General features: G+C 71.6%; 51 protein-coding genes (2 of these 51 cut by a window edge). 20 read left to right on the top strand and 31 right to left on the bottom strand.

The annotated features are described in order from the left end of the window. Positions 1 to 765, top strand: the 3' portion of a protein-coding gene (locus AB0K18_RS31850; protein ID WP_364921636.1) for a cupin domain-containing protein. The gene continues 324 nt to the left of window position 1, outside the view; the window shows 765 of its 1089 coding nt (coding positions 325-1089); the start codon falls outside the window, past its left edge; it ends in the stop codon at positions 763 to 765. Between the two features lie 60 nt (positions 766 to 825). Here the strand turns inward: AB0K18_RS31850 and AB0K18_RS31845 are convergent, their stop codons facing one another. The 19 genes from AB0K18_RS31845 to pgsA all read right to left on the bottom strand — a co-directional run bounded on the left by AB0K18_RS31845 (position 826) and on the right by pgsA (position 22514). Further along, the gene (locus AB0K18_RS31845) at positions 826 to 3018 is read right to left on the bottom strand and encodes a bifunctional (p)ppGpp synthetase/guanosine-3',5'-bis(diphosphate) 3'-pyrophosphohydrolase (protein WP_364921634.1); all 2193 of its coding nucleotides are present in this window, start codon (positions 3016 to 3018) and stop codon (positions 826 to 828) included. Between the two features lie 187 nt (positions 3019 to 3205). Next, positions 3206 to 3724 carry an adenine phosphoribosyltransferase gene (locus tag AB0K18_RS31840; RefSeq protein WP_364921631.1) on the bottom strand — a complete coding sequence of 173 codons (519 nt, stop codon included), beginning with the start codon at positions 3722 to 3724 and terminating at the stop codon, positions 3206 to 3208. Between the two features lie 179 nt (positions 3725 to 3903). After that, complete coding sequence (gene secF, locus AB0K18_RS31835; RefSeq protein WP_364921629.1) at positions 3904 to 4896, bottom strand: protein translocase subunit SecF; 993 nt, start codon at positions 4894 to 4896, stop codon at positions 3904 to 3906. Between the two features lies 1 nt (position 4897). Next, positions 4898 to 6814, bottom strand: a complete 1917-nt coding sequence (secD, locus tag AB0K18_RS31830) for a protein translocase subunit SecD (RefSeq protein ID WP_364921627.1) — start codon at positions 6812 to 6814, stop codon at positions 4898 to 4900. A 43-nt stretch (positions 6815 to 6857) separates the two neighbouring features. Continuing rightward, complete coding sequence (gene yajC, locus AB0K18_RS31825; RefSeq protein ID WP_364921624.1) at positions 6858 to 7241, bottom strand: preprotein translocase subunit YajC; 384 nt, start codon at positions 7239 to 7241, stop codon at positions 6858 to 6860. Between the two features lie 217 nt (positions 7242 to 7458). Continuing rightward, positions 7459 to 8493 (bottom strand): Holliday junction branch migration DNA helicase RuvB, encoded by a 1035-nt coding sequence (ruvB, locus tag AB0K18_RS31820; RefSeq protein WP_364921622.1) that lies wholly within the window; start codon positions 8491 to 8493, stop codon positions 7459 to 7461. Positions 8494 to 8897: 404 nt separating this feature from the next. Beyond that, positions 8898 to 9518, bottom strand: coding sequence for a Holliday junction branch migration protein RuvA (gene ruvA, locus AB0K18_RS31815; protein ID WP_364921618.1), 621 nt, complete (start codon positions 9516 to 9518; stop codon positions 8898 to 8900). A gap of 274 nt (positions 9519 to 9792) precedes the next feature. Further along, a complete protein-coding gene (ruvC, locus tag AB0K18_RS31810; RefSeq protein WP_364373870.1) occupies positions 9793 to 10317 on the bottom strand; it encodes a crossover junction endodeoxyribonuclease RuvC in 525 nt (174 codons plus the stop codon). 90 nt (positions 10318 to 10407) lie between these two features. Continuing rightward, complete coding sequence (locus AB0K18_RS31805) at positions 10408 to 11580, bottom strand: GNAT family N-acetyltransferase (protein WP_364921615.1); 1173 nt, start codon at positions 11578 to 11580, stop codon at positions 10408 to 10410. Positions 11581 to 11591: 11 nt separating this feature from the next. Continuing rightward, complete coding sequence (locus tag AB0K18_RS31800; RefSeq protein WP_364921612.1) at positions 11592 to 13493, bottom strand: sugar ABC transporter permease; 1902 nt, start codon at positions 13491 to 13493, stop codon at positions 11592 to 11594. A gap of 222 nt (positions 13494 to 13715) precedes the next feature. Then, on the bottom strand, positions 13716 to 14465 hold the full coding sequence (locus tag AB0K18_RS31795) for a YebC/PmpR family DNA-binding transcriptional regulator (RefSeq protein WP_355414364.1): 750 nt from the start codon (positions 14463 to 14465) through the stop codon (positions 13716 to 13718). 3 nt (positions 14466 to 14468) lie between these two features. Then, a complete protein-coding gene (pdxT, locus tag AB0K18_RS31790; RefSeq protein WP_364555903.1) occupies positions 14469 to 15047 on the bottom strand; it encodes a pyridoxal 5'-phosphate synthase glutaminase subunit PdxT in 579 nt (192 codons plus the stop codon). 154 nt (positions 15048 to 15201) lie between these two features. Next, complete coding sequence (locus AB0K18_RS31785; RefSeq protein WP_364921610.1) at positions 15202 to 16884, bottom strand: alkaline phosphatase D family protein; 1683 nt, start codon at positions 16882 to 16884, stop codon at positions 15202 to 15204. Between the two features lie 204 nt (positions 16885 to 17088). Further along, the gene (gene pdxS / locus AB0K18_RS31780) at positions 17089 to 18003 is read right to left on the bottom strand and encodes a pyridoxal 5'-phosphate synthase lyase subunit PdxS (RefSeq protein WP_364921679.1); all 915 of its coding nucleotides are present in this window, start codon (positions 18001 to 18003) and stop codon (positions 17089 to 17091) included. A gap of 130 nt (positions 18004 to 18133) precedes the next feature. After that, on the bottom strand, positions 18134 to 19150 hold the full coding sequence (locus AB0K18_RS31775; RefSeq protein WP_364921607.1) for a DUF3048 domain-containing protein: 1017 nt from the start codon (positions 19148 to 19150) through the stop codon (positions 18134 to 18136). Positions 19151 to 19212: 62 nt separating this feature from the next. After that, positions 19213 to 19755 (bottom strand): hypothetical protein, encoded by a 543-nt coding sequence (locus AB0K18_RS31770; RefSeq protein WP_364921605.1) that lies wholly within the window; start codon positions 19753 to 19755, stop codon positions 19213 to 19215. 40 nt (positions 19756 to 19795) lie between these two features. Next, entirely contained in the window at positions 19796 to 20926 is a 1131-nt protein-coding gene (locus AB0K18_RS31765; RefSeq protein WP_355414354.1) for a glycosyltransferase family 4 protein, read from the bottom strand. Beyond that, the gene (locus AB0K18_RS31760; protein ID WP_364921602.1) at positions 20923 to 21834 is read right to left on the bottom strand and encodes a phosphatidylinositol mannoside acyltransferase; all 912 of its coding nucleotides are present in this window, start codon (positions 21832 to 21834) and stop codon (positions 20923 to 20925) included. The genes AB0K18_RS31765 and AB0K18_RS31760 overlap by 4 nt, the downstream gene beginning before the upstream one ends. Further along, complete coding sequence (gene pgsA, locus AB0K18_RS31755; protein ID WP_364921598.1) at positions 21831 to 22514, bottom strand: phosphatidylinositol phosphate synthase; 684 nt, start codon at positions 22512 to 22514, stop codon at positions 21831 to 21833. The genes AB0K18_RS31760 and pgsA overlap by 4 nt, the downstream gene beginning before the upstream one ends. A gap of 256 nt (positions 22515 to 22770) precedes the next feature. Here pgsA and AB0K18_RS31750 point away from each other — a divergent pair, with 256 nt between their 5' ends. The 3 genes from AB0K18_RS31750 (at position 22771) to AB0K18_RS31740 (ending at position 29037) form a co-directional block, all read left to right on the top strand. After that, positions 22771 to 24909, top strand: coding sequence for an elongation factor G-like protein EF-G2 (locus AB0K18_RS31750; RefSeq protein WP_364921595.1), 2139 nt, complete (start codon positions 22771 to 22773; stop codon positions 24907 to 24909). 130 nt (positions 24910 to 25039) lie between these two features. Beyond that, positions 25040 to 26602, top strand: a complete 1563-nt coding sequence (locus AB0K18_RS31745; RefSeq protein ID WP_364921592.1) for a family 10 glycosylhydrolase — start codon at positions 25040 to 25042, stop codon at positions 26600 to 26602. Between the two features lie 170 nt (positions 26603 to 26772). Beyond that, entirely contained in the window at positions 26773 to 29037 is a 2265-nt protein-coding gene (locus AB0K18_RS31740; RefSeq protein ID WP_364921590.1) for a hypothetical protein, read from the top strand. On the opposite strand, the gene AB0K18_RS31735 is transcribed toward AB0K18_RS31740, so the two are convergent. Then, positions 28993 to 29523, bottom strand: coding sequence for an HIT domain-containing protein (locus tag AB0K18_RS31735; RefSeq protein ID WP_364373654.1), 531 nt, complete (start codon positions 29521 to 29523; stop codon positions 28993 to 28995). The genes AB0K18_RS31740 and AB0K18_RS31735 overlap by 45 nt on opposite strands. A 77-nt stretch (positions 29524 to 29600) precedes the next feature. On the opposite strand from AB0K18_RS31735, the gene AB0K18_RS31730 reads away from it, so the two are divergent. Together AB0K18_RS31730 and AB0K18_RS31725 are read left to right on the top strand one after the other, a co-directional pair. Next, positions 29601 to 30134, top strand: a complete 534-nt coding sequence (locus AB0K18_RS31730) for an Asp23/Gls24 family envelope stress response protein (RefSeq protein WP_364921587.1) — start codon at positions 29601 to 29603, stop codon at positions 30132 to 30134. A gap of 35 nt (positions 30135 to 30169) precedes the next feature. Beyond that, positions 30170 to 30895: a PIG-L deacetylase family protein gene (locus AB0K18_RS31725; RefSeq protein WP_364921585.1), complete on the top strand. Its 726-nt coding sequence runs from the start codon at positions 30170 to 30172 to the stop codon at positions 30893 to 30895. 168 nt (positions 30896 to 31063) lie between these two features. Here the strand turns inward: AB0K18_RS31725 and thrS are convergent, their stop codons facing one another. From thrS to AB0K18_RS31710, 3 genes are read right to left on the bottom strand one after another with little or no spacing between them, the layout of a single operon-like run. Then, entirely contained in the window at positions 31064 to 33055 is a 1992-nt protein-coding gene (thrS, locus tag AB0K18_RS31720; RefSeq protein WP_364921676.1) for a threonine--tRNA ligase, read from the bottom strand. Positions 33056 to 33096: 41 nt separating this feature from the next. Then, positions 33097 to 33693 (bottom strand): GH25 family lysozyme, encoded by a 597-nt coding sequence (locus AB0K18_RS31715; RefSeq protein WP_355414336.1) that lies wholly within the window; start codon positions 33691 to 33693, stop codon positions 33097 to 33099. A gap of 39 nt (positions 33694 to 33732) precedes the next feature. Next, a complete protein-coding gene (locus AB0K18_RS31710) occupies positions 33733 to 34635 on the bottom strand; it encodes an LLM class F420-dependent oxidoreductase (protein WP_364921580.1) in 903 nt (300 codons plus the stop codon). 97 nt (positions 34636 to 34732) lie between these two features. Between AB0K18_RS31710 and pgm the strand changes: the two genes are divergently transcribed. Next, positions 34733 to 36364 (top strand): phosphoglucomutase (alpha-D-glucose-1,6-bisphosphate-dependent), encoded by a 1632-nt coding sequence (pgm, locus tag AB0K18_RS31705; RefSeq protein WP_364921577.1) that lies wholly within the window; start codon positions 34733 to 34735, stop codon positions 36362 to 36364. A 31-nt stretch (positions 36365 to 36395) separates the two neighbouring features. Here the strand turns inward: pgm and AB0K18_RS31700 are convergent, their stop codons facing one another. From AB0K18_RS31700 to AB0K18_RS31685, 4 genes are all read right to left on the bottom strand, one after another. Then, the gene (locus AB0K18_RS31700) at positions 36396 to 37160 is read right to left on the bottom strand and encodes an SDR family oxidoreductase (RefSeq protein ID WP_364921574.1); all 765 of its coding nucleotides are present in this window, start codon (positions 37158 to 37160) and stop codon (positions 36396 to 36398) included. Between the two features lie 5 nt (positions 37161 to 37165). After that, positions 37166 to 37291 (bottom strand): hypothetical protein, encoded by a 126-nt coding sequence (locus AB0K18_RS31695; protein ID WP_364921571.1) that lies wholly within the window; start codon positions 37289 to 37291, stop codon positions 37166 to 37168. Positions 37292 to 37380: 89 nt separating this feature from the next. Continuing rightward, the gene (locus tag AB0K18_RS31690) at positions 37381 to 38067 is read right to left on the bottom strand and encodes a DUF2786 domain-containing protein (RefSeq protein WP_364921568.1); all 687 of its coding nucleotides are present in this window, start codon (positions 38065 to 38067) and stop codon (positions 37381 to 37383) included. A 51-nt stretch (positions 38068 to 38118) separates the two neighbouring features. Then, a complete protein-coding gene (locus AB0K18_RS31685; protein ID WP_364921565.1) occupies positions 38119 to 39360 on the bottom strand; it encodes a hypothetical protein in 1242 nt (413 codons plus the stop codon). 372 nt (positions 39361 to 39732) lie between these two features. Between AB0K18_RS31685 and AB0K18_RS31680 the strand changes: the two genes are divergently transcribed. From AB0K18_RS31680 to AB0K18_RS31670, 3 genes are read left to right on the top strand one after another with little or no spacing between them, the layout of a single operon-like run. Beyond that, the gene (locus AB0K18_RS31680; RefSeq protein ID WP_364921563.1) at positions 39733 to 40914 is read left to right on the top strand and encodes a cytochrome P450; all 1182 of its coding nucleotides are present in this window, start codon (positions 39733 to 39735) and stop codon (positions 40912 to 40914) included. An 18-nt stretch (positions 40915 to 40932) separates the two neighbouring features. Further along, positions 40933 to 41757: an HAD family hydrolase gene (locus AB0K18_RS31675; RefSeq protein WP_364921560.1), complete on the top strand. Its 825-nt coding sequence runs from the start codon at positions 40933 to 40935 to the stop codon at positions 41755 to 41757. Next, positions 41754 to 42017 carry a DUF4031 domain-containing protein gene (locus AB0K18_RS31670; RefSeq protein ID WP_364921557.1) on the top strand — a complete coding sequence of 88 codons (264 nt, stop codon included), beginning with the start codon at positions 41754 to 41756 and terminating at the stop codon, positions 42015 to 42017. The genes AB0K18_RS31675 and AB0K18_RS31670 overlap by 4 nt, the downstream gene beginning before the upstream one ends. On the opposite strand, the gene AB0K18_RS31665 is transcribed toward AB0K18_RS31670, so the two are convergent. Next, positions 41970 to 42620, bottom strand: coding sequence for a metal-dependent phosphohydrolase (locus tag AB0K18_RS31665; RefSeq protein WP_364921555.1), 651 nt, complete (start codon positions 42618 to 42620; stop codon positions 41970 to 41972). The genes AB0K18_RS31670 and AB0K18_RS31665 overlap by 48 nt on opposite strands. 89 nt (positions 42621 to 42709) lie before the next feature. Between AB0K18_RS31665 and AB0K18_RS31660 the strand changes: the two genes are divergently transcribed. The 3 genes from AB0K18_RS31660 to AB0K18_RS31650 all read left to right on the top strand — a co-directional run bounded on the left by AB0K18_RS31660 (position 42710) and on the right by AB0K18_RS31650 (position 45957). Then, positions 42710 to 43876 (top strand): alpha-hydroxy acid oxidase, encoded by a 1167-nt coding sequence (locus AB0K18_RS31660; protein ID WP_364921552.1) that lies wholly within the window; start codon positions 42710 to 42712, stop codon positions 43874 to 43876. A 125-nt stretch (positions 43877 to 44001) separates the two neighbouring features. Next, positions 44002 to 44421 carry a hypothetical protein gene (locus tag AB0K18_RS31655; RefSeq protein WP_364921550.1) on the top strand — a complete coding sequence of 140 codons (420 nt, stop codon included), beginning with the start codon at positions 44002 to 44004 and terminating at the stop codon, positions 44419 to 44421. 246 nt (positions 44422 to 44667) lie between these two features. Beyond that, positions 44668 to 45957, top strand: a complete 1290-nt coding sequence (locus AB0K18_RS31650; protein ID WP_364921547.1) for a hypothetical protein — start codon at positions 44668 to 44670, stop codon at positions 45955 to 45957. Position 45958: 1 nt separating this feature from the next. On the opposite strand, the gene AB0K18_RS31645 is transcribed toward AB0K18_RS31650, so the two are convergent. Further along, positions 45959 to 46579, bottom strand: coding sequence for a sigma-70 family RNA polymerase sigma factor (locus AB0K18_RS31645; RefSeq protein ID WP_364921544.1), 621 nt, complete (start codon positions 46577 to 46579; stop codon positions 45959 to 45961). A 179-nt stretch (positions 46580 to 46758) separates the two neighbouring features. On the opposite strand from AB0K18_RS31645, the gene AB0K18_RS31640 reads away from it, so the two are divergent. The 3 genes from AB0K18_RS31640 to AB0K18_RS31630 are packed head-to-tail and all read left to right on the top strand — an operon-like array spanning position 46759 to position 51992. Continuing rightward, positions 46759 to 47469: a Crp/Fnr family transcriptional regulator gene (locus AB0K18_RS31640; protein WP_364921541.1), complete on the top strand. Its 711-nt coding sequence runs from the start codon at positions 46759 to 46761 to the stop codon at positions 47467 to 47469. Between the two features lie 22 nt (positions 47470 to 47491). Continuing rightward, positions 47492 to 48790 carry an oxygenase MpaB family protein gene (locus AB0K18_RS31635; RefSeq protein WP_364921538.1) on the top strand — a complete coding sequence of 433 codons (1299 nt, stop codon included), beginning with the start codon at positions 47492 to 47494 and terminating at the stop codon, positions 48788 to 48790. Further along, positions 48774 to 51992, top strand: a complete 3219-nt coding sequence (locus AB0K18_RS31630; protein ID WP_364921535.1) for an AAA family ATPase — start codon at positions 48774 to 48776, stop codon at positions 51990 to 51992. Before AB0K18_RS31635 ends, AB0K18_RS31630 begins: the two co-directional genes overlap by 17 nt. Before the next feature lie 98 nt (positions 51993 to 52090). On the opposite strand, the gene AB0K18_RS31625 is transcribed toward AB0K18_RS31630, so the two are convergent. Next, positions 52091 to 52951, bottom strand: coding sequence for a hypothetical protein (locus AB0K18_RS31625; RefSeq protein ID WP_364921532.1), 861 nt, complete (start codon positions 52949 to 52951; stop codon positions 52091 to 52093). 97 nt (positions 52952 to 53048) lie between these two features. Beyond that, the gene (locus AB0K18_RS31620) at positions 53049 to 53795 is read right to left on the bottom strand and encodes an SDR family oxidoreductase (RefSeq protein WP_364921529.1); all 747 of its coding nucleotides are present in this window, start codon (positions 53793 to 53795) and stop codon (positions 53049 to 53051) included. Positions 53796 to 53931: 136 nt separating this feature from the next. Between AB0K18_RS31620 and AB0K18_RS31615 the strand changes: the two genes are divergently transcribed. From AB0K18_RS31615 to AB0K18_RS31600, 4 genes are all read left to right on the top strand, one after another. Further along, entirely contained in the window at positions 53932 to 54699 is a 768-nt protein-coding gene (locus tag AB0K18_RS31615) for a DUF4352 domain-containing protein (RefSeq protein WP_364921526.1), read from the top strand. Positions 54700 to 54752: 53 nt separating this feature from the next. Beyond that, entirely contained in the window at positions 54753 to 54905 is a 153-nt protein-coding gene (locus tag AB0K18_RS31610) for a hypothetical protein (RefSeq protein ID WP_364921524.1), read from the top strand. Positions 54906 to 54976: 71 nt separating this feature from the next. After that, the gene (locus AB0K18_RS31605) at positions 54977 to 56533 is read left to right on the top strand and encodes an NAD(P)-binding domain-containing protein (protein WP_364921521.1); all 1557 of its coding nucleotides are present in this window, start codon (positions 54977 to 54979) and stop codon (positions 56531 to 56533) included. Between the two features lie 11 nt (positions 56534 to 56544). Further along, positions 56545 to 57000, top strand: partial view of an alpha-hydroxy acid oxidase gene (locus AB0K18_RS31600; RefSeq protein WP_364921518.1) — the 5' portion only. The gene runs 759 nt beyond the window's last position; only the first 456 of its 1215 coding nucleotides appear in the window; its start codon is at positions 56545 to 56547; the stop codon falls past the right edge of the window.

The following is a 57000-nucleotide window of genomic DNA, read 5'->3' as shown; positions in this document are numbered from 1 at the left end:
CAGGCGGCCCTGGGCGAGCGGGTCTCGGCCGGTCCGGGCGGTCAGCCCGCCGGGCAGTCGGAGCGGGCCCGCTACGTGCTGTCCGACCTGCTCGACGACCTCGCCGGCGCCACCGACCCGGGCGAGGCGGCGTTCATCGGATGGGAGGTCGTGCAGGCCACCGCGAGGGCGGCGCTCGGCGCGGGCGGCAGGTGGCAGGGCACCGGCAAGTGGCTGCTGCGCGAGCTGCGCGCCCACGACCCCGAGCTGGCCGGCGAGCTGCTGAAGGTGCACGACGACCCCGTACGCCTGGCCGCCGTCGCCACGCGCGTGCTCGAACGGGCCGGAGGGCGCCTCTGGGAGGGCTACCGGGACCAGGGTGACCCCTTCCACCAGACCCTGCGTCACGTGGCCGCAGGAGAGCTCTCCGGCGAGACGGCGCAGAGCTCGGGCATGCGGCGCCTGGCCGCCGTCAGCGGCGCCACCACCGGCTCGTCACGGCTGTGGATGGGCCAGACGCACGTCGCGCCCGCCACCCGCTCGTCCGACCACCACCACGGCGCCTCCGAGACCGCCATATACGTCGTCAGCGGCACGCCGTCGTTCGTGTTCCTGGACGACGACAGGGAGACCCGCATCGACGCGCGGCCCGGCGACTACGTGTTCGTGCCGCCGTACGTGCCGCACCGAGAGGAGAACCCCGACCCCTCGCAGGAGGCGGTCGTGGTGATCGCGCGCAGCACACAGGAGGCCATCGTGGTCAACCTGCCGGGCCTGCGCCGCTGAGCCGTCAACGCCGAGCCGTCGACACCGAGCCCTCGACACCGAGCCGTCGGCACCGAGCCGTCAGCTGCCCGCGCCGCTGACCCGGTAGACGTCGAAGACGCCCTGGATGCTGCGCACGGCCTTGAGCACGTGGCCGAGGTGCTTGGGGTCGCCCATCTCGAAGGTGAACTTGCTGATCGCCACCCGGTCGCGCGAGGTCGTGACCGACGCGCTCAAAATGTTGACGTGCTGGTCGGACAGCGTGCGGGTGACGTCGGACAGCAGCCGGGGCCGGTCGAGCGCCTCGACCTGGATCGCCACCAGGAACACGCTGTCGTCGCTCGGCGACCAGCTCACCTCGACCAGCCGGTCGGGCTGCTCCCGCAGCTGCTGCACGTTCGTGCAGTCGGCCCGGTGCACCGAGACGCCGTGGCCGCGGGTGACGAAACCGACGATCTCGTCGCCCGGCACCGGGGTGCAGCACTTCGACAGGCGTACCCATACGTCGGCGTCGCCCGCCACCACCACGCCGGCGCCGCCACCGCCGCGGGGGCGGCCGCGCAGCCGGGTCGGCAGCGAGGTCTCGGCGATGTCCTCCTCCGCGCTGTCGACCCCGCCGATCGAGGCCACCAGCTTCTGCACCACCGACTGGGCCGCGATGTGGCCCTCGCCGACCGCCGCGTAGAGCGCGGAGACGTCGGGGTAGCGCAGGTCACGGGCCAGCGCCAGCAGCGCCTCGCCGGACATCAGGCGCTGCAGCGGCAGGCCCTGCTTGCGCATCGCCCGGCCGATGGCCTCCTTGCCCGCCTCGATCGCGGTCTCGCGGCGCTCCTTCGAGAACCACTGCCGGATCTTGTTGCGGGCCCTGCCCGACTTGACGAACTTCAGCCAGTCGCGCGACGGCCCCGCGTCGGGCGACTTGGAGGTGAAGATCTCCACCGTGTCGCCGTTGCCGAGCCGCGACTCCAGCGGCACCAGCCGGCCGTTGACCCGGGCGCCGATGCAGCGGTGGCCCACCTCGGTGTGCACCGCGTAGGCGAAGTCGACCGGCGTGGCGCCCTCGGGCAGCGCGATGACCTGGCCCTTGGGGGTGAAGACGTAGACCTCGGAGACCGACAGGTCGAAGCGCAGCGACTCGAGGAACTCGCCCGGGTCGGAGGTCTCCTTCTGCCAGTCGAGGAGCTGGCGCAGCCAGGCCATGTCGCTGCCCGGCTTGACCTTGCCCGTGGGGCCGGGGCTGCCGACCTCCTCTTTGTACTTCCAGTGCGCGGCGACGCCGTATTCGGCCCTGTGGTGCATCGCGTGGGTGCGGATCTGCAGCTCGACCGGCTTGCCCTCGGGACCGATCACCGTGGTGTGCAGCGACTGGTACATGTTGAACTTGGGCATCGCTATGTAGTCTTTGAACCGCCCCGGCACCGGGTTCCACCTCGCGTGGATGGTGCCGAGCGCGGCATAGCAGTCGCGTACGGAGTCGACCAGCACGCGGATGCCCACCAGGTCGTAGATGTCGTCGAACGCGACGTCGCGGGCGATCATCTTCTGGTAGACCGAGTAGTAGTGCTTCGGCCGGCCCTTGACCACCGCGCGGATCCTCGCCTCGCGCAGGTCGCCCGAGACCTTCTCGATGACCTCCTGCAGGAACAGGTCGCGGCGCGGCGCCCGCTCCGACACCATGCGCGCGATCTCGTCGTAGCGCTTGGGGTAGAGCATGGCGAACGCGAGGTCCTCGAGCTCCCACTTGATCGTGTTCATGCCCAGGCGGTGGGCCAGCGGGGCGAAGATCTCCAGCGTCTCGCGCGACTTCTGGTGGCGCTTGTGCTCGGGGAGGTAGCGCATCGTGCGCATGTTGTGCAGCCGGTCGGCCAGCTTGATGATCAGCACCCGGATGTCGCGCGACATCGCCACGACCATCTTGCGCACGGTCTCGGCCTGCGCCGCGTCGCCGAACTTCACCTTGTCGAGCTTGGTGACGCCGTCGACCAGCGACGCGATCGTGTCGCCGAAGTCGCCCCGCAGCTCGTCGAGCGAGTAGGCGGTGTCCTCGACCGTGTCGTGCAGCAGCGCCGCGCACAGCGTCTCGTCGTCGGTGCCGAGCTCGGCCAGGATCGTCGCGACGGCCAGCGGGTGGGTGATGTAGGGGTCGCCCGACTTCCGCTTCTGGTCGCGGTGGTGGTAGGCGGCCATGTCGTAGGCACGCTCGATCACCCGCAGGTCGGCCTTGGGGTGGGTGGCGCGGACCGTACGGAACAGCGGCTCCAGCACCGGATTCATCGCCCCACCCCCAAAACGCCGGCGGCGCACCGACGGCACACCGGGCGTCTCCGCATTGCCGGAGTCGGTTACGTCGGGCGCGACCACATCACGGGGCACACAGACTCCTCACGCAGTGGCTCCTCACGTTCGAGTCCAGATCCCCCCAGTGTATCCAGGCAGGAAACCTGGGCCGCCGCGGGCGGGCTCAGACGATCACAAGGGAGTGCAGCCGCTCTCCCGCGATGCGCTCACGTCCCTTCAGGAAGGCCAGCTCCATCAGCACGGCGATGCCGACGACCTCGGCGCCCGCCCTCCTCACCAGCTCCACGGCCGCCTTCGCGGTGCCGCCCGTGGCCAGCACGTCGTCGACCACGAGCACCCGGTCGCCGGGCGCGAACGCGTCGCGGTGCACCTCGATCGTCGCGGAGCCGTACTCCAGATCGTAGGACTCCTCCAGCGTGGCGGCGGGCAGTTTCCCCTTCTTGCGCACCGGTACGAACCCCGCGCCCGCCCGGTAGGCCACCGGCGCAGCAAGGATGAAGCCGCGCGCCTCGATGCCCACGATCTTGTCCACCTGGTGCAGCCCGGCCAGCTCGTCCACCACGGCGGCCATCGCCACCGGGTCGGCCAGCAGCGGGGTGATGTCCTTGAACATGACCCCTGGCTTGGGGTAGTCGGGCACGTCCCTGATCCGGTCGAGGATCGTCGTGCTCAGCTCGCTCATGGTCATCCCTTCTCCGCCGGCCGTGTGCCGGGCTCCATGATGGTGCATATCGGGCCCTGACCCGTACCCGCAGCTCTCAGCGCCTCTCTGAGGCCCTCGCGGCCTCGGGGTCCACAAAGGCAGGCGCCCCCGCCCCTTCCCGGGGCGAGGGCGCCTGTTGAGCCCGTCGTACGAGCGGGTCAGCCCTTGGCTACGGCCGCGCTTTTGGGGCCTTTCTTGCTGCCGCCTCCGGTGGAGGCCAACCTCTTGGCGATGGCCTGGTACTTCGGCTCGCGCTCCTTCAGCGTCACCAGCAGCGGCGTGGCGACGCACAGCGAGGAGTACGTACCGACGATCATGCCGACGAACAACGCCAGCGACAGGTCCTTCAGCGTGCCCGCGCCGAGCAGCGTGGTGCCGATGAACAGGATCGCCGCCACCGGCAGGATCGCGACGAGCGAGGTGTTCAGCGACCTGATCAGCGTGTGGTTGAGCGCGTTGTTGGCCGCCATCGAGTACGTCTGCTTCGAGGTGTGGCCCAGCTTGGCCGTGACCTCCTTGATCATGTCGAACACCACGACCGCGTCGTAGAGCGAATAACCGAGGATGGTCAGGAAGCCCAGCAGCGTGGCCGGCGTGACCTCGAAGCCCGACCATGCGTAGATGCCGGCCGTGATGACGAGGTCGTGGATGAGCGCGACGATCGCCGCCAGCGCCATCTTCGGCTCGAACGCCATCGACAGGTACAAGATGATCGCCAGCATGAACACGGCCAGGCCGATCCACGCCTTCTGCGACACCTCACCGCCCCAGGACGGGCCGATGGCCTGGATGCTCACCTGGTCGGCCGGGACGCTGAAGTCCTTCGCGATGGCGCTCTGCACCTGCGACCTGGTGTCCTCCGGCAGGCTCTCGGTGGTCGCCCGCCAGCCGTCGGTGCCGGCCTGCTGGACGATCACCTGGTGCACGCCCTCGTCCTGGACGGACGTACGCACCTGCTCGACGGTGGCGTGCTGGGCCTTGAACGAGAAGATCGTGCCGCCCTTGAACTCCACACCGAGGTTGAGCCCATGGAGGACCAGCCCGGCCAGCGACACCAGCAGCAGCAGGCCGGACAGGCTGTACCACAGCCGCCATTTGCCGACGAAGTCGACGTCGATCTCGCCGCGATAGAGGCGACGCCCCAGTCCCATCTCAGGCCTCCTGCGGAGTGGTCTTGTGGCCGGCCGTCTCGCTCATGCGCTCGGAGTCGAGCCCCGACAGCGGATGCCCCTTGGCGAAGAACTTGAACTTCGCCAGCATGGCGATGAACGGCTTGGTGAACAGGAACACCACCACGACGTCGATCAGCGTGGTCAGGCCCATCGCGAACGCGAAGCCGGCGACACCGCCCACCGCCAGGAAGTACAGCACGATGGCGGCGATGAACATGACGGCGTCGGCGATCAGGATCGTGCGCCGGGCGCGTACCCAGGCCACCTCGACGGCCGCTCGCAGCGAGCGCCTGCCCTCCTTCATCTCGTCACGTATGCGTTCGAAGTAGACGATGAAGGAGTCGGCGGTGATGCCGATCGAGACCACCAGGCCGATGATGTGCGGCAGCGAGAGCCGGAAGCCGGCGTTGTGGCCGAGCACGACCACCGAGGTGTACGTCAGCACCGTCGCCACCACGAGGCTGAGCACCGCGACGATGCCGAGGCCCCGGTAGTAGAGCATGCAGTAGACGACCACCAGCGCCAGGCCGATGAGGCCGGCGATGAGACCGCCCTGCAACTGGTCCTGGCCGAGCGTCGAGGAGACCGTGTCGACCGAGCTGCGGTTGAACTTCAGCGGCAGCGCGCCGTACTTGAGCTGGTCGGCCAGGTTGGTGGCGCTGATCTGGTCGAAGCCGCCGGTGATCTCGGCCCGCCCGCCGGGGATCGGGCTGATGATGTTGGGGGCCGTGATGACGACGCCGTCGAGCACGACCGCGACCTTGTTGCGCGGCTCGGGCGAGTTGTAGGCGGCGGTGGTGAGCTTGCTCCACTCGCCGGCGCCCTTGCTCTTGAAGTCGAGCTGGACGATCCACTCGGTGGTGCCCTGGCGGACGCCGGCCGAGGCGGTGTCGATGTCGGTGCCGACGACCTTGGCGACGTCGAGGACGTACTTGAAGCTGCCGTCGGTCTCGCAGCCGGCGTACTGCTTGTTCGGGTCGTCCTGGACGCCCTGGCCGCGGTTGGCCGGATCGGCGCAGTCGAGCTTGTTGAACTGCTCGAGCACCTTGGGATCGATGCCGGCGGTGTTGATGTCGGGGTTCTGCTGCGGGGGCTGCACGGGCGGCGTGCTGGCCGTGGGCGCGCCCGACGGTGACGCCTTGGCGTTCTGGCCCTTGGTGTTGTCCTGGTTCTGGGCGGTCTGGTTGTTCTGGGCGGTCTGGTTGTTCTGGGCGGTCTGGTTGTTCTGGGTGCCGGTGCGGGCCTTGCCGTCACCGTCGCCTTGCCCATCGGGGTCCTGTTGCCGGGCTTGTCCGTCGCCCTGGCTCTTCTGCCCGTCACCTGTCTCGGTGGCCGACCGTGGCGCGCCCGCGGAGGGCGTGGCGGTCGGCGAGGTCAGCGCGGACGAGAGCGCCTTACCGGTCGGGGACGCGCTCGGCGTCGCGGCCGACTGGGAGGGCCGGGTGGACGGCTGGGCCGACGGGCTGCCCGACGGGCCGGGCGTCGGCGCGTTGGTGGCCAGGTCGGCGGGGGCCTGCGTGGCCTCCATGGCAAGCACCTGACGGAAACGCAGCTCCGCGGTGGTCGCGACCAGCTTGATGGCCTCGTTCTGGCCCACGCCCGGGATGGAGATGATGATGTTGTCGCCGGACTTGGCGACCTCGGCGTCGGAGATGCCCGTGCCGTTGACCCGGTCGCGGATGATGTTGACCGCCCGGTCGAGGATCTCCTCGGGCGGCGCCGCGTTGTTCTGGGTCACCGGGGACAACGTCACCGTCGTGCCGCCCGCTAGGTCGAGGCCCAGCTTGGGCGTGTACGCCTTTTGCAGGAACATCGTCCCGCCCAGGGCGAGGATGAGCGCCAGCAGCACCAGGAGCGTACGCCCCGGTCGGCTGTGGCGGCTGGTCGGTCGGGCCACTGGTCGTCAGTTCTTTCAGATAGAGGTTTGTGGCAGAGCTTAGTCAGGACTTCTTCGTGCTGGAGTCCTGGTCGCCGTTGCGCTCCACGGTGGCCTCGGACTCCGTCTTGCCCTCCTCGCCGAGCTCGGCCTGGTCAGCGGCCGGCTCGTCACTCGCCGGAGCGTCGCCGGGGGTGACGACGCGACCGATGGCGGCCTTCACCCAGCGGGTCTCGATCCCTGGCGCGATCTCGAGGACGACGTCCTCATTGTCTATCGTGACGACGGTGGCGAACAGCCCGGTCGTCGTCATGACCCGGGTGCCCGGCGTCAGGGAGTTCTGCATCTGGATCGCCTCTTGCTGGCGCTTGCGCTGGGGGCGGATCAGCAGGAAGTAGAACACCACCACCAGAAGAATCAGCGGCAGGATGCTTCCGAGTTGTCCCATGTCCATAAGGGGCGACCTTCCATAGTCGTACAAGGAGTTGACACCGGCCTCGCGCCGGAAATTCCGTGCGTTGCTCCGGGCCGCGCCGCTCAGCCCGTCAGCCTACACAGCCAGCCAAGCCACGGAGTTTAGGCGCTTGTTGCGAAACGCGGCAACGAAGCAGCGTTTCGGCGCGCGGGGAAGTTCCCATATTGAAACGGTTGCAACCGATCTGTGATCAGTCGAAAAGCGACGCTCCGAACGCATCCGGCGGTGGCGTCATCCCGAGATGGGTCCACGCCGCCGCGGTCGCCACCCGGCCGCGCGGGGTCCTGGCCAGCAGTCCTTGGCGTACGAGGAACGGCTCGGCCACCACCTCGACCGTCTCGGGCTCCTCCCCCACGGCCACCGCGAGCGTGGACAGCCCCACCGGGCCGCCGCCGAACTTGCGCAGCAGCACGCCGAGCACCGCCCGGTCGAGCCGGTCGAGCCCCTCGCCGTCGACCTCGTAGAGATTGAGCGCCGCCGAGGCGACGTCGCGGTCGATCACGCCGCCCGCGCGCACGTCGGCGAAGTCGCGCACCCGGCGCAGCAGCCGGTTCGCGATGCGCGGGGTGCCCCTGGAGCGGCGGGCGATCTCATGGGCGCCCTCGTCCGGCAGCCCGACGCCGAGCAGCTGCGCCGACCTGTGCAGCACCCGCTCCAGCTCGGGGACCTCGTAGAAGTCCATGTGGGCGGTGAAGCCGAACCTGTCGCGCAGCGGCGCGGGCAGCAGCCCCGCCCGGGTGGTGGCGCCCACCAGCGTGAACGGCGCGATCTCCAGCGGGATCGCGGTCGCCCCCGGCCCCTTGCCCACGACGATGTCGACCCGGAAGTCCTCCATCGCGAGGTAGAGCATCTCCTCGGCGGGCCTGGCCATCCGGTGGATCTCGTCGATGAACAGCACCTCGCCCTCGGTCAGCGTCGACAGGATCGCCGCCAGGTCTCCCGCCCGCTCCAGCGCCGGCCCCGAGGTGATGCGCAGCGGCGCGTTCAGCTCCGCCGCGATGATCATCGCCAGCGTCGTCTTGCCCAGGCCGGGCGAGCCGCTCATCAGCACGTGATCCGGCGGCCGCTGCCGCCGCAACGCGCTCTCCAGCACCAGCGACAGCTGCTCGCGGACGCGTCCCTGGCCGATGAACTCGCTGAGGCGCTTGGGCCTGAGTGCGGCCTCGATCTGCAGCTCGTCGCCACCGGCGGCGGCCGACAGAATCTCGTCCCGCTCAAATCCCATCCCAGCGCCTCCTCTCCTCAGTCACCGAACGCCCGTCCTGGCGGCCGTCATGGCCCACCCCGCCCTCACGTATCACGCCACCCCTCTTCCCGCCACCACACACCCTCGCCCCACCCCAGGACCCTCTTCGCCACCCTCGCCCACCCCGGGACCCGCTTCGCCACCATTGCCCACTCCGGGACCCTCTTCGCCATCCTCGCCCCGCCCCCAAGGCACCTTCCGGCATCCGCCGAACCCCGACCCCGCGCGGTGCGGGAACCCGCCCCATCCGAGCGTCTCGCACGACACGCCGGCATGCCTGCCTGCCTGCTCTGCGCCTTGCGCAGGCGCGCCATGCGCCCGCGCGTCACGTACGGCGCCGAAACGTGCGGGACGCGGTGGCTTGGGGGTGTCGGGGTGGTGGGTCATCGGATGCTCAGGGAACGGAGTGCGGCCTTCAGGAGGGCGGCGACCTGTGGCCGGCGGCCGGCGGCGAGGTCGGCCTCCGCCTCTGGCTCGACGGCGGCGATGGCCTCGTCGGCGTCCTTGCTGGAGTAGCCGAGACCCACGAGGCCCGAGTGGACCTGCTCGCGCCACACGGCCGCGCGGCGGTCGCCGTTGAGCGCGGCGTTGACGGTCTCCTCAGGGGTGCCGAGCCGGTCCTTGAGCTCCAGGACGATGCGCTGGGCACCCTTCTGACCGATGCCCGGCACCTGGGTGAGCGCCTTGAGATCGGCCGAGGCCACGGCCATGCGGAGCGCGTTGGGCGTGTGGACGGCGAGCATCGCCAGCGCCAGCTTGGGGCCGACGCCGCTGGCCGTCTGGAGCAGCTCGAAGACGGCCCGCTCGTCGTCGGTGGCGAAGCCGTACAGGGTCAGCGACTCCTCGCGCACCACGAGCGACGTGGCCAGCCTGGCCTCCTCGCCCAGCCGGAGCGTGGCGAGCGTGCCCGGGGTGCAGTGGGTGAGGATGCCGACGCCGCCGACCTCGATCACGGCCCCGTCAGGGGCGATCGCCGTCACCTTGCCCGTCACCGACGCGATCACGCTCGGCCTCCCGTCTCCGTCACCGCTGTCACACCTGGTCCCCTGTCATAGCGCAGATCCACCCCCGCACCCACCACCGCCACGCCCGGCGACCCCGAGCTCCGGGCGCGGCCGCTGCGCGCGAGGATGGGCTGAGAACGGGGGCAGGTGACCTCCGCAGCGGCTGCCGTCAAGGTCAACCGCAAACGCCTCCCCACCCCCGGCAGTCCCAAGTTCCCGGTGCGGACGGGGCGGGTGCCGGCGGGTCCCCGGTCGGGGGTGTGGGTGGTCGGGCTCATCGGTGGGGGTTTCTGGCTTTGGCCAGGGCGGTGGCGAGGCGGTGTTGGGCGCCGCCGCGCCAGACGTGGCAGATGGCCAGGGCGAGGGCGTCGGCGGCGTCGGCGGGCTTGGGCATCTCGGTGAGGCGCAGGAGGCGGGTGACCATGGCGCCGATCTGTTTCTTGTCGGCCGTGCCGCTGCCCGTGATGGCGGCCTTGACCTCGGACGGCGTGTGCAGCGCCACCGGGAGGCCGCGCCGGGCGGCGCACAGGACGGCGATGCCGGCGGCCTGCGCCGTGCCCATCACGGTGCGGACGTTGTGCTGGCTGAAGACGCGCTCGACGGCCACCGCGTCGGGGCGCACCTCGTCGAGCCAGCGCTCGATGCCGGCCTCGATGCCCACGAGCCGGGCGCCGAGCTCTTCGTCCGCCCCCGTGCGCACCACCCCGACGGCCACGAGCGACAGCGGCGCTCCCGGGCGCCCTTCGACCGCGCCCACCCCGCACCGGGTCAGCCCCGGATCGACGCCCATCACCCGCACCGGCATGCCCTCCCGAGACCGCGCCGCCGAACATCTGTTCGGCACGAGACTTTACCGTGGCCGGGGAGGGCGCGCACCGGGAAGCGGAGGCTAGAAGTAGTCGAGCATGTACGGCTTGGCGGCGAAGGCGGCGTCGAGTGCCGCGTCGTATCGGTCATCTCCCGACATGAGACCGCTGAGCCGCAGCGTCGAGGTGGGGATCCCGGCGTACAGAGCGGACAGGCCGTTCACCGAGAGCGTGACGCCGGTTCCGGAGGCGGGGGTCGCCGTGCCCGTCCCCCCGGAGGCAGGGGTCGCTGTGCCCGTTCCGCCGGAGATGTCCAGGCGCCACGTGCCCCCGCCCCTGACCGGATCGTCCACGGTCACGACGGCCTGGCAGCTCGCGTGCGCCGGATAGCCCCTGCGCTCGACGGCGGCGGCCACGTCCAGCACCCTGAACATCCACCGCACCCGCGTGAGCTGCTCCTTCGTACGCTCGCGCAGCATCCACAGCACCGGGTCGTCGGGCGCCACGGCGGCGACGACCTCGCGGGCCACCGAGGACGCGCTGCCGACCAGCCCCCACAGCGCCCGCAGGGTGTCGGAGGAGGCGGCGACGACGTTCTCGACCTCCATGTCGTCGCCCCGCCAGCGGTAGACCGCGTAGCCGTCGTCGGCCAGGTAGAGGAAGTCGTCCTCGCTGGCCAGCCACAGGTTCCAGGTGTCCTCGTCGTACGAGATCGGGCCGCTGGCGCGGGCCGCGCCGTGCACGCGGTGCAGCACGGAGATCAGCTCGGCGGCGTCGCCGGGACCCATCCTGCGCAGCTTGACCTGCCCGGACGGGCGGATGCCGCGCAGCGACTCGGCGGGCAGGCGGATGATGTGCTGCGCGCCCGCGTGCTCGTAGCCGAGGTTGCGGTAGATGGCCGTGGTGGCCGGATAGAGCGCGGAGATCGCGTCGCCCAGCTCGGTGGCGCGGTCGAGGACGGCCCGCATGATGCCGGTGCCGACGCCGCGCCCGCGGTCCTCGGGGCTGACGGTGACGCCCGCGATCGCCGCCATCGGCTGCGGCCGGCCGTGCCACCACTGGGTGAAGCGGCGCAGCCGGGCGGCCGCCGCGATCCTGCCGCCGTCGAACATCCCGAGGTAGCGCCCCTCGGCCAGCGCGGGCAGCACGGACTTGCGCCACTTCTCCTTGCTGCCCGGGCTCATCGGGCCGAACGCCCGCCGGCGCAGGTCGAGGACGTCGTCGAGGTCGTCGGGCGTAATGTCGCGTATTTCCACAAGCAGCAAACCTATGAAACCGGTGGACGTACCCGCGAATCCTTTGTCGTGATGGCGAGCCTGTCGAGGTAGAGGAGCTGGGCCGTCACCAGGACGGCCAGCGCGACGGCCACCACGACCAGCGGCGTCGCGGCGCCGACGTCCGCGGCGGCCCGGGAGAAGCCGCCCACCTGGGCCATCTGGGCGACCGGGGCGGTGAACAGGTCGGTGTGCTGCACGACCAGGAGCGGCCACTGGACGTCGTGGGCGTTCACCAGCGTGACGGCGCCGGCCAGGACGCCCGCCATGGGCAGCGAGGGCAGGAACACCCCCGAGAAGAAGTCCCTGTCGGTGCGTTCTGCCAGGCCCTTGCACAGGAGGGTCAGTACGAGCAGCGCGGGGACGCTCACCAGCAGCGGCGGGATGAGGGCGGGGAAGGTGTCGATGAGGCCGAGGTTGCGGACGTTCTGCCAGTTGGCGACGTTGAACGGGCCTGCGCCGACGAACAGCCAGGGGGCGAAGATCAGCAGCAGCCACTCGCTGGCGCGGCCGAGCGGGCGCAGGCCGCCGATGCCGAGGGCGGCCAGGTACGCCACTCCCACCGAGACCAGGGCGCCGACGACGGCCGGGACCCAGGTGTTGACCTGGGCTCTGAGGCTGCTCGCCGCGCCCGCCCTGGAGGCCAGCACGCCGTCCATCCACGGCCAGGCGAGCACGAACGCGGCCACCACGACCACCGCTGACGCGGCGATCCCGATCGCCACGCCCGCCGGTGTGACCGCGCGCCTCGCGGGGACCTGCCGCTCCTCCTCGGGCTGCCCGCTCCCAGGCAGGTACGGGGACGTCACCCCACCCGCCCCACCGACGTGAGCCGCCGGGGCACCTCCCTGGGCGTGCCCCGGGGGCGGCTGAGAGCCGTGCGCACCGAAGGCGGCCCGACCGCCCTGCCCGGAGGCGGCTCCGCCCTGCGGGCCGAAAGCCATGGGTCCCTGCCGGCCGAAGGCGGCCGGTGCCTGTGGGTCGGAGGCGAACGGTCCGGGTTGGGCGGAGGTGGGTGCGCCCGGGGCGAAGGCCGGTGGGGTGGGCGGGTCGGGGAGGTCGGTCTTGGGGGTGAGGGTGATGCGGAGGCCGGAGGCGGCCGCGATGATCGTGGCGGCGATGCCCAGCACGCCCAGGATCGCCCCTGTGAGCGTCGCCACGGCCGCACCGAGGCCGAACTCGGCCGTTCTGAAGGCGTAGTCGTACTGGAGGCCCGCGAGCGTCTGTGTGGCGCGCTGAGGGCCGCCGCCGGTGAGCACCTGGCTCAGCGCGAACGTCTGCAGCCCGGCCGCCACGACGGCGAGCGCGACGAGGACGCCCACCACCACGGTCGCCGGCCCCGGGGTGTGACCGCGCAGGGCGGGCAGGAACGCGATCACGGCCAGCGCGCACACCAGCCCGAACGTGGCGGCGGCCACGATGAGCCGGAGCGTTCCAGGCGCGGTGGCCGGGTCGCGCAGCCCCTCGGCGAGGGCGACCAGGCCCGACTCCTCGGGCATCAGGCCGCGCAGCCAGGACGCCGCCACGGCCACCGGCGAGAAGGTGACGACGGCCAGCGACAGCAGGACGCGCCCGGCCCGCCGCGGCCACGGGCCCGCCCGGTCGAGTGCCAGGGCCAGCAGCGGGCCCACCACCAACGCCACCAGCAGCGGGAACCCGACCAGCGACACCGTGAACCCCAGCGCCCGCCAGGAGGCGTCGTCGCCGAGCAGCTTGACGTAGTTCGCGGTCCCCGCGTACGTGCTCTTCCGCAGCACGCCGCCGCTCTGGAAGCTGAGCCAGATCGTCTGCGCGGTCGGCAGCACCAGCGTGATGAGGGTGCCGACCAGCGCAGGTACGGCGAGCAGCAGCCCGACCAGCCGAGTGCCGGATCCTGGGGGGTTGGGGGAAGTCACGTCGCCCGACCCTACGCGGCCCGCCCCCTCGCCCGCACGCCGACAGACCGTCACCCGGAGGATTCGCCGGATGCGATGCGGAGGAGCGCGGCGGTGGCCGTCTCGCCTCAACGATCCCGAAGCCGACAGGACGAGCGCGGGATCGCCGGCACACCCCTGCGAGCCTGATGCATCCAGGGAAAGGACAGGGCCCGGGCACCGAAGCCCAGGCCCTGATGAAGGTCAGTCGAGAGCGGCGAGGACGTCGTCGGAGACGTCGAAGTTGGCGAAGACGTTCTGGACGTCGTCGCTGTCCTCCAGCGCCTCGATGAGCCGGAACACCTTCTTGGCCCCCTCCTCGTCGAGCGGCACGCTCATCGTCGGCAGGAAGCTGGACTCGGCCGAGTCGTAGTCGATGCCGGCGTCCTGGAGGGCCTTGCGGACCGGCACCAGGTCACCGGCCTCGGAGACGACCTCGAAGGAGTCGCCGAGGTCGTTGACCTCCTCGGCCCCTGCGTCGAGGACGGCCATGAGCACGGTGTCCTCGTCGAGCCCGTTCTTGGGCACGATCACGACGCCCTTGCGGTTGAACATGTAGGAGACGGACCCGGGGTCGGCCAGGGAGCCGCCGTTGCGGGTGAGCGCCACCCTGACCTCGGAGGCGGCGCGGTTGCGGTTGTCGGTGAGGCACTCGATGAGCACCGCGACGCCGCCGGGCGCGTAGCCCTCGTACATGATCGTCTGGTAGTCGGCGCCGCCGGCTTCGAGGCCGCCGCCGCGCTTGCGCGCCCGCTCGATGTTGTCGTTGGGCACGGAGTTCTTCTTCGCCTTGAAGATGGCGTCGAAGAGTGTGGGGTTGGCGTCCGGGTCAGGGCCACCGGTCCGTGCCGCCACCTCGATGTTCTTGATGAGCTTGGCGAACAGCTTGCCGCGCTTGGCGTCGAGTGCGGCCTTCTTGTGCTTCGTCGTCGCCCATTTGGAGTGGCCGGACATTACCTAGAGCTCCCTCACCATGTCTACGAAGTAACGGTGCACGCGTACGTCCCCGGTGAGCTCGGGGTGGAACGACGTAGCGAGCAAAGGACCTTGACGGACCGCGACGATCCTATCCCCAGGCTCGCACCTGCCCAGCACTTCGACGTCCGCGCCGACGGATTCGACCCAGGGAGCGCGGATGAACACCGCGTGCACCTGCTGTCCGGCGAAGTCGAGGTCGGATTCGAAGGAGTCGACCTGGCGGCCGAACGCGTTGCGCCTGACCACCATGTCGATGCCGCCGATGGTCTGCTGGCCGGCGATGCCGTCCTCGATGCGGTCGGCCAGCATGATCATGCCGGCGCACGAGCCGTAGGCGGGCATGCCTTCCTTGACGCGGACGCGCAGCGGTTGCAGCAGGTCGAAGGTGTCGGCGAGCTTCCACATGGTGGTCGATTCGCCGCCGGGGATGACCAGGGCGTCGACCGCGTCCAGCTCGGCGGGGCGGCGTACGGCGACGGCCGTCGCGCCCGCCTCCTGAAGCATGCGCTGATGTTCGCGCACGTCTCCCTGGAGGGCGAGTACACCGATCGTGGGCACGGGCGATCCTTCCGTCGAGTACGGGTTACCGACAATTCAACACCAGAACACCCCGTCGTCTTCCGACGGGGGCTCGTCGATCAGGCGCTGACCGCGACGAGCCCGGCCCCTGATCGGGGGCCGGGCTCGCGGGGAAGGGCTGCGATGAGAGCCGTTACGGGCGTTCGGTCTCCAGGCGGACGGTGTCCTCGACCGTGATCTGCTGGAGCCGGCGCGCCGGGTCGAGCGGCCGCAGGTACGTCTGCTGCACCCCCGGCACCCGGTCCTCGACGACGAACGTGGCCCGGGTGTAGACCTCGGCGTCGGGCGTCTGGACCCGGGGCACGACCTTGAAGTCGGCCGTCAGCTGGTCGCGCTCGATCGTGGTGAGCACGTATCCGCGCTGGTTGTTGTAGAACTTCAGATGCGGGTTGATCTGCAGGAACGGGTGCTGCGCCGGGTCGGAGTCGCCGCCGTCGCCACCCGTCGAGATCGACGTGGTCACCAGCTCGGAGCCCACGCTGGGCCCTGTCGGGTCGTCGTAGTCGAGCTTGAGGTCGCCGGCCCAGTGGGCGTGCACGTCGCCGGTCAGCAGCACGGGGTTGCGCACCCCGGCGTCGATCCAGCCCTGGGTGATGCGGCGGCGGGAGGCGGCGTAGCCGTCCCAGGCGTCCTGCGAGGTGATCTTGGCGGGCCCGGGGTTGTTGTCGCGCTGGCCGAAGAAGACCTGCTGGCCCAGGATGTCCCACTGCGCGCGCGACTGGTGGAAGCCGCGCAGCAGCCACTCCTCCTGCTCGGCGCCGGTGATCGAGCGGGCCGGGTCGACCGCGGCGGGGCAGTCCTTGTAGCCGTCGCCGCAGCCCTGGTCGTCGCGGTACTGCCGGGTGTCCAGCATGTGGAAGGTGGCCGTCCTGCCCCAGCGGATGCGCCGGTAGAGCTGCATGTCGATGCCGCGCGGGATCGAGGTGCGGCGCAGCGGCATGTTCTCGTAGTACGCGCGGAAGGCCGCGGCGCGCCGCTCCCGGAAGTTCGGCTGCGGCACCTCGGGCTTCTCCGGCACCTCGTCGGCCCAGTTGTTGTCCAGCTCGTGGTCGTCCCACACGACCAGCCAGGGCGCGGCGGCGTGCGCGGCCTGCAGGTCGGGGTCGGCCTTGTACTGGGCGTGGCGCTGGCGGTAGTTCGCGAGGGTCTCGGTCTCGGGGCCCTCGTGGTGGCGGATGTTGCCGCCGGGGATCGTGTAGGTGTCCCTGGTGTACTCGTACTGGTAGTCGCCGAGGTGCAGCACCAGGTCGGGGTGCTCCTCTGCGAGGCGGCGGTAGGCGGTGAAGTGGCCGTGCTCGTACTGGGCGCAGGAGACGAACGCCATGGCCAGGGCGCCGCCGTACGACAGGGGGTGCGGGGCGGTGCGGGCGCGGCCGAGGGGCGAGACGTACGGGCCGACGCGGAAGCGGTACCAGTAGTCCCGGTCGGAGCTCAGCCCCTGCACCTCGACGTGCACGCTGTGGCCCCACTCGGGGGCGGCGACGGTGACGCCGGAGCGCACGACGCGGCGGGCCCGCTCGTCGGCGTAGATCTGCCACTGCACGGGGAAGGGCCGCTGCGGCATGCCGCCGAGGCCGTCCTCGGCCAGCGGCTGCTGGGCGAGCCTGGTCCACAGCACGAACCCCTCGTGGTCGGGGTCGCCGCACGCGACGCCGAGCGTGAAGGGGTCGCTGCGCAGCCCGCGCGAAGCCGTTTCATGGTCGAGGTCGGCGTGCGCGGCCGCCGGGACGACAGCGGGGACGACGGCGGGGATGGCCGATGCGGCCCCTGCCGCTAACCCCGTGACGAGGAAGTGCCTGCGGTTCAGCTTGGACACCTGGGAGCTCCCTGTGACGATCAAGGGCGAGGACCCCCGTAGCCTGACTCAGCGGCATGACTTCGCGGTGAACGTCAGACATGAAAAAGGCGACATCCTTCACGGATGCCGCCTTTTCCGGAAATCTCCGTCGTCGCGTGACGTTCACCCGGAAGTGATCGTTTCACGCCCGCAGGCCGCTGACCTGCGCCGACACGCCGACGCTTACCAGCCGCGCTCGGCCAGGCGGTGCGGCTGCGGGATCTCGTCGACGTTGAGGCCGACCATGGCCTCGCCCAGGCCGCGGGAGACCTTGGCGATGACGTCGGGGTCGTCGTAGAACGTGGTGGCCTTGACGATGGCCGCCGCGCGCTTGGCCGGGTCGCCCGACTTGAAGATGCCGGAGCCCACGAACACGCCCTCGGCGCCGAGCTGCATCATCATCGCGGCGTCGGCAGGGGTGGCGATGCCGCCTGCGGTGAACAGCACGACCGGCAGCTTGCCGGTGCGGGCGACCTCGGCGACCAGCTCGTACGGCGCCTGCAGCTCCTTGGCCGCGACGTAGAGCTCGTCCTCCGGCAGGGAGGTGAGCCGCTTGATCTCGGCGCGGATCGTGCGCATGTGGGTGACGGCGTTGGAGACGTCGCCGGTGCCGGCCTCGCCCTTGGAGCGGATCATGGCCGCGCCCTCGGTGATGCGGCGCATGGCCTCGCCGAGGTTGGTGGCGCCGCACACGAACGGCACGGTGAACTGCCACTTGTCGATGTGGTTGGCGTAGTCGGCCGGGGTGAGCACCTCGGACTCGTCGACGTAGTCGACGCCGAGCGACTGCAGCACCTTGGCCTCGACGAAGTGGCCGATGCGGGCCTTGGCCATCACGGGGATCGAGACGGCGTTGACGATGCCGTCGATCATGTCGGGGTCGCTCATCCTGGAGACGCCACCCTGCGCACGGATGTCGGCGGGCACGCGCTCGAGGGCCATGACGGCGACCGCGCCGGCGTCCTCAGCGATCTTGGCCTGGTCGGGGGTGACGACGTCCATGATGACGCCGCCCTTGAGCATCTCGGCCATGCCGCGCTTGACGCGGGCGGTTCCGGTGACGGGGGTGCTTTCTGGCGTGCTGCTGGACACGGTCATCCTCACGGGCTCTCAACGGCGAATCTGTAAGTTATCAAGCCCATCGTAGGTCCTGAACGACCCCTCCCCCGACATGCCAAGATGTCAGGATTTAGCGCCGTACCTATACAGGTTTGTCAAGGTACGGCGGCTACGGAATGACGGGCTTGCGGCTGGCGAGGGCCACCCAGACCTGGCCGGGGGCGAAGTTCATCGGCTCGCCGCTCTCAGTGGTGAACGTCGTGCCGCCGTCCTCTGATTCCCGCTCCCACTTCGCCTTGAACGCCTTGCCGTCCCGCAGCACGATCGCCGAGCCCTTGCCCGTGGTGTGCACGAGCGGCGTGTAGCTCTGGTTCTTGTCGTGGAACTGCGAGCGCTCGGTCTTGGTGTACTGCACGACGATCGTGGGCGCGCTCAGCTGGCCGCCCTCGGCCGCCATGTCCTTCTTGCCGTCCTGCCAGATCAGCCACTGCTGCTTGGCCTCCGACCAGGCGAAGGTGAAGCGCGCGGCGGGCCACTTGACCGTGTACGACTTGCGCGGCGTCCCGCCCTCGGGGGCGTCGCCGAAGGTGAAGCCGATGTCCTTGGCCTTGCTCGCCTTGGGCGCCTTGGCCAGCAGCTGCTTGGTGTTGGCGAACAGGTTGTAGGGGGCGAAGCGGCCCGGCTGGCGGAAGTACGCGCCGGGGTTGTGCGAGTCGCCCACGTCGAACAGCGACGCCTCGGCGATGAGCGGCAGCATCTTGGTCTGCGCGCCCGAGTAGGAGAAGGCCGGCTTGCCGAACTGCGGGGCGATGTGCAGGTCGGAGATGCGCGCGCTGCGCACCGGGCCGACCTTGGCCGGCAGCTTCGAGGAGAAGATCGCCATGAGGCGGGTCAGCCCGGCCTCGACCTGCTCGACGTAGACGATGTCGGCGCTCTTGAGCCCGAGCTGCGGCTTGCCCGCCGCGGTGTTCTCGATCTTCACCGCGAGCACCGGCCTGAGCTTCTCGTACGGCTTGCCGGTGAAGGGGTGGGCGTTGACCTCCTCCTCCTGCGGCGCCTCGGCCGGAGCCTCCGTCGTGGCCTGCGGCGCGGAACCGGCCGCGGGCTCGTCGGACGAACAGGCCGCTACGGGCAGCAGGACGGCCGCTCCCGCCAGCCAGAGGGTGATCAACCGGGGTAGCCGCACGTGCACTTCTCCTCGCTTCAGCCCGAAAACGGGATGAAGCTTACTGGCTTCCCCAAATCAGGTCATTCAGTTGCCATCGCTGCGGGCGGATTGTCATCAATCTCGAAGAATCGGGGGTACTCGGTGTGCCCGGCCAGCCGCAGGGTCCTGGCCAGCCAGCGGCGCTGCGCCGTACGCGTGACCCCGACCGCGTTGTTGTAGAACCGGCGCGAGTAGACGACCTTCGCCACCGCCGCGTCGAGCTCCTCCAGCAGCTCGCGGCCGCCGGGCGACTCCGCCAGCTTCTCCCTGAAGCGCTCCTGGTCCACCACCGCGCGCAGCGTGCGCGACAGGTCGCTCTCGGCGTGCTCGCGCTCGTCGGGGCCCGCCGAGCGGGCCTCGTGCGCCGCCGCGGCCAGCACCAGCGACGTCGCCGGATCGAGCAGGCGGGAGCCCGCCAGCTCCAGCACCACCGCGCGGCGCCGCATGAGCGCGGCGTCCAGCGACTCCTGAGCCAGCTCCAGGCGGATGTGCAGCCGGTCGAGGCGGCCGGCCCGCCAGGAGATGTAGACGGCCGTGAGCACCACCACGATGCCCACGATCAGCACGATCATGGTGGACGTCACAGGCCCTCCTCCACCCGCGCCGCATCACCCGCGATGCGCGTCACAGGTCCTCCTCCACGCGGCCCGCGCCGCTCGTGGTGACGGTCTCGTAGACGCGTACGACGTCGCGCGCCACCGTCGACCAGTCGTACTTCCTGACCGCCACCAGCGCCTCGGCCGCCAGCTTGGCCCGCCGCTCCGGCGCGTCGAGCAGCGCGGCGGCCTCACGCGCGAGCGAGGCCGGGTCGCCGTTGGCGAACAGCGCCCCCGCCTGCCCGTCGCCCAGCACCCTGCGGAAGGCCGGGATGTCGCTGGCCAGCACCGTCGCCCCCGACGCCATGGCCTCGGCCAGCACGATGCCGAAGCTCTCGCCGCGGGTGTTGGGCGCGCAGAACACGTCGACCGAGTGGTACGCGCGGATCTTGTCGGCCTCGCTCACCATGCCGAGCACCGTCACGCGGTCCCTGAACTGCTTCGGCACCCGCTCGTAGACGTCCTTCTCGTCGCCTGGACCGGCGATCAGCAGCTTCACGTCGGGCCGCTGCGCCGCCAGCACGGCGAACGCGTCGAGCAGGATCGGCAGGCCTTTGCGCTCTTCGTCCATGCGGCCGAGGAAGCCGATCGTGGCGCCGTCGGGGCCCCAGCCGTCGAGCGGCTCGGCCTCGGTGTAGCGGGCGACGGTGACGCCGTTGGGGATGAGCACGGTGTCGCCGCCGAACTGCTCGACCAGGCTCTTGCGGGCCGCGTCGGAGACCGCGATGCGGCCGCTCAGCTTCTCCAGCGCGCTGCGCAGCAGCGGCTCGGCCACCGCGATCGCCCGCGAGCGGGTGAAGGAGGCGTGGAAGGTGGCCACGATCGGCCCCTTGGCCGCCCAGCAGGCCAGCACGCCGAGGCTCGGGATCAGCGGCTCGTGGATGTGCAGCACGTCGAAGCCGCCCGTACGCACCCAGCGCCGCACCCGCGCGGCCGACAGGAACCCGAACGACATCCTGGCCACCGACCCGTTGTACGGCACGGGGACGGCCCGGCCCGCGCCCGTCACGTAGGGGGGCAGCTCGTCGTCGTCGGCCGCCGGCGCGATCACGGAGACGTCGTGGCCCTGCGCCATGAGCGCCTGGGCCAGGTCGTCGATGTGCTGTTTGACCCCGCCCGGCATGTCCCAGGAGTAGGGGCAGACGATGCCGACCCTCATCGGGGGTCCAGGTCGTCCAGCCAGAGCCGCTGCATCATGTGCCAGTCCTCGGGATGCTCGGAGATGCCCTTCTCGAACACGTCGGCCAGGCCCTGGGCCAGCGCCGCGACCTTCTCCTGCCGGGTGCCCTCGGCGGGCACGGGCAGCTCCTCGTGGATGTGGATGCCCCAGTCGTCGCCCACGAAGTAGACGGTGGCGGGCAGCAGCGCCGCCCCCGTCTGCACGGCCAGCAGCGGCGGCCCCGCGGGCATCTTGGTGGCGGCGCCGAAGAAGCGCACCTCGACACCGCTCTTGGTGAGGTCGCGCTCGGCGGGCAGGCAGACCACGCCGCCCTTGCGCACGCGCATGGCGAGGGTGCCGAAGTTGTGGCCGTCGCCGCCGGTCAGCGGCAGCACCTCCATGCCGAGGCCCTCGCGGAAGGCGACGTAGCGGCGGAACAGCGACTCGGGACGCAGCCTTTCCGCGACGGTGGTGAACGGGTGGCCGACGCCGACCAGCCAGGCGCCCGCCTGGTCCCAGTTGCCCATGTGCGGCAGCGCCAGCACGACGCCGCGCCCGGCCGCCACGTTGCCGTGGATGTGCTCGGCGCCGATGACGTGGGTGCGCCGCACCACCTCGGCGCGGTCCATCTTGGGCAGGCGGAAGATCTCGTGGAAGTAGCGGAAGTAGGAGCGCATGCCGGCCCTGGTCAGCTCGCGCAGCTCGCGGCCGCCGGGGTCGAGGCCGGTCACCCTGGCCAGGTTGGACTCCAGCCGGCGTACGGACTTGCCGCCCCTGGCGTGGACCCGGTCGGCGAGGAACCGGAAGACCGCGGCCGTCGGGCGCTCGGGCAGCAGCGGCACGAGCTTCCACCCGGCCGCGAACCCGGCGGCCACGACCCGGTCGGCGAACGATGCCTTGTCGCTCATCTCTCCCCAGTCTGATGACCCGTCTGATGGCCTGTCTGATGGCCTGTCTGATGGGCGGTCTGCTGTCTCGTCTGCCGGTGCACGATCATCACGCGCTGGCCCACCGTGATCAGGCTGGCCAGGGCGAGCAGCCACATGCCGGCCGGCAGGACGTAGGGGACGCCGAGCCCGGCGAGGAAGGCCGCGACCAGCGCCACCACCAGCCGCTCCGGCCGCTCGGCGAGCCCGACGTCGGCCGTCAGCCCGAGCCCCTCGGCCCTGGCCTTGGCGTAGGACACCAGGGTGCCGAGGATCAGGCAGGCGAGCGTCACGGAGGCCGACACGACGTCGTCGCGGCCGACGAAGTAGAGGATCAGGCCGGCGAAGATGGCGGCGTCGGCGACCCGGTCGAAGGTGGAGTCGAGGAAGGCCCCCCAGGTGCTGCCCCCCTTTCCGCCGAGCCGGGCGACCACGCCGTCGAGCAGGTCGAACAGCACGAAGACGGTGATCACGAGTGCCCCCCAGGCGAGTTGGCCCAGGGGGAAGAAGAGCAGGGCCGACACGACCGTGCCGAGGGTGCCGACCGCCGTGACGGCGTTCGGGCCTATCCCGCGGCCGGCGAGTGCCCTGCCCAGCGGGGTGAGTATCCGGGTCATGGCCGGGCGCAGGAGTTTGAGCATCGCGGTCCGATCGTAGGCCATGAAGGGCCTGACAACTTTCTTTGCCCCGGACCCCTTGTGATATCCGCCACAGGGGTATTTGGTGAACACACCGCGTCCATGCGGTTTCCGACACCCTCCGCGCGGGCGCGGCGTTGGCAGACGGACCAACGCGAAGGGAGCGACGCCGCCTGGGCCGAGGAGCGACGGGAGCGAGCTGCCGGACGCGGCTGGACGGCGTCCCCCCATCGACCGAGCCGTCTCACGCGATGAGACGGGAAGCGTAGCGGGAGGCGATGTGGCGGAAAGGAACTCTGGCGGCGCCGTAGGAGCCGCGGGCAGGGCACCCGCGGCCGACAGGTGCGACGCGATACGCAATGTCGTGCTGGTCGGCCACTCAGGAGCGGGTAAGACGACCCTCGTCGAACAGCTGCTGGCCGCGACTGGCACCATCCAGCGCCCTGGACGGGTCGAGGACGGCAACACGGTCAGCGACTTCGACGAGGTCGAGGTCCGGCAGCAGCGGTCCGTCAACCTCGCCGTGGCGCCGCTGGTGCACAACGGCATCAAGATCAACCTTCTGGACACCCCTGGATACGCCGACTTCGTGGGCGACCTGCGCGCCGGGCTGCGCGCGGCCGACGCGGCGCTCTTCGTGGTCTCGGCGTCCGAAGGCGTGGACGGGCTCACCCAGATGCTCTGGGAGGAGTGCTCGCAGGTGGGCATGCCGCGGGCGGTCGTCATCACCAAGATCGACCACCAGCGCGCGGACTTCGACGAGGTGCTGACCACCTGCCAGGACGTCTTCGGTGACGGCGTGGCACCGCTCTACCTCCCGGTCATCACCAACGGCCACGTCAACGGACTCATCGGGCTGCTCACCCAGAAGTACTACAACTACGCCACCGGCACCCGCGCGGAGAAGGACCCGGGCGCCGAGTACGAGACGCAGATCGAGGAGTACCGCGGCACCCTGATCGAGGGCATCATCCAGGAGAGCGAGGACGAGTCGCTCATGGAGCGCTACCTCGAGGGTGAACCCATCGACACCAAGGTGCTCATCGAGGACCTGGAGAAGGCCGTCGCGCGCGGCAGCTTCTACCCGGTGCTGTGCAGCGGGCTCGGCGTGGGCGCCCAGGAGATCCTGGAGCTGATGACGCAGGGCTTCCCCTCGCCGCTCGAACACCCGATGCCGGAGATCACCGACCTGTCGGGCAAGCCGGTCAAGGGCATCACGTGCGACCCCGACGGGCCGCTCGTGGCGGAGGTCGTCAAGACCACCAGCGACCCGTACGTGGGCCGCATCAGCCTCGTCCGCGTCTTCTCCGGCACGCTGCGCCCCGACATGACCGTGCACGTCTCCGGCCACGGCCTGGCCGACCGCGGGCACGAGGACCACGACGTGGACGAGCGCATCGGCACCCTGACCTGCCCGCTGGGCAAGCACCAGCGCGGTGCCGCCAAGGCGATGGCGGGCGACATCGTGGCCGTGGCGAAGCTGTCGCGCGCCGAGACCGGCGACACGCTGTCCGAGGTCGACAACCCGCTGCTGATGACGTCGTGGAGCATGCCGGAGCCGCTGCTGCCGGTGGCGATCAGGGCCAAGTCGAAGGCCGACGAGGACAAGCTGTCGCAGGCCCTCGGCAGGCTGGTGGCCGAGGACCCGACGCTGCGCCTGGAGAACAACGCGGAGACCCGCCAGCTCGTCCTGTGGTGCATGGGCGAGGCCCACACCGACGTGCTGCTCGACCGGCTGGCCAAGCGGCACGGCGTCGAGGTCGAGCGCATCGAGCTGCGGGTGCCGTTGCGCGAGACGTTCGGCGGCAGGTGCCAGGCGATGGGCCGCAACGTCAAGCAGACCGGCGGCCACGGCCAGTACGCCATCTGCCACCTGGAGGTGGAGCCGCTGCCGTCGGGCGGGGGCTTCGAGTTCGTCGACAAGATCGTGGGCGGCGTGGTGCCGCGGCAGTTCATCCCGTCGGTGGAGAAGGGCGTGCGGGCGCAGATGGAGCGCGGCGTCGTCGCCGGCTATCCGATGGTGGACGTGCGCGTCACCCTGTACGACGGCAAGGCCCACTCGGTCGACTCCTCCGACATGGCCTTCCAGATCGCGGGCCAGCTCGCGCTGAAGGAGGCCGCGTCCAAGGTGCCCACGCTGCTGCTGGAGCCGGTGGACGAGATCTCGGTGCTGGTGGCCGACGACTACGTGGGCTCGGTGATGTCGGACCTGTCGTCACGGCGCGGGCGCGTGCTCGGCACCGAGCCGGTGGGCGCCGGACGTACGCTCGTCAAGGCCGAGGTGCCCGAGCTGGAGATCACGCGGTACGCCATCGACCTGCGATCCATGTCACACGGCACGGGCACGTTCACGAGGACGTTCCTGCGCTACGAACCGCTGCCGCCGAACCTCGCGAGCAAGGTGGCCGCCGCGGATTGAGCCGTTATCTGGGCCGGGAGGGCGTTCGTCCCTCCCGGCACAGCTTTTTACTTTTGTCACGAACGTATCACGCTTTGATTGCGGTTTCCGTCCCGAGCATGCCCCCGAAGCTGTCACACTGGGTGGCACTATGCGAACTGGACGCCCACTCCTAGCCGCCGCCGCCCTCGCGATCGCCACCACCGGCGCCGCCTACGCCTTCGGCCCCGACGCCAAGCCGGGCAACGCGGCGAGCTCGAAGAAGACGGCCACCGCCGCCGCGCCCGCGGCCGCCTGCAAGCCCGACGCCCGCTATCCCAAGCGCGAGCTGCGCGGGGTGTGGATCGCCACGACGACCAACATCGACTGGCCGTCGAAGACCGGGCTGAGCAAGGCCAGGCAGCAGGCCGAATACGTGAAGATCCTCGACAGCGCCGCCGAGCGCAACTTCAACGCGGTCTTCGTGCAGGTGCGGCCCGCCTCCGACGCGCTCTACAAGTCCTCGCTTGAGCCCTGGTCGCAATACCTGACCGGCACCGCGGGCAAGGACCCCGGCTGGGACCCGCTGCCGTTCCTCATCGACGAGGCGCACAAGCGCGGCATGGAGTTCCACGCCTGGTTCAACCCCTACCGCGCCTCCTACGACGACAGCATCGCCAAGCTGCCCGCCGGGCACCCGGCGAAGAAGCACCCCGCCTGGACGGTCAAATACGGCGGCCGCCTCTACTACAACCCGGGCCTGCCCGCCGTGCGCGACCACGTGACCAAGGTCATCACCGACGTGGTCGGCCGCTACGACATCGACGGCGTGCACTTCGACGACTACTTCTACCCCTACCCGGTGGCGGGCGCGACGTTCGACGACGCCGCCGCGTTCAAGAAGTACGGCAAGGGCCAGAAGCTCGCCGACTGGCGGCGGGGCAACGTCGACAAGCTCGTCGAGCAGGTCGACTCGGCCGTGCACAAGGCGAAGAGCCACATCAAGTTCGGCATCAGCCCGTTCGGCATCTGGCGTAACACCTCCAACGACCCCAGCGGGTCCAAGACGTCCGGCATGTCGGCCTACGACGCGATCTACGCCGACGCCCGCTCCTGGATCAAGTCCGGCACCGTCGACTACGTCCTGCCGCAGCTCTACTGGCCGCGCGGGCACAAGGCGGCCGACTACCGCACGCTGGTGCGCTGGTGGTCCGACGCGGTCAAGGGCAGCGACGTTCAGCTCTGGATCGGTCAGGGCCTCTACCGCGTCGGCACCAAGGACGACAGGGCCTGGACCAAGGCCGGCGAGCTGCCCGCCCAGATCGGCCTCAACCGCGACAGCAAGCAGGTCAGCGGCGCCGTCTACTTCAGCGCCAAGCAGCTGCTGACCAACCCGCTCGGCGCGATGGACCGGGTCGCCAAGACCCACTACAGCCGTCCGGCGCTGCAGCCGCTGATGAAGGAGCGCGGCGGTCAGGCTCCCGCCGCGCCCGCGGGCGTCAAGGCGTCCGGCGCGCAGCTGTCGTGGAAGCCGTCCGACGGCGCCCGCGCCTACGCCGTCTACCAGGTGCCGAAGTCCGGCAAGGACTGCCGCACCACCGACGCGCGCAACCTGGTGGCCGTGGTGAGCGACCCCTCCTACGCGGCCAAGTCGGCCGGCACCTACCTGGTGACCGCGCTCGACCGGCTGCACAACGAGAGCAAGGCGGTCAAGGTGAAGGTGGACGCGACCTGAGGCTTCGCCTGCCGAGCCGTTGAGGGCCGGTCCCCGTGACGGGGACCGGCCCTTTCGCTGTTCCCCCGCGTACGGGAGTGGCGCGTGAGAGGGTGGTCACGTCCTGTGACGCGGCCGGGACCGTAGCCGTGCCACAGTGCCTCAGCAGACGAGCGCGGGAGGTCATCGGCGTGCGGCGGGCTTTGGTCGTACTGGCCGTTCTGGCCGGTCAGGTGCTGGCCGCCCAGGCGGCGTCCGCCACCGGGCCGCCTGCCGGGCGGGTGGCGCTCATCGGGGTGCCGGGGCTGCACTGGAACGACCTCACCCCGGACGACACGCCCAACCTGTGGGAGCTGGCCAGGACGAGCGCCATCGGCTCGCTGTCGGTCCGTACGGTCGGCAGCGTCACCTGCCCCTACGACGGCTGGCTGACGGTCTCGGCGGGCACCAGGTCCGCCAGCGGCTACGCGTGCGGCGCGCCCCCGCCCCCGCTCCCGCAGGCCGCCGGTGAGGGCGCCGTCATCCCCGGCTACCGCTACCTCATCGACGTGGCGGGCCAGCGGGCCGCCGGCACGCTCGGCGAGACGCTCAGGACGGCCGGTCGGTGCTCGATCGCGATCGGGCCGGGCGCCGCGCTGGCCCTGGCCGACCGGCACGGCACGGTGGCCCGTTACCACGACTCCCCGCTCCGCGTCGGCACCGCGGACCTGGCACGCTGCCCCCTGGTCGCGATGGACGTCGACGACCTCATCCGCCCCTACCTGACCGGCGAGGGCGCTGGAGCGGGCTCAGCGGCGGAGGCGGTGGCGGGGACCGGCGCAGGACGCGGCGCAGGGGCGGGGGCAGAGACCAGCGCAGGAGGCGGCACAGGGGCCGGCGCAGGGGCCGGCGCAGGGGGCGGCGCAGGGGGCGGCGCAGGGGGCGGCGCAGGGGGCGGCGGTGCGGGCGGTGAGGAGGGCCGGCTGCCCCGGGTGCCGGACAAGCTGTCCGCCGCCGAGCGGCGGGACGCGCTGCAGCTCGCCGATGCCAAGGCGGGCGCCCTGCTGTCGGTGCTGCCGGCCGGCACGACGGTGCTGCTGGCCGGGCTGTCCGACCACGGGTCCGTGCCGCACCTGCGGGTGGCCGCGATGCGCGCGCCGGGCGCGGAGGGGCACCTGCTGGGTGCGGCCTCCACCCACCGCGAGGACATCTCGATCCTCACCGACCTGACCGCCACCGTGCTGAGCGAGCTGGGCGTGCCGGTGCCCGCCACGGTCGTGGGCACGCCGCTGCGCGTCGGCCCCGCCGGCGCCACGATCGCGGACCTGCGCAGGGACGACGCCACCGCCCAGTCCGTCAGGTCCGTCAAGGGCGTCTACTTCACCGTGGTGGCCGTGCTGCAGGTGACGTTCTACCTGGCGGCGTTCCTGCTGCTGCGCCGCAACAGGGGCCTGTCGCCGGTACGCGTGGCCGCCGTCGTGCTGGCCGCCCTGCCCGTCTCCAGCTACCTGGTCAACCTGCTGCCGTGGACGGGCCTGCCGCAGCTCGTCGGTGGCGTGCTGGCGTGGGCGGCGGCGGTGACGGCGGTGGCGTTCGCCGGCCCGTGGCGGCGCAGGCCGCTCGGCCCGCCGGCCGTGGTGGCGGGGGTGACCGCGCTGACGCTCGCCGGCGACCTGCTGACCGGCACCACCCTGCAGCTCAACAGCGTCATGGGGTACGGCGCCGACGTCGGAGCCCGCTACTACGGGCTGGGCAACATCCCGTTCGCGCTGCTGGCGACCGGCACGCTGCTGGCCGGCACCGTCGTCGCGCACCGCTGGCCGGGCCGGGCGGGCGTCGGCGCGATCGTCGCGCTGGGCGCGTTCGCGATGGTGCTGGGCGGCTCGGGGCTGGGCAGCGACTTCGGCGGCGTGATCGCGTTCGTGCCCGGCATCGCGGTGACCGCGCTCATCCTGTCCGGCCGCCGGGTCTCCCTGGTGAAGCTGGGCGCCTTCTGCGCGGCCGGCGGCGTGATCGTGATGGGCTTCGCCTGGCTCAACCACCTGCGGCCGCCGGGCGAGCAGTCGCACCTCGGCAGGTTCGTGGGGCAGGTGCTGACCGGGGAGGCGGTCGACGTCATCTGGCGCAAGCTGCACGCCATGCTGGCCACCCTGCTCAGCCCGAACCTGATGCCGACCGTGATCGCCGCCGCGGCGTTCCTCGTCTACGCGATCCTGCGGCCCGGGCAGGCGTCGGCGGGTGTGGTGCCGGCCGCGTTCGAGCACTCCCCCGCGTTGCGCGCCGGCCTCATCGGCACGCTCGTCAGCGGCGTCGTCGGCATGCTGGTCAACGACTCCGGCGCGGCGGTGCTGTCGATGGCGCTCGCGCTGGCCGTACCGCTGCTGCTGGCCACCGGCATCGGCGCCCTGCCCGCGGCCGGGCGGTCGCGCCCGTCAGTCCCAGGCGTCGGCGAGCAGCTGGCGGGTGTCGCGAAGTAGCTGCGGCAGCACCTTCGTCTGCGCGACGACCGGCATGAAGTTGGTGTCGCCGCCCCAGCGGGGCACGACGTGCTGGTGCAGGTGCGCCGCGATGCCGGCGCCCGCGACGTGGCCGAGGTTCATGCCGACGTTGAAGCCCTGCGCGCCGCTCGCCTTGCGCAGCGCCCGCAGCGAGCGCTGCGTGAAGTCGCCCAGTTCCGCCACCTCCGCCGCGTCCAGCTCGTCGTAGTCGGACACGTGACGGTAGGGCACCACCATCAGATGGCCCGAGTTGTACGGGTAGAGGTTGAGCACGGCGTACACCACCTGCCCGCGCTTGACGATCAGGCCCTCCTCGTCGGTCATCTTCGGGATGGCGTCGAACGGGCACCCGTCGCCGGGCCCGGTGCCGGTCGGTTTGTTCTCGCCCTTGATGTAGGCCATCCGATGCGGGGTCCACAGCCGTTCGAAGTTGTCGGGGGACCCTGCCCCTGCCTGATCGTGCATATCTAGCAGCATAGGACCCCGGACAAACCGGGTCTTCTTCCGGCACAATCCTGTGCACCCCCTAACAGGAGGACGCGATGAGTGAAGCCCTGGCCGAACAGGCGGCCGATCAGGCGGCCGAGCAGACCGCCCCGCCCGCCGACCCACCCTCCGAAGGCTCCCGAGGCGGCGAGCCGTCGTACATCGAGGCGCCGACCGCCGATGCCGCCGTCAAGGGGCGCATCAAGGTGGCAGACGAGGTCGTGGAGAAGGTCGCCGCGCTGGCCGCCCTGGAGGTGCCGGGCGTCGCCGACCTGGGCGGGGATCTGGTCCGGGCCTTCGAGTCCGTACGCGACCGCATCGGCATCGGCTCCCGCCGCAGCAACCAGGGCGTCAGCGCGCAGATCCAGGACCGACAGGTGGCGGTCAGCCTGACGATCGTGGTCGAGTACGGTCACGTGGTCATGGACGTCGCCTCCGAGGTCAAGACGAACGTGGCGCGGACCGTCAGCCGGATGCTCGGCATGCGCGTGACCGAGGTCAACGTCACGGTGGACGACGTCCGCCTCCCCGGCGAGGGCCGCCCCGCTCCCCGCGAGGCCCCCGAGGACGACGCCTCCTCGGAGTCCTGACGCCCTCCCGGCGGGCGGCTGCCAGGATGGCGGGTATGACCGATCAGCTTGAACCCATGCCCGAGGACTGGCAGCGCGCCCTGGCCATCGTGGCGCACCCCGACGACCTCGAATACGGCTGCGCGGCGGCGGTGGCGACCTGGACCGACGCGGGGCGGGAGGTCGCGTACGTGATGGTGACCAGGGGCGAGGCGGGCATCGACACGCTCGCCCCCGCCGAGGCGGGGCCGCTGCGGGAGCGCGAGGAGCGGGCGAGCGCGGCGGTCGTCGGCGTCAGCAGCGTGGAGTTCCTCGACCACGCCGACGGGGTGATCGAGTACGGCACCCGGCTCCGGCGCGACCTCGCCGCCGCCATCCGCCGGCACCGTCCCGAACTCGTCATCACGCTGAACTTCGACGACACCTGGGGCGGCACGATCTGGAACACCCCCGACCACCGCGCCGTCGGCCGCGCCACGATGGACGCCGTCGGCGACGCCGGCAACCGCTGGATCTTCCCCGACGCGGGCCCCGAGCCCTGGAACGGCGTCCGCTGGATCGCCGTGGCAGGCTCCGACACCCCCACCCACGCCGTGGACGTCACCCAGGGCCTGGAGCGCGGCGTCCACTCCCTCACCGAACACCGCACCTACATCGAAGCCCTCCAGCCCGGCACCGACCCGGAGAAATACGCCCGCGACTTCCTCGAAGGCTCGGCGCACGACGAGGCCGCCCGCTTCGGCGGAAGGCCCGCCGTCACTTTCCGCCTCTACCCCCGCTGAGGCTCCCGGCAAAGGGGGCATGCCCAGAGAGCACCCGCCGGGCACCCTGTCCTCCCTTGAAAAGCCTCAGTCCCTCTCTGGGAGGGAGGCTGAGGCTTCGGCGGGGTCAGGCCTGGATGCGGCGCACCTCAGCCTCCCTCTGGGAGGGAGGCTGAGGCCTCGGCGGGGTCAGACCTGGATGCGGCGCTCCACGGCGCTGACGATCTCGGCGATGGCGTCTTCGATCGGGACGCCGTTCTTCTGCTCGCCGCTGCGGTAGCGGAACGAGACGGCGCCGTTGGCGATGTCGTCGTCGCCGGCCAGGAGCATGAACGGCACCTTGGCCTTCTGCGCGTTACGGATCTTCTTCTGCATGCGGTCGTCGGCCGCGTCGACCTCGACCCGGACGCCGCCGGCGCGCAGCCGCTTGGCGACGTCGTGCAGGTAGGGGACGTGGGCCTCGGCGATCGGGATGCCGACCACCTGGACCGGGGCGAGCCAGGGCGGGAAGGCGCCGGCGTAGTGCTCGGTGAGCACGCCCAGGAAGCGCTCGACGGAGCCGAACAGCGCCCGGTGGATCATCACCGGGGTCTGCCGGGAGCCGTCGGCGGCCTGGTATTCGAGGCCGAAGCGCTTGGGCTGGTTGAGGTCGAGCTGGATGGTGGACAGCTGCCAGGTGCGGCCGATGGCGTCCTTGGCCTGGACGGAGATCTTGGGGCCGTAGAAGGCCGCGCCGCCCGGGTCGTCGACGAGCTCGAGGCCGGACTCGGTGGCCACCTGGCGCAGCGCGTCGGTGGCCTCCTGCCACTCGGCCGGGTCGCCGATGAACTTCTCGGAGTCGTCGCGGGTGGACAGCTCGAGGTAGAAGTCGTTGAGCCCGAAGTCACGCAGCACGCTCAGCACGAACCGCAGCAGCGACTTGATCTCGTCGGCCATCTGCTCGCGGGTGGTGTAGATGTGGGCGTCGTCCTGCGTCATGCCGCGCACGCGGGTGAGGCCGTGGACGACGCCGGACTTCTCGTAGCGGTAGACCGAGCCGAACTCGCACAGCCGCAGCGGCAGCTCGCGGTAGGAGCGCCCGCGCGCCCTGAAGATCAGGTTGTGCATCGGGCAGTTCATCGGCTTGACGCGGTATTCGGTGCCCTCGAGCTCGAAGGCGGGGAACATGTCGTCGGCGTACCACGGCAGGTGGCCGGAGGTCTCGAACAGCGACGACTTGGTGATGTGGGGCGTGTTGACGAACTCGTAGCCCGCCTCGGCCTGCCGCCTGCGCATGTAGTCTTCCATCTCCTTGCGGATGATCCCGCCCTTGGGATGGAAGATCGGCAGGCCGCTGCCCAGCTCGGGTGGGAAGCTGAACAGGTCGAGCTCGGCGCCCAGCTTGCGGTGGTCGCGCTTTTCGGCCTCTTCGAGCAGCTTGAGGTATTCGTCCTGCTTGTCGCGGGACTCCCACGCGGTGCCGTAGATGCGCTGCAGCTGCGGGTTCTTCTCGCTGCCCCGCCAGTAGGCGCCGCCGGAGCGCATGAGCTTGAACGCCGGGATGGACCGGGTGGAGGGCACGTGGGGCCCGCGGCACAGGTCCTTCCAGCGCAGGTCGCCGCTCTTGGGGTCGAGGTTGTCGTAGATGGTGAGCTGACCTGCCCCCACCTCGACCGACTCCTCCTGGTCGGCGCCGCCCTTGAGCCCGATCAGCTCCAGCTTGTAGGGCTCGGCCGCCAGCTCGGCCCGCGCCTCGTCGTCGGAGACGGGCCGGCGGGAGAACAGTTGCCCCTGCTTGACGATCTCGCGCATGCGCTTCTCGATGCGCTTGAGGTCGTCGGGGTTGAACGCCTGGGCGACGTCGAAGTCGTAGTAGAAGCCGTTGTCGACGGGCGGCCCGATGCCCAGCTTGGCCTCGGGGAACAGCTCCTGCACCGCCTGCGCCATGACGTGGGCGGTGGAGTGGCGGACGATGGACCGGCCGATCTCGCTGGAGACCTCGACGGGCTCGACCGCGTCGCCGTCGGACAGCGGATGGGCGAGGTCGCGGGGCTCGCCGTTGACCAGGGCGGCGATGACGGTGCGGCCGTCGGCCTCGAGCGCCTCACCGGCCGTCGTGCCGGCCGCGACCACACGCTCGGCTCCGGCGAGGGTGATGCGTAGCTCGGCTGACACGGTGACTCCTCGTGGATCGCGCTCGATGCCCGGCACCGAGGCAGGGTTCGGTGATGAGAACACCGATGCTATCGCGGGTGAAACCCCAGCTTTGTCAGCTCCTGCCGTGATCCGTGGAAGACGTTGCGGTCGACGGGGCTGCTGGCGTACTGGTGAATGGTCCAGTCGCGCCAGGGCCTGGGCACCGACGGACGGCCGCGGGGGCTGTGCGGGCTGGCGATCCACAGGGGGTATTCGGCCAGCCCGGCGCAGTGTCCGCCGCGCGCGAACGCGTTGAAGGTGTAGATGAACGGCCGCACTCCGCCGTGCCGTTCGACGTAGTGGCACCAGCGGCGCGCGAAGCGGGCCACCCGCTCGGGCCGCGCGCCGTCGTTGGTCTCCAGGTCGAGCGCGACCAGGTCGCCGCGGCGGAACCCGCCGGCCGACTGGATCACCCGCAGGAAGTGGCGGGCCTGCTCGATGGGGTCGCCCTTGGGCCTGGCGAAGTGGTACGCGCCGCAGACGATCCAGCTCTCCCGCATGCCGTTCCAGTTGCGGGCGAACCACTTGTCGGTGAAGTCGCCGCCCTCGCTCGCCTTGGCGAAGGCGAAGGCGACCCCGGCCTCGGCATGACCTGCCCAGTCGACGGTGCCCTGCCAGTTGGACACATCAATGCCATGTAGCACGCTCTTCACCTTGTCGGATCTTATGGGGACGCCGGGCGCTCAGCCCTTCGCCGCGCCGGTCAGCAGGTCGAGTGTGCGCTGCCGGCCGGCGAACGGCGAGGCCACGAAGTCGGTCACCCCGGCCTGCCTGAGCTGGTCGAGCCTGGCGAGCACGGTGTCCTCGTCGCCGACGACGGCGACGTCGCCGGGAGTCGCCGCGCCCTCCCTGTCGAGCATGGCACGGTAGCTGGGCAGCGTCCCGTACACCGAGAAGATCTCGTTGGCGCGGGCGACGGCGCCCTCGGGGTCGTCGGTGACGCTGATGGGCAGCGAGCAGACGATGCGCGGCTCGGGACGGCCGGCCTCGGCCGCGGCGGCCCTGATGGTCGGCGCGATGTGCTCGGCGATCGTCTTCGGCCCCGTCATCCAGAGCACGGTGCCGTCGGCGACGGTGCCGGCGAGCTTCAGCATGCGGGGGCCCAGCGCGGCCACGAGCACGGGCAGGCCCGCGCCCGGCGTGCCGAGCTTCAGCTCGGCCTTGAGCGTCTCGCCCTGGTACGACACCTTCTCGCCGCGCGAGAGCGGCAGCAGGATGTCCAAGTACTCCTTCATGTGCCTGCCGGGCCGCTCGAAGCTGTAGCCGTAGACGCCCTCGATGACGACCTGGTGCGACAGGCCGATGCCGAGCGTGAACCGGCCGCCGAGCGCGGCGTTGGCGGTCATGGCCTGCTGGGCGAGCACGGCCGGGTGGCGCGGGTACGTGGGCACGACCGCGGTGCCGAGCTCCAGAGGCGGGGCCTGCACGCCGGCCGCGGTCAGGGCGGTGATGGCGTCGAGGCCGAAGATGTTGGACAGCCAGGCCGAGGTGAAGCCGCGCTCGGCGGCGCCGGCGATCTGGTCGCGCAGGCCGGTGATGGGGTCACCGTCTTTGGCGGACTCCGGGAGCAGGATGCCGTATCGCATGGAACAGAACTCCGTTCTAGTGGCTGAGGCGAATGTATCTCCCCACGCCGCCACGCGGTCACCCGCCGGGCCGCTCCCCGTTTGTAAAGTGACCTACATGACCCACGAACGCGCAGGACAGCCCGCCCGGCCCTCCGATCTGGTCGACGTCGCCAGGCTGGTGACGTCCTATTACGCGCTGCATCCCGACGCCGGCGAGGTGGGGCAGCGGGTCGCGTTCGGCACCTCGGGGCACCGGGGCTCGTCGCTGAGGACGGCCTTCAACGAGGACCACATCCTGGCCACCAGCCAGGCGATCTGCGAATACCGGCGCGACCAGGGCACCGACGGCCCCTTGTTCCTGGGCATCGACACCCACGCGCTCTCGGAGCCGGCGCGGGTGTCGGCCCTTGAGGTGTTCGCGGCCAACGGCGTCGACGTGCTGATCGACTCGCGCGACGGCTACACGCCGACGCCCGCCGTCTCCCACGCCATCCTTCGCCACAACCAGGGCCGCACGAGCGGCCTGGCCGACGGCGTGGTGGTGACGCCGTCGCACAACCCGCCGGGCGACGGCGGGTTCAAGTACAACCCGCCGCACGGCGGCCCGGCCGGCACCGAGGCCACCTCCTGGATCCAGGACCGCGCCAACCAGCTGCTGCAGGACGGTCTCAAGGGCGTGCGCCGGGTCCCCTACGCCACGGCGCTGCAGCGGGCGGGCCGCTACGACTTCCTCGGCACGTACGCCGACGACCTGCCGAGCGTCGTCGACCTCGACGCGATCAGGTCGGCCGGAGTGCGCATCGGGGCCGACCCGCTGGGCGGGGCGAGCGTCGCCTACTGGGGGGAGATCGCCGAGCGGCACGGGCTGTCGCTGACCGTGGTCAATCCGCTGGTCGATCCGACGTGGCGGTTCATGACGCTCGACTGGGACGGCAAGATCCGCATGGACTGCTCGTCGCCGTACGCGATGGCCTCCCTCATCTCCGCGCGCGACACCTACGACGTCGCCACCGGCAACGACGCCGACGCCGACCGGCACGGCATCGTCACCCCCGACGGCGGCCTGATGAACCCCAACCACTACCTCGCCGTCGCCATCTCCTACCTCTACGCCCACCGCGACGGCTGGCCCGCCGACGCCGGCGTGGGCAAGACGATGGTGAGCAGCGGCATCATCGACCGCGTGGCGCAGTCGCTGGGGCGGCGGCTGTACGAGGTGCCGGTCGGCTTCAAGTGGTTCGTGCCCGGACTGCTCGACGGGTCGCTCGGGTTCGGCGGCGAGGAGAGCGCGGGTGCGTCGTTCCTGCGGCGCGACGGCTCCGTGTGGACGACCGACAAGGACGGCATCATCCTCGCCCTGCTGGCCTCCGAGATCCTCGCCGTCACCGGCGAGTCGCCGAGCGCCCACTACCGGAAGCTGACCGAGCGGTTCGGCGAGCCCGCGTACGCACGTGTCGACGCGCCCGCCACCCGCGAGGAGAAGGCCGTGCTCGGCAAGCTGTCGGCCGCGCAGGTGACGGCCACGTCGCTGGCCGGCGAGCCGATCACGGCGGTGCGGACGTCGGCGCCCGGCAACGACGCCGCGCTCGGCGGCGTGAAGGTCTCGACGGAGAACGCCTGGTTCGCGGCCCGGCCGTCGGGCACCGAGGACGTCTACAAGATCTACGCCGAGTCCTTCAAGGGCCCCGACCACCTCGCCAAGGTCCAGGAGGAGGCCCGCTCCCTGGTCTCCGCCGCCCTCGCCTGAGCGGCCCGCCGCCCGAATGCCCGCCGGGCGGTCAGTAGCCGAGGTGGCGGCCGCCGTCGCCGACCAACACCTCGCCCGTCACCAGGTCCGCTTCCAGCAGGGACGTGACCATCTGGGCGATGTGGTCGGGCTGGGCGGTGCGGCGGAGCGGGGCCTTCAGCTCCTCCTTGGCCGCCATCTCCGAGAACACCTGCTCCCCCACCCGGTCGATGTGCCAGCGGGTGGCCACGAGGCCGGGCGCGACGGCGTTCACCCTGACCTCGGGCCCGAGCGCCACCGCCAGGTCGCGGGTGAGGTGGATGAGCGCCGCCTTGCTCACCCCGTACGCGATGGACGAGCCCGTGGCCTGCAGCCCCGCGATGGAGGCGACGTTGACGACGGCGCCCCGCGACGCGCGCAGGGCGGGGGCGAAGGCGCGGGCGCAGTAGAACGGCCCCATGAGGTTGACGCCGAGCAGCCGCCGCCACACTTCGTCGGTCAGCCCCTCCAGGTCGGGGAACGGCACCCAGGTGGTGGTGCCCGCGTTGCACACCAGTGCGTCCACCCGCCCGTGGTCGGCGAGCACGCGCTCGGCCATCCGGCGTACGGCGGCGTCGTCGGACACGTCGGCCGCCACCGCCGACGCCTTGCAGCCCATGCTCTCCAGCCGCGAGACGGTGGCGCGGGCCTCGTCGGCCGAGCGGGAGTAGTTGACGACCACCGCCGCCGCGCCCTTGGCGGCCAGCCGCTCCGCCACCGCCGCGCCGATGCCGGTGCCGCCGCCGGTGATCACGGCGACGCTGCCGTTGATGTCCATGCCGGTCACTCCTTGAGTGGGTCGAAGGCCGCGATGTCGATGTCCTTGGATTCGTGCGAGGCGGCGGTCAGGAGGTCGCGGGCGAGGGTGCGGAGGTGGTCGGCGGCGAGGACACGTACGGATGCGTTCACGGTGACCGGTCTCGCTTCGGCAGGACTGCGTTCCGTGTGCGCGCTTATGCCCGAATCGCCAGGGGGTCAAACGGCCGTCCGGAAAGGGCTTACCGCCCGAGTTCGGGGGCCGTGGCGGTGCTCATGCCCGTACGTCCGAGGTCGGCCCTGCGGCCCGCGGCGACGCCCGCGCGGTAGCCGGTGCCGCTGGTCCGCGGGACGCTCATCCGGACGTGCGGATAGTGCCCGGCGACCACCCGATCGACCTCCGCCCTGCGGTCGGCCAGGACGATCGCGGTACCGGTGGGAGCCGCCTCGGCCGCCGCCTGCTTCTCGGCCGCGCACAGCAGCCGGTAGACCTCGTCGGTGAAGCCGAGCAGCCAGGATCGCCGGTAGGCGCGGACGGCGCCGGCCGGCGGCTCGGTCCTGGCCAGGCCGGAGGCCATCTGCAGCAGCAGCGAGGTGGCGAGCACGTCGGCCCGCTCCAGGTCGGCGGCGAAGCCGAACACGTGCACCCGCTGCCCGCCGTCGCCGCGCCCGATGAGCAGCGGCCGGCAGCGTACGGCCTGCGCCACCAGGCTCACCAGCCTGGCCTTCTCCCTGGCCCACGGGGGCGGCAGGGTGACGATGCGGTCGGCGGGCGTCTGGCGGGTGCCGGCGGGCGGCAGCGAGTCGATGCCGTGCTTGGCCATCAGCGCCGACGCGGCGGCCATGAACGTGGCCCGCTCGTGCTCGTTGTCGGTGCGCTCGGCCTTGGCCAGCAGCTTCCTGACGCGGTCGAGCGTGCGCTCCCGCAACCGAGGCCCCCTCCCGTGCCCGCCTGTCTGCGGGAACGATGCTAGCCGGGGCTAGGACTTGCTCGTCAGGACCCGCCCGTCGTCGGCGATGGCGGGGAAGGCGCCGGTGTCCACGATGCCGTGCTGCTGGTAGAGCGCCTCGATGAGGGCGTGCGCGCGGGGCTCCAGCTTCCACAGGGCGCGGTACTCGCGCGCGGCGGCCAGCGAGATGCCGATCTCCTGGGCGATGTCCACCGTGCGCGGGACGATGCCCTTGGCGATCTGCCGGTCCCAGAACTCGCGGGCGGCCCGCATGAGGGCGGCGCGCTCGGCGGTGCTGACCACCTGCGGGGTGGCGTCGAGCACGGTGACGTCCTCGTCCTCCTCGCGGACCAGCTCGACCAGGGCCGGTGACAGCGCGGGTCGGGCGGGCACGGGGTGCTGCTCGGCGTCCTGCTCCCAGGGCACGCGGGGGTCGGCGTCGATGAGCGCGGAGGTGTTGTAGAGCGCGGCGATCTGCGCCAGCAGGGCCTCCTGGCGCTGGGGGTCCACGGCCAGCCCGGTGTGCTCGACGGCCTGGTCCATCGCCTTGTCGAGCTTGGCGAGCGCGACGCGCATCTTGCGCTCGGACGCGCCGCCCTCGCGCAGCGCCTTGGCCTTCTTGGCGGCCAGCGCGACCCTGGTCAGGCGGCGGTGGGCGTCGACCTCGCTGGCGGTGCGGTCGCTGACCTCGGCCAGGCCCATCCTGACCATCAGCCGCTCGGGGGTGAGCCGCCAGTTGATGCGGCCGGTGCCGCGGATGCGGTGGCGCTCGATGGCCATGCCGCGCTCCCACAGCCAGGCGGCCACGAGCGGGGCGGCGAGGCGGAAGACGGCCTCGGGCAGGCTGCGCGCGTCCATGCTGGACAGCACGGCGGTCAGACAGGTCAGAGCCCACACGGCGATGCCGTCGATGCCGGCGGAGAAGTTCTCGCGCATGTTGCGGCGGGCGCGTACGGCGCTGGTGATGATCGCGACCTCGATGAACGCGAACAGCAGTAACCGCAGCGGGCCGTCGAGCCCCAGCACGTCGCCGGAGAAGCGCCACATGCCCTGCGCGGACACGCCGGTGGCGATGGACGCGGCCACGATGGTCAGCACGTCCTCGATGGGGCGCGGGGCGACGTACCTGGACCACAACCAGGCGACGACGCGCCAGACGACCCTGAGCACCAGGAAGGCCAGGACCAGCCCGGCCAGGCTCAGCAGCGCGATGACGGCGGTGGCGAGCGGCTTCTCGGTGATGAAGGCTGTTATTTCCTCAAATGTCGGCATCTGTCACTATCCGTGAGGGCTCAAACTCCGGCTCTATGCGACGAGATCATCGCAGAATGTCGCCATCTTGTACGCCAAACGCCGTCTGCTGCCCCAGTTTGCCCTGGTTTCACGGCAGTTCTGTGACCTTGACGCAACGTACCCGCCTGGAACGCGCCATCCCGCGCGCCCGAGGGGTGGCACCGGCTCGCGCGACCCGCGCACAATGAGACAGGGAAGAGGCAGCTCAGCCGGTGACCCTGCCGCCGTCGCCGGCCAGTCGGAGGGGTAAATTCCTCCTTTCGGAGGGCAACACCCGTCCATCCGGATGGGACCATCGATGCAGGGATTTATCCCAACTTGGTGTGATGCATCCCAGCAGGACGGATATCGATGTCAGACACAGAAGAGTTCCCGCTCGTCCAGTTCATGCGTGAGGGGTTCGACCCGGTGGGCGAGCTCGGCCGCATCAGGAACGAGCACCCGGTCTTCCCGATGGAGATCCCCGGAGGGCAGACCGTCTACCTCGTCACCCGCTGGGAGGACGTCCGCGCGGTGCTCGGCGACCACGAGCGCTTCAGCAACGACTTCGCCGGCGTGATCGGGCTCGGCTCCAACCAGGAGGACCCGGGCGGCCTGGGCTTCCGCGACCCGCCCGAGCACACGCGGCTGCGCAAGTTCCTCACACCCGAGTTCACCATGCGGCGGCTGCGGCGCATGGAGCCGCGCATCGAGGCCATGGTCGAGGAGTACCTCGACCGCATCGAGGCCAAGGGCGCCGAGGGCATGCCGGTGGACCTCATGGAGGAGTTCTGCCTGCCGATCCCCTCGCTGGTGGTGTGCGAGCTGCTCGGCGTCCCCTATGAGGAGCGGGCCGGCTTCGTCAAGATCAGCAAGGACCGGTTCGACTTCACCGCCGGGCCCGAGGCGTCGCTGCAGGCCATCAACGACGCGATGACGTACCTCGTGGACCTGGTCGCCCGCGAGCGGCAGAACCCCGGCGACGGCCTGCTCGGACAGCTGCTGCGCGAGCACGGCGACGAGCTGGACGACCGCACGCTGGCCAGCATGGCCGACGGCCTGCTCACCGGCGGCCACGACACCAGCACCAGCATGCTCGCGCTCGGCACCCTCTGGCTGATCCAGAACCCCGAGCAGGCGGCCAAGGTGCGCGAGGTCGACGGCTACATCGTGGACGTGGTCGAGGAACTGCTGCGCTACATGACGGTCGTGCAGGTCGCCTTCCCCCGCTTCGCCCGCGACGACCTGGAGCTGCACGGGGTGCCGATCAAGAAGGGCGAGATGGTGCTGTGCTCGCTCACCGGCGCCAACCGCGACCCCGCGCTCGGCGAGGACATGGACGAGGTGCGCCCCGGCCGCGAGACCGCGGGCTCGCACATGGCGTTCGGCCACGGCATCCACCGCTGCGTCGGCGCGCCGCTCGCCCAGATGGAGATGCGCATCGCCTTCCCGGCGCTGCTGCGCCGCTTCCCCGGCCTGCGGGTGGCGGGCGAGGTGCCGTTCAGGGAACTGGCCATCGTCTACGGCGTCAAAGAGCTACCCGTCGCCTGGTGAAGCGGTTACGTTCGCCATGTGGACGAGCACGTCATCGACCTGACCGTGATCAGCGCCGTCGTCTTCGACACCGACGGCGTGGTCACCGACACCGCTCGGGGACACGCGGCCGCCTGGAAACACGTCTTCGACGCCTTCCTGCGCGGCCGCTCGGAGCCGTTCGACGTCCGCGACGACTATCTGCGGCACGTGGACGGCCGGCCGCGGCTCGACGGCATCCGCACCTTCCTGGCCGCGCGCGGCATCACCGTGCCGGAGGGCTCGCCGGCCGACGAGCCGGGCGCCCCCACCGTGCACGGGCTGGGCCTGGCCAAGGACCGCTCCTTCCTGGAGCAGGTCGGCAAGTACGGCGTGGCCGCCTTCCCGCCGACGGTGGCGCTGCTGCACGAGTTGCGCAGGCGCGGCGCCCGTACGGCGGCCGTCTCCGCCAGCCTGCACGGCCGCAGGCTGGTCACATCGGCGGGGGTGATGCACCTGTTCGACCTCATGGTGGACGGCAACGACGCCGCGCTGATGAACCTGCCGGGCACGCCCGACCCGGCGCTCTTCCTGGAGGCCGCGCGCCGGCTCGACCTGCCGGCCGCCGGGATCGCCGTGGTGGCCTCGGCGCTGCCGGCCGTCGAGGCGGGCGGGAAGGGCGGCTTCGGCACCGTGGTCGCGGTCGGCGCGAAGGCGGGGGACACGGCAGGGGACACGGCAGCGGACACGGCGGGGGACGCGGCGGGGGACGCGGCGGGGGACGCGGCGGGGGACGCGGCGGGGGACGCGGCGGGCGGGCTCGTCGTCGTGGGTGATCTGAGTGAGCTGGGGGTGCGTGGGCGGGTCCTACCCTTGAGAGGGTGACCGTACTGATCGATCCGCCCGACTGGCCGGGGCCGCGCGGCCTGATGTGGTCGCACCTCGTCAGTGACAAGTCCCTGGACGAGCTGCACGACTTCGCGGGGCGGCTGGGCGTGCCGCCGCGGGCGTTCGACCGTGACCACTACGACGTGCCGGAGACCGTGCACGCGCGGGCGGTGGAGCTGGGCGCCGAGGCGGTCAGCTCGCGCGAGCTGCTACAGCGGCTGATCGCGGCCGGTCTGCGCCGCCGCAAGCGCCGCTAGCTCGGCGGTCATGTTGGCCCGCGCGGGCTCCTCCCACAACTCCCGCGCGCGCGGCGTGCGGAACAGGACGGGCGTGGCGAGCAGCCGGCGCAGCACCTCGCTCCGCCCGGCGGCGAACAGGTCGTCGGGCACGTGGGCGTACTCCTGGCGGACGGCGCGGGCGTAGGCGTCGTAGCCGGGGCCGCCCAGCACCGCGAGGTCGGCGTCGCAGAGCACGGCGCCGTGGCGGTCGCCGGGGGCGAGCGTGTCGTGGGCCGCCGTGAGGCGTACCAGCCTGGCCACCTCCGACACCCGGCGCGCGGGCACGCCGCAGCGCGGGAGCCTCGACTGGGCGAGCTGGGCGCTGCGCTCCTCGTCCCAGCCCGGCCTGCCGTCGTAGACGGCGTCGTGGAACCAGGCGGCCAGGCGTACCGCGGCCTCGTCGCCGGCCTCGCCGGGCAGCAGGTCGATCGCGGCGAGCACGGCGGCCAGGTGGTCGCGGGTGTGGTAGCGGCGGTGCGGCTCGGACCAGCGGGCCAGCAGCTCGGCGTGCACGGCGTGCGAGGTGCGCGACTCCCCCGCCTGCTCCGCCCACCGCGGGAAGGACGTCGCACCCTCGATCATGTTTCCACCGTAGTGGTAGCGTTCCTGGCATCGGTACGACAGGCGGAGACGCTCGGCGCCTGCCCCGGTGGCGGGAGCTGCGGGCCGTCGTGCCGCGAGTCCCTCGCTGGTCGCGCGCGGCCCGGGTGGCGGCCGCGGCCGACGTGGCCGATCTGCGGCGGCTGGCCGCGCGGCGGGCTCCGCGCATGGTGTTCGACTACGTCGACGGCGCCGCCGAGTCCGAGCTGTCACTGGCCAGGTCATTGGCGGCGTTCGAGCGGGTGGAGTTCGCGCCCCGGGTGCTGCGTGACGTCTCCGACGCGCCCACCTCGGTGGAGATCCTGGGCCGGCGCGTCTCGATGCCGGTCGTGCTCGGGCCGACCGGGTTCACCCGCATGATGCACCGGTCCGGTGAGCGGGCGGTGGCGCGGGCGGCGCAGCGCGCGGGCGTCCCGTACACGCTGTCCACGATGGGCACCACGACGGCGGCCGGCGTGGCCGCGGCGGCGCCCGCCGGCTGGAACTGGTTCCAGCTGTACGTGGTCCGCGACCGCGCCCGCACCCTGGAGACGCTGGCGACGGCGTCGGAGGCCGGCATGGACGTGCTGGTGGTGACCGTGGACGTGCCGGTGGCGGGGGCGCGGCTGCGCGACGTGCGCCACGGCCTGACGGTCCCGCCCACGCTGCGCTGGCGCGGCGTGCTGGAGGCGGTGCGGCACCCGGCGTGGTGGTTCGACTTCCTGACCGGTGAGCCGCTCAGGTTCGCCACCGTGGACGGCGCTCCCGAGGACCTCGCGGGGCTGACGAACCTGATGTTCGACCCTTCTGTGACGTTCGCCGACCTGGAGTGGATCAGGTCGGCGTGGCAGGGGCGGCTGCTGGTCAAGGGCGTGCAGCGGGCCGACGACGCCAAGGAGCTGGCCGCGCTGGGCGTGGACGGCGTGGTGGTGTCCAACCACGGCGGGCGCCAGCTCGACCGGTCGGCCACCCCGCTGGAGCTGCTGCCCGCCGTGGCGGCGGCGGCGGGCGACCGCACCGAGGTCTTCCTCGACGGCGGCGTGCGCAGCGGGGCCGACGTGGCGGCCGCGGTGGCGCTGGGCGCCCGCGCCTGCTTCGTCGGCAGGGCCTACCTCTATGGCCTGATGGCCGGTGGCGAGGCGGGCGTGGACCGGGTGCTCGCGCTGCTGCGGGCCGAGCTCGTACGGACGCTGCAGCTGCTCGGCGCGGGCGGCGTCGAGGGGCTGGGCCCCGACCTGGTCAGGCTCAGGGACCGCTGACCCCGGATCCCGGGGACTGCGAGAAGAAACGGCGCCATGTCAGAGGCGAAAAGCTCGTATTTCGCCGCCGCCGTCGTCGCTCTGCTCCTTCGCACGGGGACCCGTCCCGCGGAGAGGAGATCGCAATGGCGACCGGAGAATTCCAGGTGATGAAAGTGCCGGCCGAGCAGTTGGCGGGCATTCTCCATGGCCAGGTGGTCGATCCCGGGGCGCAGCCCACGCACGTCGTCCACTGTGGCGAGGGCTGGACCGTGGACGTGAGCTGGGAGGTCACCGGTGAGCTTGTCGACTGGCTGGTGGGCCGCTGGCAGTTGGAGATCATCGCCGACCGGATCGGCGGCGGCGAGTCGCGGCATCCCGCGCCGCCCGTTGAGATGACGTTCACCCCGGGCTCCGGGCGATATACGGCCTCTATACCGATGCGGGGGCAGCTGTCCCCCGGCACCTATGACCTCGTGGTCAACCTCACCACCACCACGGCCGCCGGCACCGCGGGGGCGCTCGGCGGATTCGTGGTGATCAGCAAGATCGCCGTCAAGGAGTGAGCGGCACCCGCCCCGGGCGGCGACCGCCCGGGGCGGTCCTGGGGACGGGCCGACGAACGAACCAGCACCAAGGCTGAGAAGCATGGCGATGTTATTGCAAGCCCCCCGCAAGCGGACGCTCCTACGCTCCAGCCCTGGCGGCCACGGGGCAAAGCAGGCCGCCGACTGTATCTGACGCTCTTGGGGGCGCTCTTTACTCCATGAGCATGCCCCGGGGGCGACGGGACCGGCACAACGGGAGACTTGATGTCCGACACTCCGATGACCGCCGACGACGTGCTGCGCATCGCGGCGTACAAGGACCGGAGCGCGGCACTCGAAGCGATGGTCATCGCCTACAGCTACCACCGCGTGGCCTCCGACCTCGCGGTCCACCTGGGCCGGGAGGCGAACAACTGGTACTGCTACGCCACCTGGACCTCCAAGGCCGTCGGGGAGAGCCTCGACCTCGGCCCCGGCTCGCCGTTCATCGAGGACTTCGGCCGCCGCCTGCGCGTGCCGCAGCGCTTCCGCCGGCTGTTCAGGGCCGCGCTGCTGACCCTGCTCGGGCCGAGCTACCAGCTGGGGCTGGCGCTGGCCAACCGGGCCATCTTCCTGGAGACCGCCAGCCTGGCGGTCAACCTGTGGAACGACACGCCCGACCGCTTCCTCAAGGTCAGCCCCGAGTCCGGGGTGACGCCGACGCCGCCGGAGTTCCTCACCGACCTGCTCTCGCCGGCCGATCCGCGCTACCTGAAGGACGCCGCGCAGCTCATGGTGGCGGCCGCGGCGACGCGGGACCCGGCCGAGCGGGCCGAGCTGATGCTGGGGGCGAACATCGCGCTGTCGGCGTACGAGCAGGCGCGCGCGCAGGCGGCGCTCGAACTCGTGCTCTACCGGCCGGTGCGCTGGCTGACCCGGGTGTCGTGGCGCTCGCTGCGCTCCCTGGTGACGCGCCGCCCGTTCCCCCGCTTCCGCCTGTACGCCGCCGCGCACGCCGACCAGCCCTGGCTGACGCGCACGCTGGAGGGCCTGTGGTCCTCGCTCTACACCCGCCACCTGTTCGCCGTGGCCACTCCGCTGAGCGACGTCAAGGTCGGCAGGCCACTGACCCCGCCGCCCGGCGTGGACCTCGACGAGGCGTGGGCGCCCATCCAGAACGAGAAGGTGCGCAAGCTGGCCGAGGAGTTCATCACCGAGGACCGCGAGGCGTCGCTGGCCGGGGTGCGCGACTGGGTGTCCTATCCCGACCGGATGCGCTTCATCGTCAGCTATTTCCGCGTCTACCAGAAGGTGGACGCCCTCTACCGGGTGCCCTTCGACAAGGAGGTCGCCGACGGGCTGGCCGAGGAGATGCGCAAGGGGCTCGTCCCCGAGGCGATCAGCCAGATGTTCGTCGACCGGCCGGGGCTGCGGCCGCGCAAGCTCTACCGGTACCCGTCGGCAACCGACCCCGACGCGTACGAGATGGCGCACTTCGACTTCGAGCCGTTCCTGGAGGCGATCCCGCTTGACCCGCCCGACACGTCCGCTCAGTCAGGCAAGCCCGGTGACTAGGTCAGTCGAGGAAGTCGCGGGTGATCTCGCGGGCCTGCAGCAGGCCGCGTAGCTTCGCGAAACAGCGGGCTCGGGTGGGCCCGATGCTGCCGACCGGCCTGCCCAGCCTGCGCGCCACGTCCACGTAGTGGGGCTCGGAGGTTTCCGTGAGCGCTCTGAACAGCACCCGCTGGGCCGCGGGCAGCTCCTCGACGAGCTCTTCGAGGGTGCCGGCCAGCCAGATCCTGGCCAGTTCCCTGTCGACGTCGTCGGTGCTGCCCAGCGAGTCGAGGTCGGGGGTGCAGATCTCCTTCGTCCTGCGGGTGAGCTTGAGGCACTCGCGGAAGGCGATCGTGGCGAGCCAGCCCGCCATGCGCTGGCCGTCCTCGACGCTCTTGAGGTTCTGCCAGGCCAGCAGCCAGGTGGTCTGCAGGACGTCCTGGGCGTCCTCGTGGCTGAGCCTGAACCTGCGGATGCGGGCCTTGAGCATGGGGCTGAACTCCTCGACCAGCCGCTCCCAGGCCAGCCCGTCGCCCTCCTGGGCGGCGGCCACCAAGGCTCCGGTGTCGGGGCGCGGGTCGGGGCGCGGGTCGGGGCGGGCGTCAGGGCGGGTGTCGAGGCGTTCCATGGTGTCCACGTGCATGTCGTTCTCCCTGCCGGTCCGGACACTCGGGGGGTCGACTCCGGCCGGCTCACCCACCGTGCGCCGGATGATCCGGAAAGACTGTTCCGGACGTGACAGCCTGGGTGTGTCGCTGGTCACATTTCAAAGATCGCTTGCCGGAAGCTGTCCCCCGCCGGAATGCGGCCTAGAGTTCTTGCATGAACGGGCGCAGCGGCCTTCCCCACGACGTCGAGCCGGTCGCCGCGGTGCTGGCGGAGATCCCGTTGTTCCAGGTGCTCGGAGAGAGCGGCATCCGCAGCACGGCGCGGGCGGGCCTGACCCGGCGCTACCGGTCGGGGCAGATCATCTTCCATCAGGGCGATCCGGGAGAGTCGCTCTACGTCCTGCTGGACGGTCTGGTGAAGGTGGTGTTCACCACCGAGCACGGCGACGAGATCGTCCTCAACATGCTGGGCCGCGGCGACACCTTCGGCGAGATGGCGCTGCTGGACGACTCACCGCGCTCGGCCTCCATCGTGACCGCACGGCCCGCCTGGGTGTTCGCGCTGCCCAGGGCGCGACTGCTGGAGCTGATGCGCGAGCACCCTGGGCTGGCCGACGAGTTCCTGCGGCTGCTCGGCCGCATGGTGCGCAGGCTCACCGACCAGGCGGCCGACCTGGCCTTCCTCGACCTCGGCGGGCGGCTGGCCAAGCTGCTGCTGCAGCTGGCCGACAAGCACGGCCAGGCCGGCGGGGTGGTGGACCTGCCCGGCCTGACCCAGTCCGACCTCGCCGCGCTGATCGGCGCCTCCCGCCCGGCCGTCAACCGGGCGTTGCAGTCGCTGGTGGCGCGCAACCTCATCGCCGTCAAAGGCCGCACGATCAGGCTGCTGGACGTCGCCGCCCTGCGGAAACGGGGCGGCCTCTGACCGAATCTGGAGTACGGGGCACATGAACGATCGCGAGAGGCGCTGGCCGGAGGAGAGATTCCGGCAGCTACGGCGGCAGGCCGATCCCGACGTCGACAAGGTGGTCGCCGGATACCTGCAGGAGCAGCCCCCGGGGCGGGGCGCGCTGGAGCTGGTCAAGGCGGTGGTCGCGGAGCTGGGGGCGGCCAAGCGGGAGGCCAGGGAGCCATCGGGGGAGCCGCCGGCGTCGCGGATCTTCGACGCGCTCGACTTCACCAAGGAGCTGCCTGAGTGGGGTGACGACCGGGAGCTGCTGGCCAGGGGACAGGCGGTGTTCGCCGACCACGGGCTCTACCAGTCGGCGGCGCTGTTCTTCGCCTGCCTGCCGATGGCGTACGCGGAGGTGTCCAGCGCCAAGGTGCTGGCCGGCGTCTCCAACCTCGCCACACACGGGATGACCCGCAGGGTCGCGGAGACCGGGCAGATGCTGGTGGACGTGATGGGGCTGAAGAGCACCGACAGCCTCCAGCCCGGCCGGCCGGGCCACACGACGGCGATCGGGCTGCGCATCCTGCACTCGTTCGTCCGCGCCCTGGTGGACGAGCGCTACGCCGACCACTGGGACACCGAGCGGCTGGGCGCGCCGGTCAACCAGGAGCTGCTGCTCGCCACGCTCTTCGACTTCTCCGTGGTGACGTGGGAGGCCATGGAGACCATGGGCGTGGTGCTGAGCGACGAGGAACGCGCCGCCAACCTCTACACGTGGAGCGTCTTCGGCCACCTCATGGGCATCGAGGTCTGCCGCGAGGGGCCGCTCACCCTCGGCGACGTCGAGCCGGTCAGCGCGCGCCTCGGCCGGCTGCTGGAGACCAGCGACGAGGGCCGCCTGCTGATGGCGGTGATGCTGAAGGAGATGGAGGCGTTCATGCCGCTGGGCTGGCGCAAGATGCCGCGCAGCCTGGTCCACTGGATCTTCCGGCACGCCTCCCACGGCGCCGGCCGGGTGCCCGAGCTGCTCGGCGTGCCCGCGCCCGCCTGGTGGTTCACCGCCCTGTTCGCCGCCGCGAGGGCCGCGCACGGCTCCTCGTGGCTGGCCGGGCCGGTGGACGGTGTGATTCGCTGGCTGGTACGCAAGGCCGGGCGGCAGATCGTGGTCGCCCTGATCGACCGCCACTCCGACGGGCAGGCGGCGTTCAGGATCCCCGACGAGCTGGCCCGCGCCTGGCGCATCAGGCAGTCGCGCGCGGCCGTACAGACCCGCGCGATCCGCAGGAACGTACGCACGAGGCTACGAGCGCCCGCCCGCGGGCGGAAAGGGCCGCACAGTGACAGCCCCACATGAGCCGGGCACGCTCACCACGGCGACCATCCTGTTCACCGACGTCGTCAGCTCCACCGCGCTGCGCATCAGGCTCGGCGAGGAGCGGGCCAACGTCGTCTTCCGCCGCCTGTACGAGCTGCTGCGCTCGGTCGTGACGGCGAGCGGCTCGTCGTTCACCAAGAGCCTGGGCGACGGGCTGATGGCGGTGTTCGACTCGGCCACGGCGGGGCTCGACGCGATCATCGCGGTCCAGCAGGCGGTGGCCGACGAGAACGAGCGCGCCATGGACAAGATCTCCATCAGGGCGGCGCTGGCCGCCGGCGACGTGTGCTGGGGGCACGACGACGTGAGCGGGCTCCCCACGGTGGAGGCGGCCCGCCTGGTGGCGATCGCGGAGGGCGGTCAGGTGCTCTGCACCGACCTGGTCAGGCGGCTGGCCCAGGGGCGCAGCAGGCACGAGTTCAAGGACCTCGGGCGGCTGCCCGGCAAGGGGCTGCGCGAGCCGCTGCACACGTACGAGCTGCACTGGCAGAGCGCCGACCACCACCTCGGCGGCGGGCTCGCGCCGTGGCTGGACGACGGGGGCGCGCTGCCGTTCGTGGGCCGCGAGGAGCAGCTGCGGGCGCTGGACGGCGAGCTGGCGGCGGCCGAGTTCGGCGGCAAGCTGGTGATCCTGGAGGGCGAGCCGGGCGTGGGCAAGACCCGGCTCGCCTCCGAGGCGGCCAGGCGGGCGCTCAAGCGGCAGTTCACGGTGCTGGCGGGGCGGTGCACTGATCCGGCGCGCAAGGCGTACGAGCCGATCGCGGGCGCCGTCGAGCGGCTGGCCCGCACCTCGCCCGCGCTGCTGCTGCGGGCCGGCATCGACCAGCAGTGCGGGCAGCTCGTCCGGCTGGCGCCCTCGCTGGCCGCGCCGCCGCTGTCGCTGGAGGTGCCGCCGGCCACCGAGCCGGTCTCCGAGCGCTACCAGCTGATGGCCGCGGCCCGCACGCTGATCGAGCGCCTGGCCACCGTACGCCCGGTGCTGCTGATCATCGACGACCTGCAGTGGGCGACGCTGGAGTCGCTGCAGATGCTGAGCGCCCTGATGTGGGACTCCGACGCGCTGCCGCTGCTCGTCCTCGCCATGGCGCGGCCGGTGCCGGTCGAGTCCGCGCCCTCGCAGACGCTGCCCGAGCTGCACAAGCTCACCGCCGACGCCCGGGTGATCCCGGTGCCGGCGTTCGGGCCCGACGAGGTGAGCGACGCGCTCGCGCAGTCGCGCGCCCGCGCCGACGCCGAGCGGCTGCACCGCATCACCGGCGGCAACGCGTTCCTCATCAGTGAGGTCATCAGGGAGCTGGGCGCGGGCAAGGACCTCGACGCGCTGGCCGTGCCCGACTCCGTCACCCGCATGGTGACGGCCCGCGTCGCGCAGCTCCACCCCGACGCCCGCGACCTGGTGAGCCTGCTGGCCGTGGGCGAGCGGATGGACTCGGCCGAGCTGCGCGGCGGCCTCGACCTCGACGAACCGCGCTTCGTGGCCGCCGTCGAGGAGGCCATGGGCACGGGGCTGGTGACGATGCTGGACGGCGGGTCCTGCCAGTTCTCCCACGAGCTGACCAGGACCGCCCTCTGCACCACGCTCTCGGCGCCGCGCGCCGCGCTGCTGCACGGGCGGGTCGCCGACGCGCTGCTCGCCACCGACCCCCACGCGATGCGGACCAGGCCGTACGTGGTGGCCGCCCACCTGCTGGCCGCCGCCGAGCAGGGCCGCGACCCGGCACGGGTGAGCGCCGCGGCCGACGCGGCCGTGCACGCCGCCCAGCACGCGCTGGCCGGGCTCGCCCACCGCGAGGCGGTCACCTGGTACCAGCGGGCGCTCTCCCTGCTCCCCGACTCCCCGGGCGCGACCCGCGAACGCCGCGCCGAGCTGCTGGTCGAGTGCGGCAGGGCGATGTGGCTGGCCGGGCACCCCGACGCCCGCCGCACCCTGCTCGACGCGGCCGACCTGGCCAGGGAGTGCGAGCGCCACGACCTGATCGTCACCGCCGCGCTCGGCGGCGACCGGGGCTCCGCCATCTCGGCGGCCCCCGACCGCGAGCGCATCGCGCTGCTCACCGAGGCGCGCAAGGTGGTCGACTCCACCGACGTCAGCACCCGCGCGCTGCTGGCCGCGCAGCTCGCCTCCGAGCTGATCTGGGCGCCCGACGGCGAGCGGCGCTTCGCGCTCAGTGACGAGGCGGTGGCCCTGGCCCGCAAGTCGGGCGACCCGCGCACGCTGGCCGGCGTGCTGGGCATGCGCAGCCTGACCATCATCCCCGCCGACCCGCTGCACCAGCGGCACCGCGACGGTGACGAGATGCTGGAGGCGGCCCGCCGCACGGGTGACGACCTGGCGCTGTTCCACGCGTACGTGCAGCGCACGCCCCCCGTGCTGGACAGCGGCGACGCCACCAAGGCGGCCGACCTGCTCGACCGGGCCGACGAGCTGGCGCACCGGCTCGGGCAGCCGCACCTCAACTGGCTGATCGGCTACTCCAAGGCCGGGCTCACCCTCATGCAGGGCGACCTCGCGCAGGCCGAGGCGGAGGCGGAGGCGGCGCTGCGGCTCGGCTCCGAGATCGGCCGGCGGCTGGAGGCGGTGGCCATCTTCTCCGAGCAGATCGCGGAGATCCGGCGGCTGCAGGGGCGGCTGTGGGAGCTGCGCGACCGGCTGCGCCGTGCCGGGCAGGCGCCCCGGGTCGATCCGGTGCACGCGGTGCTGCGTTACCTGTGCGAGCTGGCCGACGAGGAGGCGGGGCCGCTGCTCGACCGCATACTCGCCGACGGCGGCGAGACCCCGCCGCGCAACATGGCGCACCGGCCCGCGCTGGACAACCTGGCCGTGGCCGCCGCCCGGCTGGGCCGTGCCGAGCTGGCCGGGCGCCTGTACGACGCGCTCTCCGGCGACGGCGAGACGTTCGGCCACGGCACGGTCGCCCACCACTGCGGCCACCACTACCTCGCCCACCTGTGCGTGGCGATGGGCGACGAGCGGCGCGCCGCCGGCCACTTCGAGGCGGCCGCCGAGGTCCACGAGCGCCGCGGCGTCCCCCTGATGCTCGCCGAGTCGCTCCTCGACTGGGCCGACCTGCTGGACGAGAGCGACCTGGACGGCCCGAAACCCTCGGACCTGCGCAACTGGTGCCGCACCCTGCTCTCCGGCCGCGGCGCCCTGCTGCTGGACCGCCGCGCCACCACCTGACCCACCGACCTGTGTTGCCGTCCCTTAGGGACACCCGCCCAGACCCCGGTGGGGAACACCCCACCTCCTCCCGAAGGGACAGCGACACAGGCCGGTGGTCAGGTGGTGAGGGTGTGGCCGGCTTCGACGGCCTGGCGGACGGTCCTCGCGAGGGTCTCCTCCAGCGCCTCGCCCTGGGCTTCCAGGGCGGCGAGGCCGTCGGTGTCGTCGGTGTGGGCGAGCAGCGCCCGGTACGCGTCGTTACGGGCCAGCGCGTCGCGGGCGCGCAGGGCGGCGTCGGCCTCGGCGACCCGGTGGGCGTAGCGTTCCAGCCGGGTCACCCGGGCCTCCACGGCCGCCGCCGAGCGGTGCAGCGCCTCCTGCTGCGGCGCCAGCACGGCCCGCAGCTCGGGCGTGACGACGCCGCTCATGGCCCGCTCCTGCTCCTGCCACAGCCGGGTCTGGGTACGCAGCAGCACCGCGATCTCCCAGATCTGCCGGGGCAGCAGCACCTCGTTGGCCAGCCCGTCGAGCAGCCGCAGCCGCATGGCCTGCGAGGTGTAGACGGACATGACGGCCCGCCTGGCGCGTTCGAGCAGGGCGCGGGCGGGCGCGGCCAGCTCGGGCACGAGCACGTACCGATCGTGGAGCGAGTCCGCGGGCTCGCGGCGTGAGCGCGGGACGAACGCGTCGACGACGGCCAGCCGCTCCTGCTCGGTCAGGTCGGGGTCGGCGATGAAGTCCACGGTACGGCGGACGTGATCGCGCTCCCTGGCGAGCTGCCGGCGCTCGTCGGCGGCCACGTTCCTGCGGTGCAGGACGTCGTGCGCCACGATGAAGACGGCCAGCCCGATCGGGATGAGCAGCACCGTGTAGAGCAGCCCGATGTCGCCGAACACGCCGTGCAGGAGGAGGGCGGCGAGCACGATCGCGACGCAGATCGCCAGCGATGACCACGCGTACCCGCGGCGACCGGCCACACCGACCCCCTCACGAACGAACGAGTCCCGAGGCGTCCTGAGAATTCACAATAGCCCCGGAACGCCGACAGATCACGAGATCCCCGACAGACGGGCATCAGCGCAGGTAAGAGGCCCCGTTGAGGTCCAGGACGGCCCCGCTGGCCCATTCGGCCTCGGGGGAGGCCAGGTAGACGATGGCCGCGGCGATCTCCTCGGGCCGCGCCACCCGCCCGAACGGGCTCTGCGCCCTGATCGCGTCGCCACGCGGTGCCTTGAGGTGCTCGTTGGTCATGTCGGTCTCGACGAACCCGGGCGCGACCGTGGCCACCGCGATGCCGCGCGGCGCGAGGGCGATGGCCAGCGACTGGCCGAGCGCGTTCAGCCCGGCCTTGCTCGCGCCGTACGCCGGGCTGTCGGGCTCGCCCCTGAAGGCGCCGCGCGAGGAGACGTTGACGATCCTGCCGCCCTCGTTCATGTGCCGCAGCGCGCACCAGGCGGCGTTGGCCGCGCCCATCAGGTTGACGCCCAAGGTGCGCTGCCAGGCGTCCTGCCACTCCTCGTACGTCAGCTCCGTGATCGGGTGGTGCAGGAACACGCCCGCGTTGCTGACCAGCACGTCGATCCGGCCGCCCAGAGCATCGGCCGCCGCGTCCACCATCGACCTGACCGCCTCGGGGTCGGCCAGGTCCGCCTGGACCACCGCGTGCCCTTCGCCCGGCAGCGCGCCGAGCAGGCTCGCGGCGTCGCCGGCCGAGTCGCGGTGGTGGATGGCGACCCGGTCTCCCCGCTCGGCGAAGGCCGCCGCGACGGCCCGGCCGATGCCCCTCGACGCCCCGGTGACAAGTACTCCACGTCCACTCATCCCCCGCACGATAGGGGATGCTCGGCAAGCGCCTTCCGGCGGCCTAGGATGGACAGCGCCCCCGGAAACCGATCAAGGACAACCGGATGGCCGGGTGGAACGTCCCAACACTCCCGTCCCCTATCAGGAGTCACTCGTGGGATACCCGCCCCCGACGCACCACCGGCCGGCCTATGGGCCGGCTTACGGGCCGCCGCCCGCCACGCGCAACGACAACCTGCCGCTGATCGTGCTGTTCGTGGTCGGCCTGCCGATGCTGCTGTTCGGCGGCGGCGCGGCCCTCGCGCTGGTGCTGACCGACACCGGCGGCGGGCCTTCACCAAGCTCCGCGACCATGGTGATGCCGTCCAGGGAGCCGCTGGCCGACGCCCAGGAGACCACCCCGGCCCAGACCGACCCCGCCCAGACCGACCCCGCCCAAACTGACGCCGCCCAAACTGACACCGCCCAGACGCAGGCCGACCCCGTCCTTCAGCAACAGACCGGGCCGGCGGGGCTCGGCGGGTCGATCATGCTCCAGTCCATCGACCCCGCCCTGCGGCTCACCGCGACCGTCAGCCGCGTCATCGACACGGCCACGCCCGCCACCGAGTTCGTGAAGCCGGCGGCGGGCAGCAAGCTCGTCGCCGTGGAGATGACCTTCACCAACACCGGCCAGATCCAGTTCACCGACTCCCCGCTGCTGAGCGCCTGGCTCATCGACCACGAGAACCGCCAATACCGCCCCAGCGTCAAGCAGATCAGCGAGGGGCAGGACTTCGGCGCGACGGTGTCGATCAGCGGCGGCGACTCGCGCATGGGCGTGGTGGTGTTCGAGGTGCCGCAGGCGGCACGGGCCGCCAAGCTCCAGTACGCGATCAACGCCGGCCTCGGCTCGCAGAAAGCCGAGTGGACGCTGGCCTAGCACGCCGGCGGCGCTGACGTTCGCCAGCGGTGGTGACACCGACCTTAGTGATCATGGTCAATGCGATCGTCATGTACGCCGGCCCGATCGAGCGGGTCCCGGCCGGCCACCTCGACGTGGACGAGGCGTACGTGGCCGGTGCCCCCGACGAGCGGACCGGCACCGGACAAGCGAGCCCGGCCCGGCACGGCGGCCGCGCGCTCTGAGCATTCTCTGAGAATTGCTTGCCAAAAATGTCGATCGTCCTGTCAAGCACTTTGTCGTGACGGAGGCGTACATGGCGGACAACCCCCTCGACTATGTGGTGATCGGCGCCGGGCCCGCGGGCCTGCAACTCGGTCACTTCCTCCACAAGTCCGGCCGCAGCTACGTGATCCTCGAGGCGGGCGCGGCGCCGGGCCCGTTCTTCCGCACGTTCCCGCGCCACCGCACGCTCATCTCGATCAACAAGAAGCACACCGGCTGGGACGACCCCGAGCTCAACCTGCGGATGGATTGGAACTCCCTGCTGTCGGACGACCCGGAGCTGCTGTTCACCCGCTACAGCGACCGGTATTTCCCGCATGCCGATGACATGGTCCGCTATCTCGGCGACTTCGCGCGGGCCTGCGGGTTGCGGATCGAGTACGGCGCCCAGGTGGCCAGGGTGGAGCGGCCAGGTCCCTTCGTGGTGACGGCCGAGGACGGCCGGACGTTCGAGGCGCGGCGGGTCGTCGTGGCGACCGGGGTGAGCAAGCCGAACATCCCGCCCATCCCGGGCATCGAGACGGCCGACCTGTACGCCGACGCGTCCATCGACCCCGCCGACTACACCAACCAGCGGGTGCTCATCATCGGCAAGGGCAACTCCGCGTTCGAGACGGCCGACAACCTGGTCGAGACCGCCGCCGTCATCCACGTCGCCGGGCCGCGCTCGCTGCGGCTGGCCTGGCGCACCCACTACGTGGGCCACCTGCGCGCGATCAACAACAGCATGCTGGACACCTACCAGCTCAAGTCCCAGAACGCGGTGCTCGACGGGCACGTCAGGAACATCGAGCGGCAGCCGGACGGCACGTACCTGGTGAGCGTGGCCTTCGTCCGGGTGGACGAGATCACCAAGGACATCCCGTACGACCGGGTCATCGTCTGCACCGGGTTCCGCTTCGACGACTCGATCTTCGCGCCCGAGTGCCGGCCGGCGCTCGCGTGCGACGGCAGGTACCCGGCGCTGACGCCCGCGTACGAGTCGGTGGACGTCCCCGGCCTGTACTTCGCCGGCACCATCACCCAGTCGCGCGACTTCAAGCAGGGCACGAGCGGCTTCATCCACGGCTTCCGCTACGGCGTGCGGGCCCTGCACCGCGTGCTGGAGTGGCGGGACCACGGGGTGGCGTGGCCGGCCACGGAGCTGCCCGCCGACCCGGCGGCGCTGGCGGCGGCGGTGGTTTCCAGGATCAACCGCACGTCGGCCCTGTGGCAGCAGTTCGGGCTGCTGGCCGACGTGATCACGCTCGACGGCGGCACCGCCCGCTACTACGAGGAGGTGCCGTACGACCTGCGCGAACACCCGATCGGCGAGCACGGCCACTTCTCGATCACCCTGGAGTACGGCCCCGGCCACGACAAGGTGGACCCCTTCGACATCGAGGTCGCCCGGCCGGGCCAGGGCGACGCGGCCCGCGCGCACGAGGGCCACTACCTGCATCCGGTCGTCCGCCACCATCTCCCCGGGCAGCCGGTCGCCGTGCACCACGTGACGGAGAACCTGGAGAACGAGTGGGACTCCCCCGAGGTGCACGTGGAGCCGCTGCGGGCGTTCTTCGCCCGGCGCACGGCCGCGGTCCCCGCGTGATGCGCCCGACGATGAGCAGCCCCGTCCACGACCCGGCCCGCACCTCACCGCCCGTCCCGCCGCCCGTCCCGCTGAGCGACCCCCGCTACGGCCCGACGCACGGCCCGGTCCGCGACGTCAGGACCAACGCCCCGCGCGGCCCGATGAGCGGCTGGCGGCTGCGGGACTTCGAGGACGCCGCCCGCGAGCGCCTCGCCCCCGCGCACTACGACTACTTCGCGGGCGGCGCGGGCGAGGAGATCACGCTGCGCGCCAACGAGGCCGCCTTCGACCGGCTCGCTCTGGTGCCGAGGGTGCTGCGCGGCGCGGGCAGGCCGGAGACCGGCGTGACCCTGCTGAACAGCCGCGCGTCCATGCCGGTGCTGGTGGCGCCGACCGCGTTCCACCGCCTGGCGGATCCGCAGGGCGAGCGGGCGACCGCGCGGGCCGCGGCGGCGGCCGGGATCATCATGATCGTCAGCATGGCC

The sequence above is a fragment of the Nonomuraea sp. NPDC049421 genome (assembly GCF_040677005.1).
GTDB lineage: Bacteria > Actinomycetota > Actinomycetes > Streptosporangiales > Streptosporangiaceae > Nonomuraea > Nonomuraea salmonea.
Note: the sequence above shows the minus strand (reverse complement) of the source record. Positions and strands in the feature narration are given on the sequence as shown.

What these genes read in the sequence shown, in the direction of transcription:
- AB0K18_RS31845 (WP_364921634.1), bottom strand. Translation starts at nt 3,018, where the DNA reads ATGAATCCGGTGCTGGAGCCGCTGTTCCGTACGGTCCGCGCCACCCAC.
- AB0K18_RS31730 (WP_364921587.1), top strand. Translation starts at nt 29,601, where the DNA reads ATGAGTGAAGCCCTGGCCGAACAGGCGGCCGATCAGGCGGCCGAGCAG.
- AB0K18_RS31685 (WP_364921565.1), bottom strand. Translation starts at nt 39,360, where the DNA reads ATGCCGACATTTGAGGAAATAACAGCCTTCATCACCGAGAAGCCGCTC.
- AB0K18_RS31605 (WP_364921521.1), top strand. Translation starts at nt 54,977, where the DNA reads ATGGCGGACAACCCCCTCGACTATGTGGTGATCGGCGCCGGGCCCGCG.
- pdxS (WP_364921679.1), bottom strand. Translation starts at nt 18,003, where the DNA reads ATGACCGTGTCCAGCAGCACGCCAGAAAGCACCCCCGTCACCGGAACC.
- AB0K18_RS31760 (WP_364921602.1), bottom strand. Translation starts at nt 21,834, where the DNA reads ATGAGCGACAAGGCATCGTTCGCCGACCGGGTCGTGGCCGCCGGGTTC.
- AB0K18_RS31710 (WP_364921580.1), bottom strand. Translation starts at nt 34,635, where the DNA reads ATGCGATACGGCATCCTGCTCCCGGAGTCCGCCAAAGACGGTGACCCC.
- AB0K18_RS31635 (WP_364921538.1), top strand. Translation starts at nt 47,492, where the DNA reads ATGAACGATCGCGAGAGGCGCTGGCCGGAGGAGAGATTCCGGCAGCTA.
- secF (WP_364921629.1), bottom strand. Translation starts at nt 4,896, where the DNA reads ATGGGACTGGGGCGTCGCCTCTATCGCGGCGAGATCGACGTCGACTTC.
- ruvB (WP_364921622.1), bottom strand. Translation starts at nt 8,493, where the DNA reads ATGGGATTTGAGCGGGACGAGATTCTGTCGGCCGCCGCCGGTGGCGAC.
- AB0K18_RS31620 (WP_364921529.1), bottom strand. Translation starts at nt 53,795, where the DNA reads ATGAGTGGACGTGGAGTACTTGTCACCGGGGCGTCGAGGGGCATCGGC.
- AB0K18_RS31700 (WP_364921574.1), bottom strand. Translation starts at nt 37,160, where the DNA reads ATGGACATCAACGGCAGCGTCGCCGTGATCACCGGCGGCGGCACCGGC.
- AB0K18_RS31765 (WP_355414354.1), bottom strand. Translation starts at nt 20,926, where the DNA reads ATGAGGGTCGGCATCGTCTGCCCCTACTCCTGGGACATGCCGGGCGGG.
- AB0K18_RS31665 (WP_364921555.1), bottom strand. Translation starts at nt 42,620, where the DNA reads ATGATCGAGGGTGCGACGTCCTTCCCGCGGTGGGCGGAGCAGGCGGGG.
- pgsA (WP_364921598.1), bottom strand. Translation starts at nt 22,514, where the DNA reads ATGGCCTACGATCGGACCGCGATGCTCAAACTCCTGCGCCCGGCCATG.
- AB0K18_RS31680 (WP_364921563.1), top strand. Translation starts at nt 39,733, where the DNA reads ATGTCAGACACAGAAGAGTTCCCGCTCGTCCAGTTCATGCGTGAGGGG.
- AB0K18_RS31610 (WP_364921524.1), top strand. Translation starts at nt 54,753, where the DNA reads ATGGTCAATGCGATCGTCATGTACGCCGGCCCGATCGAGCGGGTCCCG.
- AB0K18_RS31640 (WP_364921541.1), top strand. Translation starts at nt 46,759, where the DNA reads ATGAACGGGCGCAGCGGCCTTCCCCACGACGTCGAGCCGGTCGCCGCG.
- AB0K18_RS31645 (WP_364921544.1), bottom strand. Translation starts at nt 46,579, where the DNA reads ATGCACGTGGACACCATGGAACGCCTCGACACCCGCCCTGACGCCCGC.
- AB0K18_RS31655 (WP_364921550.1), top strand. Translation starts at nt 44,002, where the DNA reads ATGGCGACCGGAGAATTCCAGGTGATGAAAGTGCCGGCCGAGCAGTTG.
- yajC (WP_364921624.1), bottom strand. Translation starts at nt 7,241, where the DNA reads ATGGGACAACTCGGAAGCATCCTGCCGCTGATTCTTCTGGTGGTGGTG.
- AB0K18_RS31840 (WP_364921631.1), bottom strand. Translation starts at nt 3,724, where the DNA reads ATGAGCGAGCTGAGCACGACGATCCTCGACCGGATCAGGGACGTGCCC.
- AB0K18_RS31735 (WP_364373654.1), bottom strand. Translation starts at nt 29,523, where the DNA reads ATGCACGATCAGGCAGGGGCAGGGTCCCCCGACAACTTCGAACGGCTG.
- AB0K18_RS31745 (WP_364921592.1), top strand. Translation starts at nt 25,040, where the DNA reads ATGCGAACTGGACGCCCACTCCTAGCCGCCGCCGCCCTCGCGATCGCC.
- pgm (WP_364921577.1), top strand. Translation starts at nt 34,733, where the DNA reads ATGACCCACGAACGCGCAGGACAGCCCGCCCGGCCCTCCGATCTGGTC.
- AB0K18_RS31725 (WP_364921585.1), top strand. Translation starts at nt 30,170, where the DNA reads ATGACCGATCAGCTTGAACCCATGCCCGAGGACTGGCAGCGCGCCCTG.
- AB0K18_RS31650 (WP_364921547.1), top strand. Translation starts at nt 44,668, where the DNA reads ATGTCCGACACTCCGATGACCGCCGACGACGTGCTGCGCATCGCGGCG.
- AB0K18_RS31795 (WP_355414364.1), bottom strand. Translation starts at nt 14,465, where the DNA reads ATGTCCGGCCACTCCAAATGGGCGACGACGAAGCACAAGAAGGCCGCA.